We start from the raw sequence: 56,564 nt of genomic DNA, 5'->3' as shown, positions 1-56,564 counted from the left end.
CGGGCGATGAAATCGGTCCACCGCCGACCCGGGCGGCGGCTCACGGATCGAGTCTTCCGCGGATGGGATCGGGGAAGACGTCCTCCGCCTCCCGCATGAGGGCGACGATCAGGCGGCAGCCGGTGAATATGAAGTCCTCCAGCTGGGCGTCGGTCATACCGGCACCCAGCGGGTAGGTGACCTCCCCGTGCAGACGCACCACTCCGCCGTCGGCGATCGTCAGGTAAGCCTTCGGTCCGATACGGGTGGAGTTCCAGTCCTCCGCCAGGCGCCGTAGATCGACCAGATGCTCGGTGTCTGCTATACGATGCCAGACACCACGCAGCTGCAGGGCGCGTTCACCCTGGAAGATGGCATGTACGGTGACGTAGCGCCAAGGGATCCCGATATCGCCCTCATCGTCGAGGAAGAAACGCAGCCCCAGACGGCGCACGCAGTCCATGATGCGGTCGACGTCGACCGGCGCCGGGGCGGCGGGGGCGTCGGCGGCGCTGGCTGATCCGAACTGCGGCATGGCCCCAGCCTAACCGGCGATTCGGCCCTTGCCCATGGCGCTTCACGGACAGTGAGTCGGCCGCCGGCACTGACGGATCCCGCACGGTCAGGGCGCGGAGGTGGGAGAGGTAGAGGCGGCCTGCGCAGCGATGGCGTCGACGGCTTCGTTGAAGGCCGCCGAGGTCTTAGAGGCACCGGCCAGGGCGGTCACGTGGGCGTCCTCAATGCTGCGGCCGACCACCGCGTCACCGATCTCCTCCACGAATCCCGCGATGTAGTTCTTGGAGGTGCCGGTCAGGGCATGACCGGTAACCGACACGTCGGTGATGAAGCCGCCCTTGAGACTAACGGTGACGTCGATGGAGTCCTCCTCCACGACCCCGTCGACCACCCCGTAGGACTCGCTGGCGGTGTACTCCCCATCCGCGTACGGCCCGCCGGTGGGCGTGGCGGAGCCGACGGGAGCCTCCACGGAGGCGGTGGCCAGGGCCGTCGGATTGTGGGTCTGGGCGCGTCCGGCGTAGTCGTCCTGAGCGGGCACAGCCTCTCCGCCGCCGCAGCCCGCCAGTGGGGAGACAGCCAGCACCGCTCCGGCGGCCGCCAGTGCCCGGCGGGCCGCAGTGGTCGGCGGCGTGTGCGGGTGTGGAACGGACTGAAGTCGATTCATGCGGGTTCCTCCTGCCCGAAGTCGAGCATGTCACGGTCCCGGTGTGCCACACCCGGGGTGTTGAGCTTCTCCCCTACCAGTCGTCCGTGGTTGAGCAGGATCTGCCGTTGCCCGCAGGAGGCCACGTGGGCGTCGTGGGTGACCACGATCAGGGTGGTGCCGGCCTCGTGCAGGCGGGAGAATATATCCAGGACCAGTTGCTCGTTGGCCTCGTCCAGGTTGCCGGTAGGCTCGTCGGCGAGCACCAGTTGAGGATGGTTGATCAGTGCCCGAGCAATGCACACACGCTGCTGCTCACCACCGGACAGCTGCGAAGGCAGGTGGTGGGCGCGGTCGGCCAGGCCGACGTTGTCCAGGGCCGCCAGCGCCTCCTCCCGGTCGGTCATGGAGTGGTAGTACTGGGCGACCATCACGTTCTCAATGGCGCTCAGGTGCGCAATGAGGTGAAACTGTTGAAAGACCAGGCCGATCACATGCTTGCGGATGTCGGTCAGCTGGGCGGCGTTGAGCCGACCCAGTTCGCGCCCGCCCAGGAGCACCGAACCGCGGGTGGGGGTGTCCATGCAGCCAATGATGTTCATCAAGGTGGTCTTGCCAGAGCCGGAGGAGCCGACCACGGACAGCCACTGCCCACGCGGCACCGTCAGGCTGAGATCGTCGACGGCGTGGAGGTCGCCGTAGATCTTGGACACGTGCCGCAGTTCGAGTAGTACGTCGTCGACGTCGGCAGGGGAACCGGTCCGCGGCTCGGCGATCGTGTCGGTCATTTCATTCCTCCCTGAGTACCAGCGCGGGGTCGATGCGCGAGGCGCGGCGCACCGGCGAGTATGAGGCTATGACGGCCACCAGCGTCGTGAGTGCGACGGAGGCCGTAGCCAACCACCAGCTGAAGGCTATGGGCCGGTCGAATACGCCCAGGCCGACACCGACGGCCAGCCCGTAACCGATGGCGGTGCCGATCAGTCCGCCGATAAGCCCCAGCAGCGCGGCCTCCGCGAAGAACTCGGCGGCAATGGACCGGCTGGAGGCGCCCAGCGCCTTACGCAGACCGATCTCTTTACGCCGCTCGGCGACGACCACGGTCATGGTGGTGGACACGCCCACGAGGGTCAGACCGAGCACCACCACCGCCACTACCCAGAACAGCGTGTTGAGCATGGTAATGATGCGAGTGTCGCCGCTGGAGATCTTGGAGACGGGCCGCGCGACGACGCGCTCGGAGGCCTCGGACTCGGCGACGGCCGCGGCGACCTCGCCCGTACCGGCCACCGCAGTATCCACGGAGAACTCCACCACGTCGTAGCCGGCGTCTAAGGTCCCGGTCAGCGACTCAATCGCGGCTTTGGGAACATAGACGATGTCATCCTCCTCGCCGCCGGTGTCGACCAGGCCGGACACCCGCCACTGGGCCCGCCCCGCCGCCTCCTCATCCTCCTTGGCCGGGTCGGCGGTGACCGCCGTGCCAGCAGCCGCGGCGTCGTCCAAGTCACCGACCGGAGCGAGGTTGTCACTGGAGAGGTACTCGGCGTTAACGGTTGAGCCCACCCCCAGGCCGGCGGCCTCGGCCACGTTCATGCCCACAAGTACCTGCCCCTCACGGGGCCAGTCGCCCTCGATTTCCCAGTGCCCGTTCAGGGCGCGCACGGCGTCGACGTCGATTCCGGCCAGCAGATACGGGGAGCGGTTGATGCGAATGGTCTCATAGCGGTAGGCGGCGGTGGCCAGTCGATCGGCGGTGGTGCCGGTGGCGGCGGCCACGGCGGTGTCCACGACGCCCAGGTCGGCATCGGTGATGCGTGAGGTCCGCGTCCCGGCGGCATCGGACTCCGCAGGGGCCGAGCCGGTGAGGGCGTCCACCGACGCGGAGCCGCCGGCGACTGAACCCGCACCCGCATCGACGGGCATCACTATGAGATTGGCGCCGTACTGGCGCATCTCCGCGCTCATCTGGGCGGGTACCGCCAGGCAGATGGCCGCCAAGCAGAACAGGGTGGCCGCACCCACCACGGAGGATCCGATCGCGGCAAGAGCCCGCGAGCGGCGTCGGAGCAGGGCGCCGATGAGCATGGTGGCGAACATGCCCCGGTTGGTCATGGGATGCTTCGCGCGGGAGCGGTCAGTCATCGCCGATCACCGCCTGTGCAGGGCGGTCGCGGGCTGAATCCGCAAGATGGCGCGCATTGAGGAGGCGGTGGCGCTCAGTAGCACCAGCGCCACCAGCACCGCCACCAGCACATACACCATGGGACGCATGGTGATCGCCGAACCGAATACCACCTGCCCGATCAGCTGGGCGATACCGGAGCCGGCCAAGGCCCCGACCGCCGTACCCACCACCCCGATGACGCCGGTCTCGGCCAGTATCAGTCGGTTGAGCGACGCGGAGGAGGCGCCCACGGCCTTGAGCAGAGCGAACTCGCTCGTGCGCTCCACCAGTGAGGCCCTGGTCAGGGAGGCGACCGCCAAGACCGCGGCCACCAGACTGAGAGCGGTCATGAGGATCATCAGCGCCTGGGTCTTCTCCAGCACCTTGCCCTCGACGGCGGCGACCTGACGCACCTGCTTGGCGACCGCACCGGGCATGACCTCCTCGATCTGGTACGTGATGGAGGAAGCGTATGCGGTGCAGTACCAGGTCTCCCACTCGGCGGCGGACAACACATTCGGGTTACGGGCGGCCTTGCGCGACAGGTCATTCTCCGGGGTGGTCAGGGCCTTGACCTCGACCTGATCGACCTGGCCGACGTGGCCGGTGAGCTCCTGGACGACTGCCAGCGGGGCGTACAGGGAGCCGTCATCATCATCGCCGGAGGTGTACACACCGGTGACGGTAAGGCTCCGTTCACCGGTTCCGGTCGACAAGGTGAGGGTGTCGCCGGCGGTGACACCCAGACGCCCCGCCAGCGTGGCGCCGACGACCGCCTCGTCGGCCTCGTCGTCGGGCCAGCTCCCCTCCAACGTCCACCACGAGCGCAACGTGGTCACCCCGGCGGTAGTGGTCTGCCCCGTGGACAGATCCAGCTCCTTGTCGAACCAGGTGCCGGTGACCGCCAGGTCGGGGGCGCGGCCGCCATCGGAGGACACGTCGACGCGACCGGTGAGCCTGGCGGCGAAGTCCACGATGTTGTAGGCCCAGAAGATCGTCTTGATACCGGGCACCTCGTCCTCATCGATGAAGGCGGTCGCCTCGGCGTCCTCCTCGGTCTCGTACAGTCCGGACACCACGGCGTCGGCCTTGGGGCGGACCACGATATTGGAGCCGTAGGCGGTCAGCTCGGCATTCAGCTTATCGCCCACGTCGAGCACCACGCCGAGCATAGCCACAGATATCGACGCGCATAGCGCCACGGTCAGGGCGATCAGAGACCGCCGCCACAACTGGCGCGTGAAGGAGCGGTGCAGCAGGTGGACGAAGAACATCTCAGGCAAACACCTCCGCGCGCTCCTCCAAGGTGGACAGCGGCACGGTGACGGCGCCGTCGGCAACCGTGAAATCAATGGGGATCGGATTACAGCCACCCTTGAATCCGATGGTGGCCGGATTGATGGCGACGTCGCAGCGCTTGCAGATGATCTTGCCGTCGGCCTCGAAGTAGCCGGCCGGCCCGCAGGACTCGCAGGCGTCCAGACCCACCCCGTAGGCGCCGCCGTTCTTCAGGATCATGATGAAGCGGATTTCGGTGCCGGCGGCGGCCGTGTAGGCGAAACGGTGCAGGTGTCCGTCGGCCAGAGTGCTCGCGGATACCACGGCGGCATCGGCGGTCAACTCATAGGGCTCCGGATCGGAAAGGGTGGGGACCTCATTGACCTTCGCCACCGCCACGGTGCGAGTGGTCACCAACGCCGCGAAGCCGAGACCCGAGGCGAGCACCCACCGGCGGGAGCGACGACGCTCGGCACGCAGGGCTCGGGTGCGCGCCGGATTGGCCTGCCCCGGAGTGGGCCCGAGCACCCTCACCAGGGTGATTGCCATGGGCACCAGCCACACCGCGGCGGCCATCAGCAGGATGACACCGCCGGCGTTGTTGGTGGCCCAGGTCATGATCCGGAAGGCCGTCCCACCCAGGCGAATCAGGTGCGCCGACTGCAGTACTCGGGCCAGCTGTATCAGGTGCATCGCAGCGAAGGCGATGATGAAGGCCAGGAGGGTCAGGCGAGTGGGCCGCACCGGAGTACGCCGGGCGGTGCGGCAGTAGATGAAGGCGAGTAGGGCCACTGCCGCCCACCCACCGATGAAACCCAGTAGGCGCAGCAGCATCTCGGAGGACACGATCTCCTCGCCCGGCTCGATGAAGGCCGTGAGCTGCAGCACGATCTCCGGGACGGCGCGGAAGAATGCCAAGGCAATCGCCAGGCAGGCAACCACCTGCGCCACCGAGCCGAGTGAACCGTCCACCCCCCACGTGCGACGGCGCGAGTGCAGGAGGAGCACGATGATCAGCGCGGCGTCGACGGCCACGCACGCGATGAGCGTGGGGATATTCACCACGGTGCGCCGGTCGATGACTGCAAATGCCCGCAGGCCGGCGAAGACCAGCGCGGCCCCGGTGCCGAGAAGTGCGCAGGCCAATCGCCAGCGGCTTGAGCGTGACCACCCCTCGACGACGGGCGGCGCCAGTAGCACGGTCAGGGCGGCGTACAGCAGAAAGGGCAGGGTGGCCCCGCCGACCACGGATACGAAGCGTTCCAGCATTCCGTGTGCGCTCCTGTCGGTGACTCCCCGTGACCGGGGCGATGATTCCTGTTCCTACACTATCGGTGTCGCCGTATCCCCGGCCGAGCCGCCAAGTGGCGGAAGTCGGGGATACGGCGACAACCGGTGGCGACGCCGGCCTCTCCCCCTACCGGGGCGCGCGGCGGCACCGGCGGCTCACCACTCCATGGGGGTGTAGTCCCAGTCCCAGGTGAGTTCGATGGGCTCGTTCCAGAAGCGACCCTCAACACCGGTCTCGGGGTCGGTGTGCAGCACCCAGCCGTTCTCCTCCGGGCTGTGGATGGTGATGGTGACCTTGTACTGGCCGGCCTCATTCAGAGCGATGTTGGCCCCGTAGTGGGGGCCGTCGGAGGCGTTCATCTGCATGAAGGTGCCCTCCACCGGCTCGCCGGATCCGTCCGCGCGGGCAATGGAATAGTCCACGGTCAGCCCGGGCACGAAGTCACCGGCACCGTAACCGAGGGTGTTGTCGGCCAAGGCGCTGATGTCGGCCTCCATGTGGAAGCTGGCGTTCGAAGCCGCCAAGCCGGCGGCCCCTGCGGGCTCCATGTCGACCGGCTGGAAGTAGACCAAGTTGACGCTGATCTGCCCCTCGGCCTCCTGATCCTCCTGGGATTCGTTGACACTGAACTCCTCGAATCCGGCCTCGTTACCGGAGTCCGCAGCGGCCTGCGTGGCTGCGCCGGACGAGGCGTCGTCGGCGTTATTGGAAGAGCAGGCGACCAGGCCGAGGGTCCCGGCCAGGACGAGTGCGCCCGTGGCGCTGATGAGCTTGAGGGATCGCATGGGGTGTTTCCTTCGTTGGTTGTTGGTGCTGATTATTCGGTGCGCCCAGGACTATTGGGCCGTGGCCTCGGCGTCCGCATCCATGGCCGCCCGGACGGCGTCCGCACGGCGGTGGCGCACAACGGAGGCGATGGACAGGACGATGACGACCACGGCCATGAAGGCCTGGAACAGGAGAGTCTCCCGGTAGGGGTACAGGCCCAGGTAGTCGTACGTGGGCCATCCCTGGACGTAAGTCGCCGGGATGATGTCGCCCTCAATGAGGGCGTGGGCGCCGCCGCCGGCGAAAATCACGACGAGGACGGCCATGAGGAAACTCGTGATGGCGAAGAAGGGCCGCAGCGGAATCCTCACGCTGGTGAAGCGGATGAGCAGGAAGATGACCACGAGCACGACCGCACCGGCGGCGAAGCCCTGCCATATGCCGGCCGAGCCACCGGGGTCCATGGTGAACAGCGCCTCGTAGAACATGACCGTCTCGGCGCCCTCACGGAAGACCGCCAGGAATGACAGCGAGGCCAGCGCCCAGAAGCCGCCGTTGGAGATGGAGGCCTCGGTCTTGTCCTTGATGTAGCGGTTCCATGACGCCACCGAGGACTTCGACAGCATCCAGTTGGACGTGAACAGCAACATCACCATGGCTATCAGTGCCACGATGCCCTCAAGGACCTCCTGATGGGCGGAGGCCGAGTCGTACAGCCAGGTGAAGGCCAGCGCCACCAGCCCTGAGCCCGCCAATCCCAGGGCGACCCCAGCGTAGATGTACTTGACACGGTCCCGCATACCGGCCTTGAGCAGGTAGGCGATGACGGCGGCGACCACCAGGATCGCCTCCAGGCCCTCACGCAGCAGAATCAGGAAGGCCTGCCCGAAGGAGCCGGTCAGGAAGGCCTTGACGGGGCTGACGTTGTCGGCCGCGCCGCCGTCGAGGGCGGCGGCGTCCTCGGTCAGGTAGTTCTTGAGGGTCTCGGCCTCGGCGCTGACCGTGCTGCTGTCGTCGCCTCGAATCATGGCTTTGCGCACGATCTTGAACTGGTTCTCCACCTCGGAGACACGGTCGCCGGAGATGGCGGCCATGACAGTCTTCTCAAAGCCGAGCTTCTCGTAGTAGCCGTAGTAGGCACTGTTGACGTCGGCAGCACCGCCCTCGCGGTCTCCGGAGGCGGCCTTGTCCACGCCGGAGTCGATCAGCTCGTTCATCTCGGCGGCGACCTGAGTCCAGGTGCGCTCGCCGCGTCCCTCATTGACCCGGGTCTTGTTGGCCTGGATCTCGGCCCGCTCGGTGGCGATGGTGGCGGCCTGATTGGCGGCGTAGCTACGTGGGTCGGCCAGGTCGGCCAGATCATCGAGTTGGGCGGTGGTATCGGTAAGGGAGTCGGATAGCGCCGTGATGCCGGAGCTGATGGTCTGTGCGTTGCCTGTGGAGTAGGCGGCCCGACGCAGGTCGTTGAAGGCCTGCCGTTGCTGGGTGACGACGTCGGCGCCGAGATTGTCGGTGGTGACGACCTGAAGGTTGGAGGCGACGTACCCGGAGTTGTAGGCGCGCTGGAAGGCGGCGGCGGCTCCGGAGGTGTCGCCCGAGGCGTAGGAGTCGGACGCGGCGGTGAGCTGCGCGGCGATGGCCTGCGCCACGGCGCTCCAGGAGTCATAGTCCGTGTCGGACTCGGCCGCCCGGGCCGTCGACCAGGGCCCGGAGACCACTCCCATCAGCAGCAGTAATACCGCTCCGAGCGCGACGCCGGCGCGCACCGGCTGGGGCATGGAGCGGGACTGTACCGAGGCGTGGGACATGCGGACGGGTTCCTTCACGTGCTGTAGGCGTCGGCCGGCGCTCCCTCTGAATAGGTAAGGCAGACCTGTATCCAAAAGAGTAGGCTCACTTATTTGGTCACGTCAAAACCGGTCGCATCGAGACCTGACGGGCAGTCATGATCGGATGGTCTGCATTGATCCAGGTCAGGGAGGGGATATGTGCGCACTGGAGGCCCCCGGCGGGCTCACGCAGGCCTGGCACTTCGAGGCCACCGGCTGCCGGTGGGTGGTCTATACCCGCTCTCCCCTGCCCGACACGCTGCGCGAAAAGGTCACGGCGCGCGTGGACGCCTTCGAAGATGTCTGGTCGCGCTTCCGCACCGGGTCGTTGATGCGCCGTGCGGCTGCCGTGCGGGTCAGTCACGGGCCGGGCGGCGGGCGAATCGTCCGGGGACGGCACGGCGAGGTCGTACTTGAGCTGCCACCCGGATCTGCGGCGCTGCTCGACCTGTACGACCGGCTGCACGGCGCCACCGACGGACGCATCGACCCTCTTGCCGGCGCAGATCTGGTAGCGCTCGGCTATGACGCCGAATACAGCTTCGTGGTGCGCGACGGCGCCGTCCACAGGCTCGGGGCCGACCATGGGCGGCCCACCTGGGCGGACACCGCCCGCCACGATGGCGACAGGCTAGTGCTGCACGAGCCGGTGCTGATCGACGTCGGCGCCGCCGGGAAGGGTTTCCTGGCCGACCTGCTGGCCGCCTGGCTGCGGGAGGATGGCCGCGACGAGTACTTGATTGACGCCGACGGCGACCTGCTGGTGCACTGCTCCGAGCCGGTGCGCATCGGCCTGGAACGGCCCGGGGCGGCGAGCGGGGGTGAAGGCGAGGTGGTCGGCGTCGTCGAGCTTGCCAATGGGGCGGTGTGTGCCTCGGGCGTCTCCCGCCGCACCTGGGGACCGGGACTGCACCACATCCTGGATGCGCACACGGGCCTGCCGATACAGGGGATGAACGCCGTCATCGCGACCTGGGCGGTTGCGGGCAGCTGCGCCGAGGCGGACGGACTGGCCACGGCGCTGTTCGTGAGCGATCCCGCGGCCCTGGCGGCTGCGGGCTTCGACTATGACTTCGCCCTGCTGCGCGCCGACGGCTCCGCCGCCGTCTCCCGCACCTGGCACGACCTGCCCGCGGAACTCTTCACCTCCTCCTCCCCCCGCCGAGATCGGTAGACGTTACGTACCGAGATCGGTGGCAGTCCTCTGCCGAGATCAGTAGCCGGGCGTCCATCCGGCTTACGCGACGGCGCTAACAGCGATGCGCAACCACCAAGCGTTCATTCACAGCGATTAGACAAGGCTGCACTCGCCACATAAGGTATATCTATCATTGAGGAAACATTGAAAGGAGACCTTTGTGTCGCTCGCCTTCCCGCACAGCAAGCGTGTCATCCTGCCTCTGGCTGGCATAACCGCGATCCTGCTCATCGCCGCTCTAGCCATTTTCAAACCCTGGCTCCTATTCATTGACAAGACCGTCAACGACGCGCTACCGCCAGCAGCCGCTACAGCACCAGATACACCGCAATCGGACGCTCCCGACCCGGGTCTGCAAACGCAGTCCCAGCCCGCCGCCCCCACCGTCGTGGCTACCGGCTCCTTCGTATCCCACGAGCACGAGACGAGCGGCACGGCGACCATCTACAGGTTGCCGGACGGGAGCCACCAACTTGCGTTGGCCGACCTGATGACTTCTAACGGACCAGATGTCCACGTGTGGTTAAGCGCAGGACCCGTGGTCGAGGGTACGGGCGGATGGCACACGGCAGCCGATCACGATCACCTCGACGTCTCTACTCTAAAGGGGAACAAAGGCAACCAGCTGTACGACTTGCCCTCGGATATCGACCTGACGACCTGGAAGTCCGTGGTCCTCTGGTGCGAAGACTTCAGCGTGTCATTCGGAGCAGCCGCTCTGACTGCCAGTGCTTGAAAGTTACCGGACTATTGACATATAGGGCTGTGGTGGCGCCGTGTCTTCACTTGGTGGCGCCACGCGACGGCCACAACCGGCGGCTCGGCGGCCGTCCCCCACGCCTTCCGCACCCTGCCTGCCGAACTATTCACCGCCCCCCGCCGAGATCGGTTGAACTTACGTACCGAAATCGGTCGGCGGTCGAGGATCACGCCGCAGGCAGTCCTGCACGGCCGCCACGATCTGCTCGTCGGTGAGCGCGAGCCCCCGCATTCCGGCGACGCAGTACGCCGCGAGTTCGGCCGCACTGCGCCCGCCCACGGCCGCGGGCGGCGCGACGATCGTGCCGGTGCGCCGGTTGGTGCGGACCAGGCCGGCCTGTTCGAGTTCTCGGTAGGCCCGGGCAACCGTCCCCGGAGCGACCCCGAGGTCCGCTGCGAGCCGACGTACCGAGGGCAGCCTCGTCCCGACGTCGAGATCCCCGGCGACGATCTGCGCCCTCAACTGGTCCCGGATCTGCTCGAAGGGGGGTGTCCGCCCGGAGGCGTCGACCGTCAGCACGCCCGCCCCTCCTGCGCAGGCCCCGAGAGGTCATGGTCGCGCCACAGCCCCAGGGAGGGGTTGCGCACCCGCCGTCCGCGCTGCCACGGCACGAGAATCGCCGCCCAGCAGGCGAGCCCCACAAGAAGGGCGGCCAGCCCCAGGAGCGCGGTCAGCTCCATGCCCCGGGCACGCACCTCCGGGGCGATCAGCCACGTGGCAGAGGTCCCGAGAATGATCAGGGTCGCCAGGAGCCCGGTGCCAACAACCACGTCGAGCACTCCCCTGACGGCGCCCGAGCGCAGCGCATCATCCCAGGCGAGCTCGAGGTCGCCGTGTGCCCGCTGGGGACGATCGGCCAGGACCGCTGCGAGCCGCAGGCAGAGCATATCCGCGACTCCCACACACGCCCCCGCGCCGATGACTGCCGCGAGCACCAGCCACCCGCCGTCCGGGCGCAGCGGGGTCAGCACCCACACGCCCAGGGCGGCGATGCAGGCGAAAGCGGTGGACAGGACCGCAAGGAGCGCCGCACGACGGTCCCAGCGGTCGCAGTAATCCCTCCACGTCGTGGCCCGGGCGCGGGCCACCCGGGGTGCGGCTGGGAGAGGATCGACCACCTCCCGCATCAGGCCGATGATCGCGCCGGTCGCATGCCCAAGAGCAGTGGCCAGGAGCGTGATGAGCGGTACGAGGTGGACGGCGCCGAACGCCTGGACCGCCGCGGCCATCGCGACACCCGCTGCCCAGCCGCCCCAGCCCCAGGCGACGGCGGTATGCGACCGCAGATGCAGGCGCGAGAGCAGCTGCTGCCGCAGGTCGGGCGGCAGCACGAGCCCCTGTCCGGCGAGGTACTCCTCGGTGTGTTGATCCCGGCCGGAGCCGTCCCGGAGTGCGCTCGCGGCGGGCAGCTGGAATACGACGGCGGCCACGAGCACCCAAACGACGAATGTCGACATCACCGACCTCTCACTCAGTGTACCAACACACTCAGTGTGTCAGTACACCGCCTGACTGTCAACTCCCACGGGTCCACCCAGCGACTCCGAGTCGCTCACGATGCGCGCCCTCAAAGCATCACTATTCGTGATCGCGAAGCGGTGCAGACGACCTACCTCATGCCATGCGCCCCGGGACGGAGCGTCGGCATACCAATGGCCACGGGCGCCGCATCCGGCTCGGGCTCGGCGTGGGATTCACGGCGACGGCGCTCCCAGGCATCCCCGGCCCGGGTGCGCCGCACCTCGAACAGGGCGGGGCCGCCGTCCAGCCAGATGCGGTCCCCGGCACCTCGGCCCGCACCATCCACGGCCGCCCCATCGGCCGCGACGCCGCAGCGGGCGGAATCGGCAATGAGGTTGTGGGGGGCGCCGTGCGTGACGCGGACGATGAGCATGTCTCCGGGCCGCGGGGCGCCGGCGGCGTAGTCGTCTGCCGCCAGCCCGACCGGCAGGGCGGCGTGCACCAGGCGGTTGTCGGCGGCGCGCCCGGAGATGCGTGCCGTGGCCCGGTCGCGGCGGCCCTCGCCCTCGGCCACGAGGATCTCGACGATGCGCCCCTCCTGACGCTCGTTCTCCTCCCGGGTGATGCGCCGCACCAGTTCGTCCAGACGGGCGTAGCGCTCCTTGACCACCTCGATCGGCACCTGGTCGGGCATGCCCGCGGCCGGGGTGCCCGGGCGTGGGGAGAACTCGAAGGTGAAGGCGGAGGCGAAGCGGGCCTGCTCCACGACGTCGAGGGTCGCCTGGAAATCCGCCTCGGTCTCGCCGGGGAAGCCGACGATCAGGTCGGTGGTGATGGCGGCCTGCGGCATCCGGTCGCGCACGCGCTCGAGGATGTCGAGGAACCGGCGGGTTCGGTAGGAGCGGCGCATGGCCCGCAGGACCCGGTCCGATCCGGATTGCAGCGGCATGTGCAGGCTCGGCATGACCGCGGGCGTGTCGGCCATGGCGTCGATGACGTCGTCGGTGAAGGCCGCCGGGTGCGGGCTGGTGAAGCGCACCCGCTCAATGCCCTCCACGCTCCCGGCCGCGCGCAGCAGGCCGGCGAAGGCGCCACGCTCACCGAAGCCGACACCGTAGGAGTTGACGTTCTGCCCCAGCAGGGTGACCTCGATGGCCCCCTGGGCGGCGACGGCCTGGACCTCGGCCAGGATGTCACCGGGGCGCCGGTCGCGCTGCTTGCCGCGCAGGGAGGGGACGATGCAGAAGGTACAGGTGTTGTTGCAGCCCACCGCGATGGACACCCAGGCGGCGTAGGGCGACTCACGCCGGGTCGGCAGAGTGGAGGGGAAGACCTTCAGGGACTCCTCGATCTCGACGGCGGCCTCGGCGTTGTGGCGGGCGCGGTCCAGCAGTGCGGGTAGCACATCGATGTTGTGGGTGCCGAAGACGACGTCGACCCACGGGGCCTTCTCGACGATCCCCTCCCCCATCTGCTGGGCCAGGCAGCCGGCCACGGCGATCTGCATGCCGGGGCGCTCCCGCTTGACTGCGGCCAGCTGACCGAGGTTGCCGAACAGGCGGGTGGCGGCGTTCTCCCGCACGGAGCAGGTATTGATGATGACGACGTCCGCACCGCCGTCACCGGCCGCGGTAGCACGCGCCGCCACCTCGGGAACGTCCTCGGCGCGGCGGTATCCCGCCTGCTCCAGCAGGCCCGCCATATGCTCGGAGTCGTGAACATTCATCTGGCAGCCGAGCGTGCGCACGTGGTAGGTGCGGGGAGGGTCCGCGCCCCATGACCGTTTGTTGGAGGAGGCGGTGCTGCCAATCGTCTCGATCGTAGTCATCCCGCGAAGTGTAGGCCTGATCAGCGCTCTGAACGACGTCCGTGTTGGCAGCCACAGAGCCGTCGCGGCGCCACGGATCTCCTCTCCTGGGATAGTGGAGGACTCAGCCGCGCCGCTGGGCCAGGCGGGCGTCGTGCTCCGCGGCAGCGGCGAAGGCGGCACCGGGTGCGGCCACCGATCCGAAGCTGGCCAAGTCGCGGCGGAAGACGACGGCCGCGAACCAGTCCATCATGATCCGCACCTTCCGGTTGAGAGTGGGCATGGCATAGACGTGATAGCCGCGGTGAGCGGTCCAGGCCGGAATGCCACGCAGGTTGTGCCCCATGATGCGGGCCACCCCCTTGCCGATGCCGAGAGAGGCGACGGTGCCGAGGTTCTCGTGCCGGTAAACGGACAGCTGCGGCTGCCCGTCGGCATCGGCCGTCAGAGTCTTCACCAGGTTGTCGGCCAAGACCTTGGCCTGACGGACCGCGTGCTGAGCGGTGGGTGCACAGGTGGCCTCCGGATCGTCGCCGGCCAGGTCGGGCACGGCCGCACAGTCGCCTGCGGCCCAGGCACCATCCACGACCACGCCCTCACGGGCCACCTGCAATGTGGGCAGGGCGGTGACGCGGCCGCGCCCCTCAATGGGCAGGTCCGAGTCGGCCAGCACCGGGGCCGCCTTTACCCCTGCGGTCCACACAATGGTGTCGGCGTCGAACTCGGTGCCGTCGGACAGGACCACGTGTCCGTCGACGCAGGAGTTCAAGAAGGTGGATAGCCGCACGTCGATGTCGCGCTCCCGCAGTTGCTGCAGGCCGTAGCCGGACAGCTCCTCGGTGAGTTCGGGCAGGATGCGGCGGGTGCCTTCTACCAGCACGAAGTGCACATCGCTCTGTTCGATGCTTGGGATCTTGGCCACAGCGGCGCGGGCCATGTCCTCCAACTCGGCGATCGCCTCCACGCCGGCGAAACCGCCGCCCACGAATACGAACGTGAGCAGGCGCCGACGCCGGTCGTGATCCCAGGTGGAGGCGGCCTCTTCGATGCGGGAGAGCACTCGGTTGCGCAGAGCGAGCGCCTCCTCCACCTGCTTGAAGCCCAGGGCCTGCTCGGCCAGACCGGGAATGGGCAGGGTACGTGCCTCGGCACCCAGGGCGAGCACTAGGTGGTCATAGGTCAGTGGATAGGGCTCGGGGGTGATTCTGGTGGACTCGGGTATGGGGGGCGTGACGGTGACGCTGCGGTGTGCGTGGTCGATGTCTGTGACTGAACCGGTCAGGATGGTGATGCCGTCCAGGCCGCGACGGTGGGAGGCGACCACATGCCGCGGCTGGATGGAACCGGCGGCGACCTCAGGCAAGAAGGGTTGGTAGGTCATGTACGGGCGCGGATCGACGACGGCGATCTCCACCTCATCGGTATTCAGCCGTTTACGCAGCTCCCGAGCTGCGATGAAGCCGACGTAACCGCCGCCGGCAATGAGCACACGGGGCGGACGGTGACGCCTATCGCCCAGAGGAACCGGGGGCACATGCAGGCGCCTCGGTCGAGCGGTCAGGGCGATCGCGGCACCTGCGGCAAGTCCGGCGGAGGTGAGGATGATGGCGACGGGACGTCTCATAGCGCAAATGTAAGGGTTGCCTTATGTAAGGAGGAAGCGGCGTGGGAATCATTTCCGATGATTCGCCTCACACCCCCACCGCCTTAGAGGCAACACCTCCCCCACGACCTCAGAGGCCGAAGCCTCAGCCAGCCGCTCCACCTACGGCACGCAGACCCCGCTGGCGGGCCAAGACCTCGGCGCGTCAGGTTTAACCGCCACCACGCTCAGCCTTAAAGCCGAACCAGACACGCTCCGCCCCGATGAGCTCGGCGGAGGGAGAGTTCTCGCTCAGCGACATCTCCCAGTGGCACGGCACACCGCTGTCCGCCGTCACCAACAAGCAGGACGACAGCAACAACATCGTTCAACTCGGCTCTGCAGAGCTGCTCACCACCGATGTGAGAATCGCCGGCGAGTTCTTAAGCCGACAGCCTGCTACTCAGCTCCAAGTTGACGTATACGACTATCGCGACCTGCTGATCCCACAGGACTGAGGCCAGGCGCGCAGGCGCTTCAGCTCACCCGACCGCCGACTCTCCGGCCCGACTAGCCGCTTCAGCGACAACCGAGCGGGCTAAGCGCCCCAGTCATTTGCCGACGCAGCCTCCGCAGCCCCGCCGACAAGGGCGTTGCCGACGTCCTCCTCCGCCAGCGCCCGATCGACGGCGCGGGCGGCGACACCGGCGGAGTATCCCTTGCGGCCCAGCGCAGCCAAGGCCCGCCGACGGCGCACAGCCGTCTCCAGCCCCCGGCCGACCGCCAGACGTTTACGGGCCAGCGCCAAGGCGGCAGTCTCCTCGTCCTCTCCGTCGATCTGCGCCAGCGCGGCCCGGATGTGCTCTTCACCCAGACCCTTACGGCGCAGTTCATCCGCAATGGCTCGCCGGGCAGCTCCCTTCTCTGCGAAGCGGGTGCGCGCCAGGCGGGCGGCGTAAGCGGCGTCGTCTATCACTCCCGCCGCTTCCAGGCGATCCAGGACCTCCCGGGCGACAGCCGGATCGACCTCCTTGCGCTCCAGCAAGTGCGCCAGCGCAGCGCGCGGAGCAGCGGAGCGGTCGAGGCGGCGCAGCACGACGTCTCGGGCCGCCTCAACCTGCTCGGTGTGAGCGTCAGGGGTCAGCCAGGGCATCAGAAACCGCCGGCATCCTCACCGAACATCGCATCGGCCTCCTCAGCCGCTGGGGCCTTCTTCTTACGTCCACCGGTCTTGGACGCGGCAGAGCCCTTCACCGGTGTGGGGCGGGCGGCCTTCTCCGCCGCGGCCTTGTCCGCCGCGGCCTCACGGGCCTCGCGACCGGGTTCGCCGATGCCGAGGGCGGCCAGAATCTTGTGCTCGATCTCATCAGCCAGCTCGGGGTTGTCCTTGAGGAACGCCCGGGCGTTCTCCTTGCCCTGACCGAGCTGGTCGGTGCCGTAGGTGAACCAGGCGCCGGACTTGCGCACAATGCCGTTCTCCACGCCCAGATCGATAATGCCCCCCTCGCGGGAGATCCCGCGGCCGTACAGGATGTCGAACTCGGCCTGCTTGAAGGGAGGAGCCATCTTGTTCTTGACGACCTTGGCGCGGGTGCGGTTGCCGACCGGCTGATCGCCGTCCTTGAGGGTCTGGATCCGACGCACGTCAATGCGCACCGATGCATAGAACTTCAGAGCCTTGCCGCCGGTGGTGGTCTCGGGATTGCCGAAGAAGACGCCGATCTTCTCGCGCAGTTGGTTGATGAAGATGGCGGTGGTGCCGGTTGAGGACAGTGCGCCGGTGATCTTGCGCAACGCCTGACTCATCAGCCGGGCCTGCAGACCGACGTGCGAATCTCCCATCTCCCCTTCGATCTCCGCCTTAGGCACGAGGGCCGCAACGGAGTCAATAACGATGATGTCCAGCCCACCGGAGCGGATGAGCATGTCGGCGATCTCCAGGGCCTGCTCTCCGGTATCCGGCTGGGAGACCAGCAGATTGTCGGTGTCCACCCCCAGGGCCTTGGCGTAGACAGGGTCGAGGGCATGTTCGGCATCGATGAAGGCGGCATTGCCACCGGCCTTCTGAGCACTGGCGACCGCATGCAGGGCAACCGTGGTCTTGCCGGAGGACTCGGGCCCGTAGATCTCCACGATGCGGCCGCGGGGCAGGCCGCCCACCCCGAGGGCGACGTCGAGCGCAACGGAGCCGGTGGGAATGACCGAGACAGGCGGTCTGACATCCTCGCCGAGCCGCATGACCGAACCCTTGCCGAAGGACTTGTCGATCTGGGCGAGAGCGGTGGCCAGGGCCTTGGAACGGTCCTGCGTCTGGGTTGCGGTGGGCATTGTTGTTCCTCTGTTCTCATGCGGCTCGCCGCCGCGGTGGATACGGCTGGTCCTGTAGTGAGCGTCCCTCTCCGGGGCTCACGAGCGACGTTATGCCGGACCACTGACATGTTTCACGATCCCTTGACCATCCCTGTGGATGAGGGGTGCACGAGCGTCGCCTGTGGACCACAGTAGGCGAACAACTGTTCGAATGCGAGCGGTGTTCAACGCGTGTCGCGACGGCGCCCGCGCAGGTCATCGCGGAACACCCAGCGGTCCGCTTCACTGCGGTCGGTGTCATCACACAGGGCATGCCAAACCTCACGCGGCGGCACGCCCGCGTCCAATGCCTCGACACTGGTGCGACCAATGCCGGTAAGGACCAGATCCTGCGCCAACGAGCGGCCGTAGGTGGAGCCGAACACCGTGTCGACGGCGCGCCAAAACTCCGAGTGCTTCATGAGAATCCTCACGGTAGTAACAGACGGCAGAGGACGCTTGAGCCGCCGGCGTGACGCGGACGCTCCGACGTGACCTCGGGCGCACGTCCTGGAACCGGTCCGGCCGGTGCGTGCGGTCGGGAAGTATGGCTCCGCTCCCCTCCGCGGCACAACCGTGCCCGGATGTCGGCCACCGGGGCGGTCGACATCCGGGCACGATTAGGAAGCGTTCGATTCAAAGGCAGGAGCAGTGCCAGCGCCGTGTCTCAGCGGAGAGTCAAGCCCTGCTGCTGGCGGACGAGCTCGTCCGGGATCGTATCGGGCACGGCCACACCCTCAGCAACGGCAATGCGATCAGAGACTTCGCGCAGTACCGCCGACAAGGGGGCGTCGAGTGCCTGACAGATGGAGGCCAGCAGTTCGGAGGAGGCCTCCTTCTGACCACGTTCAACCTCCGAGAGGTAGCCGAGGGAGACCCTGGCCTGACCGGAGACCTCACGCAGGGTGCGCCCCTGGTGCTGACGCACCGAACGAAGCACCTCGCCGATCTCGCGACGCAGGAGGATGTTCTCATGCTTGTTCGCCCTGGCCTCCACGACGGCGCCCTGCCCCGCCGCGGAGGCTTGCCGCATCGGTGCACGTCCAACCGGGCGCGCAGGGCGGGTAGTGCGGGGGTGAGTCACGTTGTTCATCGTGTGGCACAACCATTCATCCGGCGGTTTCATTCCCGCCGCCGGCAGAACCTCCACCGGCGGCACTGTTCAGATCTTTGCGGAGAAGTCTGGAAGTAACCTGGAGGTCGCGTCGGGATCTCCCAAGTCGACAATTCAGGTCGCCGCCGACGTCATTCTGAGCCCGCCTCAGGGTCCGCCCCAGGCCCCGGTACGGCCTCAAGCAGGGCACCGGCGAGAGCCAGCACCGCCGTAGTGGCGCCGTCACGCACGGCATCCCGGTCCCCGGACAGGTGCAGTTCACGGGCCAGTGTCCCCCAGGGGGAGGCAACGGCCACGTGCACGGTGCCGGCCTGATGCCCGTCGGCCGCACCCGGACCGGCCACTCCGGTAGTCGCCAGCCCCAGGTCCGCATCCATGAGCCGGACCACACCTGCCGCCATCTGCTTGGCGACTTCGCCGTCGACCGGGCCGGTTGCGTCCAGACACTCCGAGTCGACGCCGAGCACCTGCTTCTTGACACGGGTGGCGTAGGCCACCACTGCGCCAACGACGACGGCGGATGCCCCGGGCACGCTTACCAGCGTGGAGGCGACCTCACCGCCGGTGAGAGACTCGGCCACCGCCAGAGTGAGGTTCCTCTCCTCCGCCTTGGCCAGCAGGAAACGGGCTGCCTCCACCAGTGTGTTGCGGCCGACGTCCGACGCGGACGGCCTGGCCCCGACCTGCTCCGCCGATGCCGTCATGCAGTCTCCTTAGTGCGTGCGATCCGCCGTGCTTGGAGCACGTAGTCCACCCCGGTGACGACGGTGACCACCAGGGCGGCTCCAATGGCTGCGTAGGCGATCATCATGAGCACGGCGACCGCCGGCTCCGGCAGGAACAGCGCCCAGGGCACGAGCAGACCGATAATCCCCGTCATCTGCAGCACCGTCTTGAGCTTGCCACCCCGGGAGGCGGCCATGACGGCGCGGCGCAGCATGAAGAAACGCAGCACCGTGATGCCCAGTTCCCGCACGATAATGGTGATCGTCACCCACCACCACAAGTGGCCGTCCAAGGACAGCAGTACGAAGGCGGACAGTGTCAGCGCCTTGTCGGCGATGGGGTCTGCGATCTTACCGAAACTGGTGATCAAGCCCAGGGAGCGGGCCAGCTGTCCATCCAACTTGTCCGTTATGGCCGCCACGATGAAAACGACTGTGGCGCCCAGACGCACCGGCTCACCGCTCTGGAGCATCAGCCAGATGAAGACGGGCACCAGTATGAGCCTCAGCACCGTCAACGCGTTGGCAACGTTGAGCAGCGGAGCACTTCGCTCCTGCGCAATGGGAGTCTTCGCAGTCATCACGGCAAGCCTACTTCGCCTGAGCCCGCTCATGCAGCACGTGCTACACCAAGACCCTGCGCCGGGTACGACGCGCACGGCATCTCACCAAGAGGCGCCGCGGCCGGTCAGGCTCCAGGCATCCTCGGAGTCCTCCTCGGCGGCCAGATCATCCCAGGACTCCGACTCTCCCGAGCCCCGCTCCGCCTCCAACGGGTCGTTGCCGTAGCGGTCGGTGAGCGTGGTCGTGGCGACGGCGTCGGCCGTGGACGCAGCGGTGTCGTCCACGCCGCCCTCGTCAGGCTCGGCGTCGGCATCCTCAGCACCGGGGGCTGATCCCTCGCCCTTGATCCAGGCGAGGGTCTCCTCCAGCTGCTCCGGCTGAACCAGCACCTCACGGGCCTTGGACCCCTCAGAGGGGCCGACGACCTCCCGGGTCTCGAGCAGGTCCATGAGCCGGCCCGCCTTGGCAAAGCCGACCCGCAGCTTGCGCTGGAGCATGGAGGTGGAGCCGAACTGGCTGGTGATGATCAGTTCGGCGGCCTGCAGCAGCAGGTCCATGTCGTCGCCGATCTCCTCATCAATCTGCTTCTTGACCTCCGGGACGATCACGTCCTCGCGGTAGTCGGGCTGCAGCTGGCCCTTGACGTGGTCGACGACGGCACGGATTTCAGACTCCGTGACCCAGGAGCCCTGCACGCGCACGGGGGCGGAGGCACCGGGGCCCAGGTAGAGGGCGTCTCCCTGGCCGGTGAGAGTCTCAGCGCCGTTCTGGTCGAGGATGACGCGCGAGTCCAGCTGCGAGGCGGTGGCGAAGGCCAGCCGGGAGGGCACGTTGGACTTGATCAGCCCAGTCACCACCTGCGCGACCGGCCGCTGCGTGGCGAGCACCAGATGGATGCCGGCTGCGCGGGCCAGCTGGGTGATGCGCTGAATGGAGGCCTCGACGTCCTTGGGCGCGGTCATCATCAGGTCCGCCAGCTCATCGACCACCACCAACAGGTAGGGGTATGGGGCGATCACGCGTTGGGATCCGGGCAGGGGCTGCACCTCGCCGGCACGCACCGCCCTGTTGAAGTCGTCGATGTGTTTGAAACCGAAGGAGGCCAGGTCGTCGTAGCGGGCGTCCATCTCCCGCACCACCCATTCCAGGGCCTCGGCGGCCTTCTTCGGGGAGGTGATGATGGGGGTGATCAGGTGTGGAATGCCCTCGTAGATGGTCAGTTCCACCCGTTTGGGGTCCACCAGCACCATGCGGACCTCCTCGGGCGTGGCCCGCATCATGATGGAGGTGATCATGGAGTTGACGAAGGAGGACTTTCCGGAGCCGGTCTGGCCGGCGACCAGCAGGTGGGGCGTCTTGGCCAGGTTAGTGACCACGTAGTCGCCCTCGACGTCCTTGCCCAGACCCACCACCAGCGGGTGGGCCTGCTTCTTGGCGGCCTGGGAACGCAGCACGTCACCGAGCTTGACCATCTCCCGGTCGGAGTTGGGGATCTCCACGCCGATGGCGCTCTTGCCGGGGATCGGGGTGAGCAGGCGGATCTCATCCGAGCCCACCGCGTAGGCGATGTTCTTGGCCTGGCCGGTCACCCGGGACACGTTCACCCCGCGACCCAGGTGCACCTCGTAGCGGGTGACCTGGGGACCGCGCGTGTAGCCGGTGACGGTGGCATCCACACCGAACTCGGTGAACACGTCCTGAAGCCGGTTAACGATGGCGTCGTTTGCGTCAGTGCGGGTGGCATGACCGTGGCCGGGCTCCAGCAGCGATTCCTCGGGCAGCCGGTAAGTGGACCCGTCGGGCAGTTCCATCTGCGCCAAGGCGATGGCGTCGGCGAAGTCCTGCTCGTCCGCGACGACGGGAGTCTCCTCGGTGGCGGCGTCGGGCTCCGCGCGAGTGGCGGGCGCCGCCGCGTCACCCGGCGTCGGCGACGACTTGCCCCTGCCCGCGGCCTTCGCGGCCTTGGTGGCATTGGACGTCTTGGAGGTCTTGGGACGTCGTGCGGGGGCGGCCTGCGCGTCGGCGTCGAGGGGGACGTCGACCTGCGGGTCCGGGAGCACGCTCGTAACCGCGTCACTGGGAGTGGGTTCGGCGTGGTTCCGGGTCCGCTTGCGACGGCCGCTGCCCCGGGGGCGCTTATCGGTCTCGAGGGCGGTGCGGAAGGGCTCGTCGCCGTCGTAGGCCTCCAGACGGACAGTGGGGGCGTCATCCGTTCCGGCCACGGCACGGCGCACGCGCCCCAGGGTGCGGGTGGCGAGGTTCGGGGCGGCGTCATCGTCCCCGGCCCCGCGGCGCTCGGCCAGGAGCTCGCGAATCTCGGCCACCGTCTTGCCGGAGACGACCAGTGCGGAGAAGGCGATCAGCAGGATGAACAGAATGACGGCGCCCACCGCGCTGAACAGGGTCGCCAGGGGGTAGCCGACCACCCATCCCAGCAGTCCACCGGCCTCCTCCAGAGGAGCGATCCCGTAGTCGAGGGAGGGGTTGCCGGAGCTGACGTGGATGATGCCGGCCACCCCGGTGAGCACTCCCAGGCAGCCGACTCCCACACGTACCGGAGTGCCGGAGAAGGTGTGGGCACGCAACATCGCCACGCCCAGGGCCGCTAACAGCAGGGGCACGGCTATGCCGAGCACCCCGAGGGGGCCGGCGGCGATGTGATGCAGCACGCCGCCGGCGGCGCCGGAGATGCCGAACCACTCGCGCAGGCCGATCACTACTGCGAGTGCCAGCACGACGAAGGCCCAGCCGGTGCGGCGGTAGCGTCCACCGGAGGGTCGGGAGGGGGACGGCGAGGTCTTGGTGCGAGGGTTGGCCATGATGCTTGCAACGCTACCCGTGTGCCCACGGGACGGCGGGCCTGCCACGCCGAATCACTCACTCAGGAACGCGTCTATCTCGTCTCGCCGAGGAGCGCGCGCCGGTCCGATTCGACTGACGGCCTCCGCGGCGGCGGCGTTGGCGCGGCGCGCCGCGGCAACGACATCAAGCCCGTCCATGAGTCCGACCACCAGCACACCGGTGTGGGTATCGCCGGCGCCGGTGGTGTCCACCACATCGCGGGCGAAGCCGGGCACTTCAATGCGATCGCCGCCGACGGGCCACATGACACAGCCGTGCACGCCGGTGCGGCGCACCAGCAGGCCGTCGGGGCAGTCGCGGCGCAGTGCCTCGGGGCTGCCCAGCCGGGCGGTCAGCTGGGTGATCTCGAAGTGGTTGCCCGTAAGCAGTGTGGTGCGGCGCAGGATGGGCAGCAGCACATGGTCGGGGATCTCCGGCTGCACCGGCCCCAGGTCGACGACCAGCCCCACGCCGTCGGGCAGCCGCAACAACCAGGAGGCCAACACATCGCGGCTGGAGCGGTGCACCAGGTCGTAACCAGTGGCGTAGACCCAGTCTCCCGCCTGAAGTTCCAGCCGTTGGAGATCCTCCAACTGGGGCTCGGCCTCCACACCCTCGGTGGTGATGAAGGTGCGTCGCCCACTGGGCTCAATCAGGGTCGTGCAAGTGCCGATGTCACCGACCAGTTCTTCCACGAGCAACTCGACACCGTCGTGCATCATGGTCTCGCGCACCTGGGCCGAGTTGGGCCCGGTGCCCAGGGTGGCGGCAAGGGCCGCGGGCAGCCCCTGGCGGGCGACGGCGGATACGACGGTGTAGCCGCCACCCACGGTCGGTCCTGCCGAGGTGGCGGTGACGGCGCCCCCGGGTGCCGGGACTCGCTCGACGTGCAGAGGCAGGTCAATCAGAACAGATCCGGTGGAGATGAAGCAGGCGGGGCGACGCATGGCCCTGTGCCCGTTCCCCTTACTGATGAGCGTGCTGCGCAGGGCGTTCATGCTTCGATTACCACGGGAACAATCATGGGACGACGGCGCAGGCGGCGGCCGATCCATCGACCCAGGGTGCGGCGCATGGCCTGCTGCAGGGAGTGGGCGTCGGCATTGCCCTTGTCCAGAGCGTCGGCAAGCGCCTTCGTGACGTCCGGCAGGACCTCGTCGAACACGGAGTCGTCCTCGGCCACGCCCCGGGCCTGAATATCCGGACCGGCCAGGATGGTGCCGGTGGAGGTCTCCACGACGGCATACACGGAGACGAAGCCCTCCTCTGCGAGGATGCGCCGATCCTTGAGCTCGGTCTCGTCGATCTCGCCGACCGAGGAGCCGTCCACGTACACGTAGCCGCAGGGGACGGAACCGGCGATACGGGCCCGGCCGTCGGTCAGGTCCACCACCACGCCGTCCTCGCACAGCATCACCCGGCTTGGAGCCACCCCGGTCTTGACCGCTAGCGCCCCATTGGCCACCAGGTGGCGAATCTCACCGTGTATCGGCATGACGTTGCGAGGGCCGACGATGTTGTACACATGCAGCAGCTCCTCGGAGGAGGCGTGTCCGGACACGTGCACCTTGGCATTGCCCTGGTGGACCACGCGCGCCCCCAGACGCATGAGCTGGTTGATAACCCGGTTCACGGAGTTCTCGTTTCCGGGAATCAGGGATGAGGCGAAGATGACCGTGTCTCCGGGTTCCACTGTGACGGAGCGGTGCTCGCCGTGCGCCATGCGCGACAGGGCCGCCATGGGCTCGCCCTGGGAGCCGGTGACCATCAGGACTCGTTCCTCGGGCGGCAGGGAGGTCAAATCCCGAGCGTTGATCAGTACCCCTGCGGGGACCTTCAGGAAACCTCGTTCCGCCGCGATACCCATGTTGCGCACCATGGAGCGGCCGATCAAGGCCACCCGCCGACCGTGAAGGGCGGCGGCATCGAGCACCTGCTGCACCCGGTGCACATGGCTGGCGAAGGACGCCACGATGATCTGCTGGTCGGACTCGGCGAAGACGCCGTCCAGGACCGGGCCGATCTGGTTCTCATGCCCGATCATGCCCGGAACCTCGGCGTTGGTGGAGTCGACGCAGAACAGGTCCACGCCCTCATCGCCGAAGCGAGCGAAGGAGCGCAGGTCGGTGATGCGCCCGTCGATGGGCAGGGAATCGATCTTGAAGTCGCCGGTGATGAGCGCCGATCCCGCCGAGGTGCGGATCATGACCGCCATGGCGTCCGGAATCGAGTGGTTGACCGCTACGAACTCCAGGTCGAAGGGGCCGTATGAGACCTCCTCATGCTCGGAGACGACACGCATAACCGGGTGAAGGCGATGCTCGGAGAGCTTGGCGGACACGAAGGCGAGGGTGAGGTCGGAACCGATCAGCGGGATGTCTTCGCGCAGTCGTAGCAGGTAGGGCACGCCGCCGATGTGGTCCTCATGACCGTGGGTGAGCACCATCGCGACCACGTCGTCGAGACGGTCCTCGATGTAGGTGAAGTCGGGCAGGATGAGGTCGACGCCAGGCTGGTCCTCCTCGGGGAAGAGCACACCGCAGTCCACGATGAGCAGTTTGCCCTCGACTTCGAACACGGTCATGTTGCGCCCGACCTCGCCGAGGCCTCCCAGGGGGACGACGCGCATCGCTCCGTCGGGGAGCGGGCCGGGGGCGGAGAGCTTGGGGAAGTTGGTCACGGCGGCGAGTGTAGCCACTTACGCGGCCGAGGGGAGGCATCGGGGAGTCACTCGCGACTGCCGAAACGATCCCGGATCGGGGGTCGAACACCCGGGCGGAGGCCGCCGGGGAAGTTCCCGGGACCGGACGAACAGGAGGAGCGACGCCTTGCACCATGCGCAGGAATCATTCCCACGTCACATGAATACGGCGCAAACCACGGCAAGTGATAAGAAAGTACCCCGTACCGGATTTGAACCGGTGCTGCCGCCGTGAGAGGGCGGTGTCCTGGGCCGCTAGACGAACGGGGCCTGCCAACAGGCTCCATTCGGAACCGTGGCTCGTACCCCGTACCGGATTTGAACCGGTGCTGCCGCCGTGAGAGGGCGGTGTCCTGGGCCGCTAGACGAACGGGGCCTCATGCAGTTGTGCCGGCGGGCGACGGGGCCGCGGTGACCGCATCCGCAGGATGGCGGTCGAACTCCGTCACTCTCCGCTGGGGTACCAGGACTCGAACCTAGAATGGATGAACCAGAATCACCTGTGTTGCCAATTACACCATACCCCAAGAGATTGGTGCGCCTGAGCGGCTGGCGCCCGGGCAGCGATCGGTAATCTACACGCCAGTCCGCTCGGCGCCAAGTCGGACTGCCGTGAGTGCAGCCACACCCACTCCGGTCAGGGCCGCGGTGATCGCCCACCCCGCCCTGGAACATGGGTAGCACTCCCCGGCCGGAGGCGCTGCGCCCGGACACGGACCGCCTTAAACTGGCGTCTTAGAAGGCTTTACAAGGCTGTGCAAGACTTCCCCACCCGGAGGAATGATGACTTCTCTTCGCTTCCCGCGCCACCGGACCGTACAGGTCCTGGCCGCTTCCCTCTGCCTGGCATCCGGCCTCACCCTGGGGGCATGCGGCTCCAGCTCCGGCGAAGCAGCCACCACTGCACCAAGCAGATCAAGTCAGTACGTGGCCAATTCAAGCCCCGTCCCCATCCCTACGATTGCGGCCACGCCGAGTCCGACCCCTGATAACGGCATGAGAAGCCGCGGACCCGAATCACCAACTGCCGCTGCGCCCGACCACAAGCAGACCAAGGAGGCCTGGAGCGCGCCGTCGTTGAAGTTCTACAACGAGGACACCTCCGTCTGGTACCAGGATGACTCCGTGGTCAATACCGACTCGGTCTCCGACAAGGGCAACATTGAGGGCTTCAGGACCTGGGACCACGCCTGCATCGGCTATGAGACCCGGGACATCTCCGAGCGCATCCACTACCTGGGCCTGGATGACGACACCATGAGTTCGCTGCTGGTTGCCGTGAGCGACTCCGTGATCTCCGACTATAACGAGACCGGCCGGGAGACCCTGGACCTGGTGCGCGATGATGGCGGCACCATGGAGGGCTACTCGGTGACCTGGACCGGCACATTCAACTACGACGACGGCACGTCGGAGTCCGTGGAGGGTTACAAGTTCGCCCGCGCCGTCGGCGAGGCCGGGCTCGACTTCAGCGTTGAGATCATCTGCTCCAGCGGAAACAACGTCTCCGCGAGTCAGTGGCACACGATCCTGTCGGGTATCCGCATTGAGGGGCTGAAGGCAGGCAAGATGGACGACTGACGCCGTGCTCGCGCGGCGCGCGGGATACGCGCAGGCACCACCCCGACGGGCGACCCGTTGACACCCTGCGCGTGCGGTGAACGGGAGCGGAAGGAGCAACGGCCTCAGCCGACTCGCGGGGGCCTCACGGCGCGGACCGCGGACGCTGCGGATACACGGGCGGGCGATGCGTCCTCTAACATGCACACGCATTCGCCCCGGTAACACGCCTTTGCCTCCAGACGCACGAGTTTTGGAGTTCTGCACGGTTTAAACACTCGCAAACCTCCAAAAAATCGTGCGCCCGACGTGAACTCGTGTATTCGGGGCGAACTCGTGCGCGCGGGGCCTCCCTGGAGGAGGCCTACCTCTACCTGGTCCCCATGGCGCCAAGTCGTGCGCACGGGGCCTCAGTCCCACAGCGCCCGCCGCCGTCGGGCCTTGGCGACGACGGTCGCCGGAAACATCGCCAGGACATCCTGACCGAGCCGAGCCGGGTCGCGCAGGTGCTCGGAGGTGAACCGTTTGAAGGTCCAACCGGATGACTCCTGGATGAGATCCTGGCGGACCTTCTCATCCCAGGTAGTGCCCGTAACCAGATACTTGCCGCGACCGTCGTACTCCGCCGCGATTCGCAGCGCCGGCCAGGCCATATCCAGGAAGAAGCTGCGTGACTGACTGGGAATGTCGATGCGCTGCTGCAGCACCGCGGAGGGCAGCCCGAAGGCCTCAACCTGCCAGCGCACAACGCTCTCCCCCGGCGATTCGGAGAAGGGGCTGGCGATCTGCGCCACGGCTCGCGCCCGGACCGCTCCTTTACGCGGGCCCTGATCCATGACGGCCTGCAGGAGCCTGGCGCGAACCTCCCTCCACCGACGTCGCGACTCGGCGGGCTCACGACGGTCCGGGCGAACCAGAGCGCGCATGGCCGAGTCGACGACAGTGATGGATCGGCACGCTGGCAGATCGAAGGCACAATCGACCGCGGTTCTCAGGAGATCGGTCACAACGATGCCCTGAATCGTGACAAGCTGCTCGTCAGGAATGACCAGTCTCCGTCGCCGCAGCCGTATGAACCGTCTACCTGTTCCCTCCTCCTGCGGGCGGGGCGGATACCCGCGCCGGAACTGCAGACCGGGCAGGGCCAGGATGGTCGACGACGGGCGTCGCGGCAGCGCGGTCCACACATCCGGCTCGGGATCACGGACCCACAGGCCATGCAGCAGGGCGGCGGATTCGTGGGTCAAGGCGATTGTGCTGCGACGCGTCTCCCAGGCACCTCGGCAGCGCGCAAGGCTGGCCTCAAGTTTCTGTTGCCAGACTTCCGTTGCCTCGGAGGGGCGGTAGTACACGCCGCGCATCAGGCGGATGAGTTCAGGCCGGCGCGGCAGGTGGTGCAGGTTGCTGGCCGCCGACAAGATGACCGGCGGCAGTGACGGCGGAGTCGGGTAGGCATCCATGCGCCGATCCTGAACTTCGACGTCACCCAGCGCCAGTGAAGACGGCGAGCCCTGTGGATTGAGGGTGCACGAACCGCACCTGTGGACGCCGGCGAGGCGTAACTCGGCATTCGGTGGTGTACGTCGGGCGCTAACCGTGCCGGTCGACCGGGCTGTGTGGGTCTGAGGCCCCCGCCCACGCGAATAGGCGCCTGGCACACGGATTCACGTGATGTACACGAGTTCGCACTCGTGCACACAAGTTCACGCCAGGCGTCAGCCCAGGCGCGTGCGCAGCGCACGCAGACGCGCCAGGGAGGACTCGGCCCCCAGGATCTCCATGGACTCGAACAACGGCGGGGACACCTGCCTCCCGGTCACGGCCACGCGCAACGGCCCGAAGGCCAGGCGCGGCTTGATCCCCATGCCGTCAACAATGGCCGCGCGCAGGGCCTCCTCCAGCACCTCGGTGCGCCACGGCACGGGCAGATCCTCCAACGTGGCAATGGCGGTGTCGAGCACCTGCGGGGCGGAGTCCTTCAGCCGGGACACGGCCCGCTCGTCGATCTCGAGCGCGGCATCGTCCACCAGCAGGAAGCCGAGCATGTCGCGCGACTCGCGCAGCAGTTGGATGCGGGTCTGGATCAGCGGAGCCCCCGCGGAGAGGACCTCCTGCTCACGTTCCGTGAGATCGGCGAATGCGGTGGCGCTCACCAGGGGGCGCGCCGCCCAGTCGGGGTCGGCCGGGTCGGGGTAGACGTCGGCGAGATATGGCACCAGCCGGTCACGGAAGTCATCGCCGTCCAACTGACGCAGGTGCTCGGCGTTGATGGCCTCGCACTTCTTGGGGTCGAAGCGCGCCGGATTGGGGTTGACATCAGCGATGTCGAAGGCGGCCACCAACTGGTCTGGAGTGAACACGTCCTCGTCCTTGGACAGGGACCAGCCCAGCAGGGCCAGGTAGTTCAGCAGCCCCTCCGGCGCCATCCCGCGGAAGCGGTGGATCAGCAGATTCGATTCCGGATCGCGCTTGGACAGTTTCCTGTTCCCCTCCCCCATCACGTAGGGCAAGTGGGCGAACTCGGGCACCCTGTGCGCCCGGCCGATCTCCATCAGGGCCCGGTACAGCGCCACCTGCCGAGGCGTGGAGGACAGCAGGTCCTCCCCGCGCAGCACGTGAGTGATGCCCATGGCGGCGTCGTCGACGGGGTTGACGAGCGTGTAGAGCGGGTCACCACCGGCGCGCACGACCACGTAGTCGGGCACGGAGCCGGCCTTGAAGGTGACCGGACCACGCACCAGGTCGTGGAAGGTGATGTCCTCGTCCGGCATGCGCATGCGCAGCACGGGCCGGCGGCCCTCGGCGCGGAAGGCGGCCTTCTGCTCCTCGGTGAGGGCGCGGTCATAGCCGTCATAGCCCAGCTTGGGATCCTCACCCCTGGCGCGATGGCGCGCCTCGATCTCGGCGGGGGTGGAGAAGGACTCGTACAGGTAGCCGGCTTGGATCAGCTCAGCGGCGACCTGCCGATACAGCTCGGTGCGCTGGGACTGGCGGTAGGGGGCGTGAGGGCCGCCCTTGGCCACCCCCTCGTCCCAGTCCAGGCCGAGCCAGCGCAGCGAGTCGAGAATCGCCTCGAAGGAGTCCTCGGAGTCGCGGGCGGCGTCGGTGTCTTCAATGCGCAGCACGAAGGTGCCGCCGGTGTGACGCGCATACGCCCAGTTGAACAGGCAGGTGCGCACCATGCCGACGTGGGGAGTGCCGGTGGGTGAGGGGCAGAAACGAACGCGGATCGGCGCGGAGCCGGACGCGGGCAGGTTGAAGGCCGGGGGGATGGTGGTGTCGTCACTCATGATGGGCCAACCCTAGCCGCCCACGCCCCCAGTCCCGCACCGGCCCCGGTGGCGCACTTCCATACGGGCCGGTGACGCCACCCACCGCCCCGGAGGCCGGGGAGCGCTCCCCATCGCGCTCGCCACCGGCTCCCACTAACGTAAGTGACATCCCCGTAACCTACACCCAGGAGCACTCCATGATTACAACAACCCTTCGGAAAGCACACCTCACCCGCCGCGGTGCGGTGGCGCTGCTGGCTCTTGGCCTAGCACTCCCCGGCATAGGCGCCTGCGACGACGAGGCTCCAGTGACCGTGGCTCCTGAGACCGAGCAGTCCAAGCCCACCGGTGACTCGCCCGATCCTGACCCGTCCGCAACGGCCGCTGCCCCGGACGCCGGACCCAGCCCGCAGAGCCGGTCCACCGACGCCCCGGCCACAGATGCCGGCGACGACGCGCCCTACTGGTCCTTCCCCGTCATGGTCAACGGGTGGCGCTTGGAGAGATTCGATGAGGACGGGCGTAACCAAATGGACCGCACCGACGGCAAGTGCCTGTATGAGAGCGGTCAGGACCTGTATGTAGGCTCGAACTCCGGTGATGTCAAGGAGACCCAGTTCCAGGCCGACTCCTGGGTGGAGTACCTTGAGCGCGAGTACAGCGATGTCGACTCCACGCAGAAGACCGACACCACCGTCACCGACTGGTCGGGCAACCCGGTGGAGATGATCAAGGTCGAGGCCGAGTACCGCGCAGGCGGGAAGGAGTACAAGGCGATCACCTGGGTACGCGTGTTCACCACAGTGGCGACACCCGTCAGGATGTCGCTGAACTACACCTGCGCGGCCGACGCCATCGACGAGACCGAGCTTGAGGGAATGATGTCCGACACGCGCATCGTCAACCCGGGCCCGGACAAAATGAAGGACGGTGTGCCGGACAGTCGTCTGACGCCCCCTCCGTGAAACCCTCCAGCGGCAAGGACGACATGATCTGAAACCGGCCGTATACGGTTAGGCGCCCCGCACTCCGGTGCGGGGCGCCATGGCATGCGCGGCGCTTCATAGACTGGGCGCATGATCGACTCGACCTGTGCGCCCGAGCCTGAGAAGGCTGCCGCGTCCGCCATTCCGGAGCCCGCCCGGGAGGCCGCCATTACCGCGACCTTCGATGCCCTCACCCCAGACATGATGCGGCAGCGCGGCTCATTGAAGTGGACCGCCTACCCCGGCGATGTGATCGGCGCCTGGGTGGCGGAAATGGACTTGGGAACGGCGCCGTCGGTCACGGCTGCACTCCAGCGTGCGGTGACCGACGGCTCCTACGGCTACCTGCCCCCACAGGTCGGCCAGGCGGTGCGGGAGGAGACGGCCCGCTTCCAGCGCGAGGCCTTCGGCTGGTCGGTTCAGACGCAGGATGTGAGCCTGCTGCCGGATGTGCTCTCTGCCCTGGGAGCCGTAATCGCCCATCACACCCGCCCGGACAGCCCCGTCATCGTGCCCACGCCCGCGTACATGCCGTTCCTCTCATTTCCCGGCATGTACGGGCGCGAGTGCATACAGGTGCCCGCGCTGTCCGGGGCCGACACGTCAGGTGCGGTGACCTGGGCGCTGGATCTGGATCGCATCGAGACTGCCATGGCCGCCGGTGCCGGCCTGCTGGTGCTGTGCAACCCGTGGAATCCGGTGGGGCGGGTGCTGCCCGCCGCCGAACTGGATGCTGTTGCCGCCCTGTCCCGGCGTTACCGGGTGCCCGTCTTCGCCGACGAGATCCACGCCAGTCTGGTGCTGGACCCGAACGCGGTACACACACCCTACGCCTCCCGCGCCGGCACCGACCCCGACCTGACCTTCACCGCCACCGCCGCCTCCAAGGGCTGGAACATGCCCGGGCTCAAATGTGCTCAACTGATCGCCTCCGCGGGGGCGCGGAAGGCCTGGGACGCCAACCCGCTGTCCCACTACCTGATGTATGAGGCGTCGCTTCTCGGCGCGCAAGCCACCGTCGCCGCACTGCAGGACGGGCGAGAGTGGAATGCCTGCGTGAACCGGTACGTGCACGCCAATGCGCAGTTCATGGCACAGCTGCTGACCGAGGTGGAAGGCGTGGAGATGACGGCGCCATCCGCCACCTACCTGGCCTGGCTGAACTGTTCGGAACTGCCCCTGCACAAGGGTGTCGGCCCGGCGGACTTCTTCCGCCGCGAGCCCGGAGTGGCCATGAACGACGGCGCGGCCTTCGGCGTCGGTTACGAGTCCTACTGCCGCCTGAATCTGGCCACGGGTCGGGGCATTGCGGAACAGATCGGGCAGCGCCTGCTTGACGCCGTCGCCCGCCTGCACGGCTGAAGCAGTCGAGCGGCCGACACCGAGGCGGCGCGGTTCAGTGCCGTGCTCGGCCGGCCGAACCTCTTGCGAGCCGAGATCGGCGGGGCCTGGTCCACGACCGCGGCTCAGCTGCCCACAACCGGGTTTCCGAAGGAGCCGATGCCCTCTACCTCGACCTCGACGCGCTGGCCGGCGCGGATTTCACCGACGCCGGCGGGCGTGCCGGTCAGTACAACGTCGCCGGGGAGCAAGGTGAATATACGTGAGACATAGGCGATCAGTTCGGGCACGGGGCGGATCATGTCTGCGGTGGTCCCCTCCTGCACCACCCGCCCGTCGACGCGGGCGCGTACCACGGCGTCGGCGGGATCGAAGTCCGAGTGATCCGCGGACGTCTCAGGGATCTCAATCCAGGGGCCGAGTGGGCAGGAGGTGTCGAAGGCCTTGGCCCGCGTCCAGGTCTCGTCGGCGCGTTGGCAATCACGCGCAGACACGTCATTGGCAACCGTATAGCCGAGGACGGCGGCAGCCGCCTGCTGCGGAGAGGCGTCCTTGACCACGGACTTGATGACGACGGCGAGTTCGGCCTCGTAATGCACTTCTCCGGACCAGTCGGGCAGCACGATCGGAGTGTCGGGGCCAATGACCGCCGTGTTGGGCTTGAGGAAGACGATGGGTTCGGCGGGAGCGACTGCGCCCATTTCCGCGGCGTGAGCGGCGTAGTTCTTACCTATACCCACCACCTTGGACCGGGGAATCACCGGGGAGAGGAGACGCACCTCGTCCAGCGGTATCACCTCCCCCGTTGCCTCGGGGGAGGTGTACAGCGGGTCGCCTCTGAGCACCAGCAGGCGTCCGGGGGATTCTCCGGAGGGCGTGGGCTCAGCAACGGGAAGGCCGTCGACAATGCCGTATCGGAGTTCGTCTCCGGTGGAGAAGCGTGCGATCTTCATGACCCGACCCTAGATGATCGCCCGCTGCCGGGCGCAGGCTCGGGCGGCGTCGAATATCAGTCGGCCCTGAGTTCGGTCGGCTGGGACTCACGGCGCGCCTCGGCCTCCTCGGTCCAGATCTCGCCCGGCAATTCCGCCGGTAGATAGGGGTTACCGGTTGACACGAAGTAGATCTTGTCCCGCAGCCCCGCGTTGATCTCACGCTGCTGTTGCTCCCAGTCGCGCAGGGCGCCGAAGGCCCACCGCCCCAGGAGCACCACCGAGACGATGTTGATGATCGCCATGACTCCCATGGCGACGTCGGACAGGTTCCACACGAAGGACAGGGACGCCACCGCGCCTAGTGCGGCAGCAACCACGATCATGGCGCGCACGCCGTAGTGGCTGCGGCCCATGCCGCGCAGGAAGTCCATATTCACCTCCGCATAGGCGTAATTGCCCAGCAAGGAGGAGTAGGCGAACACGAACACCACAACCGCCATCAGGTACTTTGCCCAGGGTCCGAGCACGGCGCTGACGGAGGTAACGGTCAGGGTGCCGGCGGCGTCGATGTCGGCGGTGGCGGGGTCGTAGACACCGGACAGCAGGATGATCAGGGCGGTCGCGGTGCACACCACAATCGTGTCCACGAATACGCCCATGGACTGAATGAAGCCCTGCTGCACCGGGTGGTGCACGGTGGCGGTGGCGGCGGCGTTGGGGACGGAGCCCTCGCCCGCCTCATTGGAGAACAGGCCCCGCTTGATGCCGTTGAGAGCCGCGGCCAGGAAGCCCCCGCCCAACCCCCACAGGGCCTGGTCCACGCCGAAGGCCCCCTTGACCACGGAGGCCAGGGCGGCGGGAATGGCACCGATATTGAGCACGAGTATGACCAGGGCGATCACCACATAGATCAGAGCCATCAGCGGAGCCAGCCACTCGGTGATCGCGGCTACCCGCCTTATGCCCTTGAAGACCACCGGCGTGGTGATGAGTACCAGCACGACGGCGGTGATCCAGGGCTCAATACCAAAGGTGCCCTTGAACACGTTGGAGATGGCGTTGGCCTGCGTGGCCTCGTAGGCGAAGCCGAATACGAAGGTGATCACGACCGCGAATATGTTGGCCACCGTCTTAGATCCCAGACCCTGATGGATGTAGTAGGCGGGGCCGCCGCGGAAGGTGCCGTCGGGATGAGCCACCTTGAACAACTGAGCGAGCGTGGACTCCACGAAGCCGGTGGCCATCCCCACCAGGGCCACGATCCACATCCAGAACACGGCTCCCGGACCGCCCATCGTGATGGCGATGGCGACGCCGACGATGTTGCCAGTACCCACACGGGAGGCCAGCCCCACAGTGAAGGCCTGGAAGGAGGACATGCCCTCCCCGACATCTCCGCGGGAGGAGGTGATGGCCCGCAACATCTGGGTGAACAGACGCAGCTGCAGAGCGCGCGTGCACCAGGTGAAGTACAGGCCGGCCGCGATCAGCAGCCAGGCCAACAGCTCGCCGTAGAGGTGGTCGGAGATGGTCTCGAGCGCGGCGGCGGGACCGTCGAAGAAGCCGGCAGTCGGCTGGAGTGTGGGATTCATAACTCTCCGGACGTAGTCGGGACGCGCCACGCGGGCGCACGGGGCCTGTCAAGAAACGGGGCCCCGATCGGTCGGTAACGGGCCGACTTGGTGTAGTCGGCGCCGAAGCCGACAGCCAGTACAGGGTATGAGCATTTTATTTCAATTCGATGTCCCAGCCATATACAGTGTCTGCTATCTCACTGCTCCGGCGCCGACCATCCGCGTCACACCGATTCGGGATCCTCGTCCCAGACGTCGCCCGGGAGTCGGGCCGGCAGGTGGGGGTTGCCTGCGGCGACGAAGCGGATGTCCGCGGCACTACAGACCCCGGCGGTGACCCGGGCGCGCTGATCCTCCCAGTCGCGCAGCACACCGACCGCCCACGGGGTCAGTACCGCCAGGGCGATCAGGTTCAGGACGGCACCGATGCCGAGCAGCACGTCGGCCAGCGTCCATACCGTGGCCAGGGCCGCACCACCGCCGATGAAGGCGCAGACGACAGCGGCCGCGCGCAGCGCCTTCGTCACCCAGGGCGTGCGGGTGAGGTAGTCCAGGCACACCTCCGCATAGGAGAAGGCGCCCAGGATGGTCGAGTAGGCCAGCACGAACACCAGAAGCGTCATCGGCCAGCTGGTCCAGTCCCCCAGCATAGCCCCAATCGCGGTCTGGGTCAGGGTGCCGGAGACGTCCGGGTCTCCGTCGCCGGTGATGCCGGGAGTGTAGACGGCGCCGTCGGAGCGGCCCGCGATCAGGATGGCCAGGGCGGTGGCGGTGCACACGAACAGGGTGTCGACCAGCACGCCGAAGACCTGCACGAAACCCTGCTGAGCCGGGTGGCGCACGGTGGCCGATCCGGCGGCGCAGGCCGCCCCGCCCAGGCCCGCCTCGTTGGAGAACAGGCCGCGGCGCACGCCGTTGAGCAGTGCCGCCGTGATGCCGCCTGCGGTGCCGGCCAGGCCGGCGCGCAGGTTGAAGGCGGCGGCGAAGATGTCACCTATCGCCTCGGCTGCCTGCAGCGGATGGGTAACGATGATGACCAGCACCAGCAGCAGGTACAGGGTAGCCATGATCGGGGCCAGCCACTCGGTAACCCGTACCACCGAACGCAGCCCGCCCAGCAGCACGGGGGCGACCAGCACGGTGACGATGGCCGCACCCCACCAGGGATTGAGGCTGGTGGAGGCGCCCAGCGCGGCGGTCATGGCGTTGGCCTGCACCATGGGCATGGCCAGGCCGTTGGCCACCATGAAGACGACGGCGAACACGCCGCCGAGCACCGGCAGGCGCATGCCGCGAGCCATGTAGTAGGCGGGGCCGCCCCGGTAGGTGCCGTCTCCGCGGCGCACTTTGAACAGCTGCCCCAGAGAGGCCTCCACGAAGGCGGTGGCGGTGCCGAGCAGGGCCACCACCCACATCCAGAACACGGCCCCGGGTCCGCCCAGCACCAGGGCGAGCGCCACGCCGACGATGTTGCCGGTGCCCACGCGGCAGGCCAGTCCCACGGCGAAGGCCTGGAAGGAGGAGATGCCGCCGCGAGCGCCGGACCGGGAGCCGGCGACCGAGCGCATCATGGAGCCGAGGTGACGCAGTTGCAGGCCGCGGGTGCGGATGGTGAACCAGGCGCCCGCTCCCAATAGCAGCCAGATCAGGATGGTGCCGAACAGCAGGTTGGAGGCGTCTGAGAGCAATTCGTTCAGGATGTCCATGGCTCAGGAGTCCAGGTTCTCCGGCACGGAGTCTGCCGGGTCGAGGGTGTAGGGGGCGGCGGGGTCGACGGGCGGCTCCCACACGCCGGGCAGGACGTCACCGGGCAGCTCGGGGTTGCCGTGGCCGATGAAGACCGGCTGGGCGCCGACCGCGCGCTGGGCCTCCCAGTCGCGCAGGGTGCCGCGCACCCAGGGGAACAGCCGCACGATCACCACCAGGTTGAGCACGCCGAGCAGTCCCAGGGCGATGTCCGTCAGCGCCCACACTACCGGCAGGGTGAGCACGGTGCCGGCGAAGGCGGCGGCGGTCAGCACAACGCCGAATACCTGCTCGGCACGCCTCTCCCCGCCCAGGTAGTTGACGTTCACCTGGGAGTAGGAGTAGCAGCCCAGCACCGTGGAGAACACGAGCACGAAGATCAGCACGACGATCGGCCAGGTGGTCCACTCCCCCAGGTGTTCGGCGACCGCCTGCTGGGTGAGGACGGCACCCACCAAGCCCTCATTTCCAGGTTGATAGGTATCGGTGGCCAACAGGATGAGCAGGCCGGTGGCGGTGCATACCAGACCGGTGTCGACGAATACGCCGAAGGCCTGAATCAGGCCCTGACGGACCGGGTGGGTGGTGGTGGCGGTCCCCGCCGCGTTGGGAACGGTGCCCAGCCCCGCCTCATTGGAAAACAGGCCACGCCGCACACCGTTGAGGACGGCCGCCAGGATGCCGCCCGCGGTGCCGAACAGGGCCTGGTCCACACCGAAGGCGCCCCGGATGATCTGCCCGAAGACGGTGGGAATCTCGCCGAGGTTCATGATGATGACCACAATGGTGACCAGCACGTATACCAGGGCCATGAAGGGGGCGACCACCTCGGTGACGCGGGCGACGGACTTGAGCCCGCCCAGTACCACGGGGCCGGTAAGCAGGACGAGGGCGACCCCGACCATCCACGGGGCCACCTCGGGGAGTGTGGCATTGATTACACCGGCCAGGGAGTTGGTCTGGACCATGACCACGGTGACCCCGACGCTGACTATGCACATGCCTGCGAAGATGGCGCCCCACAGCCTCGAGCCGAGGCCGTTCTTGATGTAGTAGGCGGGGCCGCCACGGAAGGTGAAGTCACGGCCGCGTTCCTTGAATATCTGCGCCAGGGTCGACTCGGTGAAGCTGGTGGCCATGCCGATCAGAGCCACCACCCACATCCAGAACAGGGCGCCGGGGCCGCCGGCGACCACGGCCAGCGCCACCCCGGCGATGTTGCCGATACCCACACGGGCGGCCAGCCCCACGGCGAAGGCCTGGAAGGAGGAGATGCCGCCGGCGGCACCGGAGCGGGAGGTGGCTACCGCGCGCAGCATGGAACCGAAATGCCGCACTTGCACCCCCCGGGTGCGTATGGTCACGTAGATGCCGACGGCGATCAGCAGCACCGCCAGGAAATAGGTGTAGAAGAGGTCGTCAACCTGGTTGAGGACGTCCTCCACGTCGGTGAGGTTCAAGGCGGGTTGGGGCATCGGGGCTCCTTACTGGTGGGGCTTGGAGGGACTTGCCGGAGTCAATTCCAGACATCGCCGGGGACGTCGGCGGGCAGGTGGGGGTTGTCGTGTCCAACGAAGACGGGCTCTTCGACCCCGGCGCGGCGCTGGGTCTCCCAGTCACGCAGGGCGCCCACGCCCCACTTGGACAGCAGGATGAGGGCGGCCAGGTTGGTGACGGTCATCACTGCCATGGCGATGTCGACCGCGTTCCATACGACGTCGAGCGACAGCACGGCGCCGGCGGTGGCGGACACGACGGAGACCACGCGCACCGCCCAGGTGGCCCAGGTCTTGCCACCGGTCAGGAAGGACACGTTGGTGTCGGAGTAGACGTAGGCGGCGATGATCGAGGAGTAGGCGAGCACGAAGATGAGTATTGCGATGGGCAGGATGGTCCAACTGCCGAGTTCGTGGGAGACGGCCATGATCGTCAGGTTGGAGGGGTTGGCGCCGTCGGCTCCCCAGACCTCGGGACCGGCGATGAGGATGACGAAGGCGGTGGCGGTGCACACCACGATCGTGTCGATGAACACGCCCAGGGACTGGATCAGGCCCTGCTGTACCGGGTGGGCGACGGTGGCGGTGGCGGCCGCGTTGGGGGCGGTGCCCTGGCCGGCCTCGTTGGAGAACAGGCCGCGCTTGGTGCCGTTGACGACGGCGGCGAGGATGCCGCCGCCCAGGCCGCCCACCAGCGGCTGGGGGGCGAAGGCGGAGGAGATGATCAGCCAGAGGACCTCGGCGAAGCGGCCCAGGTGCATCACGCAGATGATGAACACCAGCACGATGTAGATGCCCGCCATGATCGGGGCCATCCACTCGGTCACCCGGGCGACGGCGCGGATGCCGCCGAAGATGACCATGGCGGTGAATACGAATACCAGGGCGGCGATGACCAGCTGGGCGGCGGACAGGCCGCCGAAGCCCTCAATGGCGGAGCCGCTATCGCCGATGGCGCCCAGGAGGGTGCCGGCCACGGCGTTGGACTGCACGGAGGTGATGATGAAGCCGCAGGTGACCAGGGTGATGACGGCGTATACACCGGCCAGCACCGGGCTTTTCACACCGGCGCGCATGTAGTAGGCGGGGCCGCCGCGGAAGGAGCCGTCGGCGGCACGGACCTTGAAGATCTGGGCGAGGGTCGCCTCGAAGAAGGCGGTGGCCATGCCCACCAGGGCCACCACCCACATCCAGAACACGGCGCCGGGTCCGCCCATGAGCAGGGCGGCGGCCACCCCGAAGATATTGCCCACACCCACGCGCGCGGCGAGCGAAATGGCGAAGGCCTGGAAGGAGGAGATCCCGCCGCCAGCGCCGGAGCGTGAGGAGGTCACCGCCCGGAGCATGTTGGGAAGATGCCGCACCTGCACGCCGCGGGTGCGGATCGTCAGGAACAGCCCGGTGCCGACCAGCACCCACATGGTGATGTGCGCAGTGATCCAGTCGGCGACCGAAAGCAGGTTGGCGGCGAGAGCATCCATGATTATGCGGGCCTTCCACGTGGGCATACGGGAACGCGCGGCATCATGTCACAATCCGAGCCGCGACCCGGCATCCGTCCGCATATTCATACGCAGTCGGTATTGCCAGGGCGGTTGGGCCGTCTGCCCAGGGCTCAGGGGCGCAGGTGCCCGAGGGGCGGTGCCACCGCCTCCTGGACGACTCCGTAGTCGATCATGAGCTGCACGGGGCAATCGCCGCCGTCGAAGCCCCAATAGACGGCATAGATGCCGTCACCCCATCCGGAGCTGGTCATTACCCCGATGGGCCCGGTGCCGCAGTCGAACATGACCATATTCTCCCAGCGGCGCTCCGGGAAGGTATTCCAGGCGGTCCACCACTCCCGTTGCGTCATACTCACGTATGCGGCGGCGTCGACAATCGCGGCGGTGCCCGAGTCCACGCCCACAGCGGTCCCGCGCCCTGGGAAGAGCGAGGCGGCGTGCCAGCGCACGGGCTCGCCGGCGGCGAGAACCGCCCGCACCGCGGCAACCCGCTCATAGGGGCCCTGCTTGGTCTCGATGGTCGCCAGCAGGGCCTGGGCGGTGGCATCCCCCGGCGGCACGCGCAGCGCGCAGGAGTACATCATGGTCGTCTCCGAGCCAGCGTCGCCCACAGCGAGTAGGCCGCCGTGTGGGAAGGAGCCAATCGTCTGCACCCTGACTCGTCGGACCGGTGAGCGCCGCTGGGCCTCGGCGAGCGCCCGCTGCCACTGGGGTCCTTCGGTCTCATCGACCTGCCGCGCCAGCTCGAATTCGTCCACGGGATCGCGTGCCCAGCCGTCGTGAAACAGCGCACCGGGGTTTGGGCTGTCCACTTCGGGGTTGAGGAGAATGTCCTCATAGGGCGCCATCCCATCCGGTGCCTGGAGCCACTTGCCGCGCCTGCCCTCGGGCACCAGGGGCAGTCCCGGCTCGTCGTGATACTCGTCTAGCCGATCGATTAACCAGTCCCCGGAGTCGTTGCGCAGGACGAATTCGATAATGGGCCTGCCCTGGCCGCCGGTGCGCGCCACCCGCACCCGGGCCCAGTTCCCGTATTCCTCGACCCGCTCCACCTTGCAGCTCTGCGGGCCGTAATAGCATTCCGAGGAGAATCCGTACCGGCGCTCCGCCCAGGACCTCTCGGTCCTGTGGGCCACATCAACTGCATGCATCGCCTGACTCCAGGCATCGAAAGGATCGGGGCCTGAATCATCCTTGTTCTTCCTCCGCTTGCGGGGTCCGCTAAAGACGGCAGAGTGCCCACCCGCGGACGCGCCCTCGTCATCCGGCGGAAAGAACAGCGGCTTGACCTGCGCGTGGGCTGCGGCATAGTCCGCCAGAAAGGCTTCTACTCGGCTGCGGGGGTCCATCTCCGGTCCTGTCTTGAGACAACAGCGGCTCTTTAGCCTGCCACATACGTACGCTGCCGGGTCTCCTCAGGCGAGCACCAGTATCGATCGGACCGGCCGTCCCGGAACCGGCGGGGCACCGTGAGACGATGGCCGCATGCCCGCCTCTACCGCGCCCGCGCTCAACGTCATGCTCGACGCCCTCATCCCCGCCGACGACCCGGAGCGCGTACCGGAGCCGGAGGAGGTTTATGTGGCCTTCGCCGAGTGGGCGGAGTCCACCGGGCGGCCGCTGTACCCGCATCAGGATGAGGCCCTGAGTCAGATCCTGTCCGGTCGGCACGTCATCGCTGCCACTCCCACCGGCTCGGGCAAGTCGATGATCGCCCTGGCCGCGCACACCGCCTCCCTGGCGCGCGGCGGCCGCTCCTACTACACGGCCCCACTCAAGGCGCTGGTCAGTGAGAAGTTCTTCGAGCTGGTGGGCCTGTTCGGGGCGGACAACGTCGGCATGGTCACCGGCGACACCGCCATCAACGCCGCCGCCCCCATCATCTGCTGCACGGCGGAGATCCTGGCCAACCAGTCCCTGCGCGAGGGAGAGGCGCTGGACGTGGACACGGTGGTGATGGACGAGTTCCACTATTACGCCGACCCGCAGCGCGGTTGGGCCTGGCAGGTGCCGCTGCTGGAGTTGCCGCAGGCGCAGATGGTGCTGCTGTCGGCCACGCTCGGGGACGTGTCCTTCTTCGTGCGGGACCTGCGCGAGCGCACGGGCCGGGAGGTCGCCGTCGTCGACGACGCCGTGCGGCCGGTGCCCTTGGAATGGGAGTATGCGATTGAGCCGATCGGCGACCTGCTGCAGCGGCTGGTGGAGCAGGACAAGGCGCCCGTGTACGTGGTGCACTTCTCGCAGAAGGAGGCGGTGGAGCGGGCCTCCGCGCTGCTGAGCGTGGACCTGGGGGCGAAGAAGCGCAAGGAGGAGCTGGCGGCAGCCATCGGCGACTTCCGCTTCGGGCCCGGTTTCGGGCGCACCCTGTCGCGGCTGCTGCGCTCCGGCATCGGCGTGCACCACGCCGGCATGCTGCCCCGCTACCGGCGGCTGGTGGAGCGCCTGGCCCGCACCGGGCTGCTGGCGGTCATCTGCGGCACGGACACCCTGGGCGTGGGCATAAACGTGCCCATTCGCTCGGTGGTGCTGACCAGCCTGGTGAAGTTCGACGGCGCCAAGGAACGTCACCTGACCGCTCGGGAATTCCACCAGATCGCCGGGCGGGCCGGGAGGGCGGGCTTCGATACTCGTGGCTACGTGATCGTGCAGGCACCCGAGCACGTGATCGAGAACGCCCGCGCCCTGGCCAAGGCCGGTGATGATCCCCGCAAGCGCCGTCGGATCGTGCGCAAGCAGGCGCCCGAGGGACGCGTCAACTGGACGGACAAGACCTTCGAGCGGCTGCGCGACGCCGCCCCGGAGACGCTTACCAGCCAGTTCCAGGTCACCACCACCATGGTGCTGAACCTGATGGAGCGCAACGGCGATCCGGTGCGGGCCATGGCGCAGCTGCTGGAGCGCGTGCACGAGCCGGAGGCGGCCCACCGCCGGCACGTGCGCCGGGCCGTGGACATCTACCTCTCACTGCGCACCGCCGGGGTGCTGGAGCACGTCTCCTCCGCCCAGGCCGCCGCCGATGGCAGGCCCCGGCTGCGCCTGGCCGTGGACCTGCCCGACGACTTCGCCTTGAATCAGCCGCTGGCCCCGTTCGCGCTGGCGGCTATGGATCTGCTGAACCTGGACTCGCCCGAGCACACGCTCGACGTGGTCTCGGTGGTGGAGTCGACCCTGGACGATCCGCGTCCGCTGTTGTACGCCCAGCAGCGGCAGGCCCGCGGTGAGGCGGTGGCCGCCATGAAGGCCGAGGGCATGGACTATGAGGAGCGCATGGCGGCCCTGGAGGACATCACCTGGCCGCAGCCGTTGGCGGAGCTGTTGGCTCCGGCGCTGGAGATGTATAAGCAGTCCAACCCGTGGGCGGCCGAGTACGAGCTACGGGCGAAGTCGGTGGTGCGGGACATGGTGGAGAGCGCCATGACCTTCTCCGACCTGATCTCCCGCTACGACCTGGGCCGCAGCGAGGGGGTGGTGCTGCGCTATCTGACGGACGCCTACCGGGCGCTGCGGCAGGTGGTGCCCGAGGAGCAGCGCACCGAGGAGGTGGAGCAGCTGACCGACTGGCTGGGCGACCTGGTGCGCGCCGTGGACTCCTCCCTGTTGGACGAGTGGGAGGCGCTGGGTGCGGCCCAGGCCGGTCACGCCCAGGAGGGGGCGGCACTGCGGGAGCGGGAGGCCGCCGACGGCGCGGCCGGGGCCGAGCGCGCCTTCGGGGCCGACGCCGACGGCAAGCTGCCCTTCACCCGCAACCGGCACGCCTTCCGGGTGGCGGTGCGCCGGGAGATGTTCCGGCGCGTGGAACTCATGGCGCGCGACGACGTCGAGGGGCTGGGACGGCTGGATGCCGCCTCCGGCTGGGGCGAGGACCGGTGGGATGAGGCGCTGGGCCGCTACTGGGACGAGTACGACTGGATCAGCACGGATACTCCTGCCCGGGCGGTGGCGCTGGCACCCCTGGATGAGGCGCCGGACGACGTCGCCCTGGCGGACGCCGGGGTGTCGGAGCGGCTGCGTGAGGCCCTGGCCGGCTCGGGCCGGCGCGTATGGTTGGCCACCCAGATCCTGGAGGACTCCGCGGGCGACCACGACTGGCGGCTGACCGCCCTGGTGGACCTGGCCGAATGCGACCAGGCCGACGCCGCCGTCGTGCACCTGCTGAAGGTCGGGCCGCAGAGCTGAGCCGCCGGCTGCCAGGCGGCACCGGACTCTTAGGAGGCCCTCCGCCGGCCGGCTCGGGTGAGCGACTTGGTGAAGTGGACGAGCCGGTAGGAACCTGCGGTCGTTCTCCCAGTCTCGCGGTAGCCGAGTCGCTCGTAGAGTCGGAGTTTGGCGGCGCTGTGCTCGCCGGTGAACGCCCGCATCTCACGCGTATCCGGGAAGACAGCCTCGGCATGGCGCGGCAGGAGGGTGCCCAGGCCCTGTCCCTGGCGGTCTGGAGCGACGATGAGTCGCCCGAGTTCAACCGCGTCGCCTTTGTGGTGCAGGCGCATGGCCGCGATGAGACGGCTGCGCTCTCGGATACCGCGCGCCGTGACGGCAGGGTCGGAGAGTTCCTCCTGCAGCTCGGCCAGGGTCTGTGTCAGGGGCGGGAGACCGAAGTCGCTGTGTGCCGTGGCCTCGGTGATGTAGGCGTCCCGTTGCAATGTCAGGATTTCGCCCGCGTCCTGCAAGCCGAGCCCTATGATGGTCGGCGCATGCTCGTACTCGGGGCCGACGGCGCGGGCACTGTTCATGCCTCCAGACTTCCGCGTATGGTCTACTCCTCACAGCCCTGCGGCAGGGGCACTACCGGTCTCGGCCAGAGTCCTTGTGCCGAGTTCGGTAGAAGTTACGTGCCGAGTTCGGTTGACGAGCCCTCACGGCCAATACCTGAGGTGGATGGCCTCCCGTCGTTTCGTTGGCGGCCGATTACATGTCCCGCACCACAAACACGAGTTGTCTCCACGAACACGGGTTTGCACCAGGATCACGCGTTTTGGAGTTCTACACGGGCTCTGTACGTGTAAAACTCCAAAACGCGTGTCTTTGACAACGACTCGTGTCTGAGAGGCGAACTCGTGTGCCCGGGCGACGCGACCGGAGGATCTCTGCCAGAGGCGAGGCCCGCGAGTAGCCTGACGAGTGCTCACTTGCGACGACGATTCGCCAGATAACGCTGACGATTCGCCCGGAACGGCGACAGTTCGTGCACCTACCCCACGAACCGTCACAGGAAATACCGAAGCGTGGACGCCAGATGACGAACTGCCGAGGGCACCCTCCCGGGCAGGTCCTCAACGGCCAGGCCACGTCGTCGACGGCTGACCCACGTTCTAGAGCATCCCCACCAACCCGCCCATACCCAACGAATCAGACTGGACTGGGCGGCTTTCCACTATCGCAGTCCTGCGTCTCCGACGCGCTGGGCACCGAGGGACGGACGGCCCGCACACACTCTGAGCGCCCACCCATGGAATCAATCAAGCCCTGCGAGAGATAGTCTTCTTCAATGGCAGAGGCAGGTGGGATTCTGTACGCGGTGCCCCGTTTGGACGTATGGGTCGTGTGCCCTCGCTGCGCCGGACCAGCGCACGTGGTGAAGCGCGGGGTCTTCTGCACCTCCTGTACCTGGCAGGCCTCGGGGGCCGCATCCGGTTGGATGTGCGGCTGCTGCGGACGGTGGGAGGGCGATAGGCCGTTGCCTGTAGAGCCGACCCCCGCGGACCTGTATTGGCGGTGCCCCTCCTGCGGTCGGCGCGAGACGACAAGGATTCGGCTGTCCGCCCGCTCACGTCCGTCACGCACTTGCGCGTGTGGCGCCCGTCAGGAGCTGACCGGCGTCTCCGTCTCCACTCGGGTCTCCGACGGGTACGACGCCCTTTACGGTCTGCCCTTCTTCCTCACGGATTCGTGCGCCAGCCATACCCTGTGGGTCGCCAATCGGACCCACGCCGAGTACCTCATGGACTATCTGGGGGCGGACTTGCGCCGTAAACGTGACACAGACGTGGGCAGGGGCATGGAGCAGCGGCTCCCCGGGTGGATGGTCAGCCGCAAGCATCGCGCAGCCGTGTTGCGCGGATTGCGCAGGCTCCGTGAGCACGCGCAAACCCTGGAAGAGATACGGGGCAGTATCGCCCGGCGTGAAGTACGCCACCAGCCAGCGTGAGCCCCGCCTGAGATCTCTGCCCCGAACGCCGAGGACCGGGCGTTTACAGCCGCGATAGCCGGGGCCGGCAGCGTCTGACCGAGCGACTCAGATGATGCCGCGGCCCGGTACGATCTGCTTGCCGAAGGGGAAACATGTCACCGGAATCATCTTCAGGTTGGCGACGGCCAACGGGATGCCGATGATGGTGATCGCCTGAGCCGCCGCCGTGGTGATGTGACCGATGGCGAGCCAGATGCCGGCCACGAGGAACCAAATGAGATTCGCCAGGCCGCTCATGACCCCGGCGCGCGGCATCTCCACGACCTCCCGCCCGAATGGCCACAGCGCATAGGAGGCGATGCGGAAAGAGGCGATGCCGGCGGGAATCGTGACGATCAACAAGCAGGCGATGATGCCGAAGAAGATGTACTCCAGCCACAGCCAGAAGCCGCCGAAGACCACCCAGATGAGGTTGAGCAGTGTACGCATGGATGCATGTCTACCCGATGCGGACCGTCACGACCTCATCCGCGCGCACGACGCACCCCTGACTCGTCCCTGAGCGCGCCCCCGACGCCCCGGCGCTCACCGCAGCAACGTCTGTCCGACGATCCCGCATGCACCCGCCCAGGTCAGGGACGTGAGCGTACCGATAATGAATCGTTCCGTAGACCCCGGGTTGTCTCGTAGATCCGCCCAGCGTCCGAGCCCCTTGACCGCAACGACGACGGCGATGAGCGTGACCTCTCCATACAGGAGAGCACCCGTCGCAGCCAGGCGTTCGAGCACTCCGATCCAGGTTCCACCGCGAAGCACCAGGGACACTGAGTGATCACGGGACGACAGGACGGGGGCGGTGGAACCGGCCGGCGTGGATTCCCGTATCGGCGGTAGCTCGGGAACCCTGGCCCAGCGCAGGACCAGGGCAACAATCCCCCAGCCTCCGAATACCGAGAGCGCCAGGGTCGAGACAACCACGAGTAGTGAGATCGTATTCATGAGGCACCCGCCGGGCGAGCCGGGGTCTCCGGCTCCATAGACAAGCTGTGGGCGCGTTCCAGAAGACGCTCGATCGCCGGCAGGGCAGCCAGTTCTTCGTCGTAGTGCGCTAAGAGCCGATGCTTGGACACGGCCTGACTGCTCACCCCGAGCCGCTCGGCCGCTTGTCTTCCAGTGAGTCCATCATCGAGAAGTGCAAGGACCGTACGCTGAGCCTCGGTGCGTGCACGTATGAGTACGCCCAACAGTCGCAGCATCGCCTCCGCGTCTCCCGCCGCAATCCACGCCTCCTTGCCGGTGCCCCCGGTACGAACCGCCAGTGACAGGCGTGCCGACTTGGAGATCTCCACCGCTCGTCGTGCGGCAATGAATGCCGGCCCTCCCCCGGCTCTCGTCCCCTGTTCGCCGAGGCGACCAGTTCCGAGTCCAAGACCGATATGCCATCCGCCGACCGTCAAGAGGCGTCGCACGCAGGTGACAGCGGCCACGGCGTCCAAGACGACCCCCTGCACCTCGTCTCCAACTGTTCGCTCGAAAGGAGCCGACGCCGGAACGTCGTCAAGTAGGCGGATGAGTGCGGGCACCTCATCTTCTCCGGCCCGGCTGGCGACCTGGTCCACCGTGAGCACGTACATGCCCACATGCTCACACCAGCAACAACACCAGTCAACCACCGAAGGTTGATGCCACCTGAATCAACCCAGAGGAGTTGATTGGCGCCGCGATCTGGTCTGGGCCACCCCCACTCACCAGAACACGCGCTGAGCGATGGCATCGGCGAAATTGTCCAGGGCCGAGGGAGCGGAGCCGAGGTAGAGACCGGCATCAATGAGGGATACCTCCATCAGATAGAAACCACCCCGCCCATCGCCGACGACGTCTACACGGTTGAACAACAACTGGATGTCGCGTCCCGAGCGCTCCTTGATGATGGTGTGGATGGCCTTGCGGACCTTCTCACCCCAGAGCCACTCCTGCTCACTGGGCTCGCGAGCGGTTACGATCTCCTCGTGCACCTCGTCCACCGAGCGGAAGGAGGGGTGCAGCATGGGCGCCTTCTCCACCGCGTGGGACAGCACGCCGTTGAAGTACACCAGCGATAGCTCACCCTTGCGATCGACCTCCTCCAGGTAACGCTGCACCATGACGCTGCGACCGCGGCCGAGGTGATGCATCGTGTCGTTGATGGCATCAGCGCGAGATTTGGCATCGGTGGCGGTGTAGCGGCCGGTGCCGCGCCCACCGGAGGAGATGGCGGGCTTGACCACGAAGTCGCCGTGCGCGGGGAAACGCGTGTGCACCTGATGCTTGGAGTAGCCGGCGTCAGGCTCCAACCAGGTGGTGGGGATAATGGGGACGCCGAGCTCCTCCATGCGCTTGAGGTAGTGCTTGTCGGAATCCCAGTCGACGACGTCGGCATGGTTGAGCACTCGCTCCAGCGAATGCGCCCAGGCCAGAAAGTTGGCGTAATTCCGATGCTTGGCATAGTCACGCACGGAACGCAGGACCACCACGCCGGCATCCGCCCAATTCACGCCCGGATCGTTCCACACAGCCACCCGCGGTTCGATACCGCGTTCACGCAGAGCATCAGGCAGACCGCGGTCATCCTCGTCGAGGTCCACATAATCAGTCGAGGTGGCAAGGGTCACGATAGGGGCGTTCACACGCCCTACGCTACCGCTCACAGGCAGCGCACGCGGCCCGGTCATGACACCGATCCGGCACAATGAGTTCATGCACAACCCCGCCGCGGCGTCGACCACCCCCGCCACTAGCCGGCCGCACGCCCTCTACCCGCCCATCGAGCCCTATGAATCAAACCTGCTCGACGTCGGCGACGGGCAGGAGATCTACTGGGAGACCTGCGGCAATCCGGAAGGCATCCCGGCGATATTCGTGCATGGCGGCCCCGGCGGCGGCTGCACCCCGGAGCACCGGCGCTGCTTCGACCCGACCCGCTACCGAATCATCCTGTTCGACCAGCGCGGCTGCGGCCGCTCCCTGCCGCACGCCTGGGAGCCGGAGGCGGACCTCGACACGAACACCACCTGGCATCTGGTGGCAGACATGGAGCGGCTGCGCGAGCACCTGGGAGTGGACTCCTGGCTGGTATTCGGAGGCTCCTGGGGGTCCACGCTGGCCCTGGCCTACGCCGAGCAACACCCGAAGCGCGTCTCCGCGCTCGTACTGCGCGGCATCTTCACCTTGCGCAAGCGCGAGTTGGATTGGTTCTACGAGGGCGCCGGCGCGGACATGATCTGGCCCGATGAGTGGGAGGCCTATGTTGCCGGCGCCGGTGCCGACGTCATCCCAGGCGGATTCATTGAGCGCTACCACGAGCTGTTGACAAACCCAGACCCGGCCGTGCACGGTCCGGCCGCCCGCGCCTGGACCACCTGGGAGGCGGCCACTTCCACACTGGAACGCGATCAGACCTATATCGACTGGGTTCAGGACCCGGCCTTCGCCATCACCTTCGCACGCATCGAGAACCACTTCTTCCGCCACGCCGGCTGGATGGAGGACGGCCACCTCATAAGCAACGCACATGTGCTCGCCGAGCACGACATCCCGGGCGTGATCGTCCAGGGACGCTACGACGTCGTCTGCCCCATGGGCACCGCCTGGGATCTGCACCGGGCCTGGCCACAGGCGCAGTTGCATGTCTCACCGACTGCCGGGCACTCATTCGCCGAGCCGGAGACGCTATCCGCCTTGATCGCTGCCACCGACCACTTCGCCCGAACACTCGCCCGGACTCCACGTGACGGCGCAGCACCGGAATCAGCCAGCATCCCTGAGACTTCCCACACATAACGTCGTTTTCAGCCCTTTCGATTTGAATCCGGGGCTCGGGTCGCGTACAGTTCCATCTGTCGCCGGACGGAAACGTCCGAACGATCAGGCCTCCTTAGCTCAGTTGGTCAGAGCACCTGACTCTTAATCAGGGTGTCCAGGGTTCGAGTCCCTGAGGGGGTACCACGCAGAGCAGCATACAGCTGCGGAAACGCACCGGATTCGGTGAGCATTGTTATTGCTACCGCGGTGATCGGTGCGGTTCCCGAAACGCCTCATTCTGGCTGTGGGAATACCGAAGGCTTCGACTGGTGTTGCGCATGCGTCGATCGGCAGGTCAGTCACTCGCAGCATGGTTGAATACCGCGCCGACTGCGAGCCGCAGCCCAGACCGTGGCCGCACGGAGAGTTCTCGTGTGGACGCCAGGCCTCCGTAGGTCGCAGACCTATAACACAACGCCGGGACGCAGGATCCACCTGCGCTCAACCCGGCACCGAGGGGCCCGCATGGGCCATGAAGGGAAGGAAGAGATGCATCTGATCACATCCAACGGATCACGCGCCGCCGCCGAGCGGGAGCTGGCGGCCGCCCGCACCGAGTTGGCGTCTTTGGACGCCACCGCTTCGCCGTCGCGCCTGGAGCGCGCACTCGAGCGCCTGCGGGCCGCACAGGACGCTCTGGCGCCCGCCGCCTGACCCGCCGAGGTCGGTAGATCTTACGTACCGAGGTCGGTAGATCTTACGTACCGAGGTCGGTCGAAATGACCGGCGGCGTTCGACTCGGCACATCGCCTCGACCGCCGTCGGATATGCCTTGAGTACGCCTGGGCCGCCACCGCAACACCGCGGTGGCGGCCCTCGCCGTACCCACCGTGTCGGCGACGGGCTACATTTGCAGGGTCAGCACCAGCTCAGCAGGCAACAGGAGAACACCGTGCCCCAGCTTTCCGTCGGCGACGCCGCCCCCGACTTCACACTGCCCGATCAATCCGGCACCCCTGTGTCGCTAGCGGAACTGCGCGCCGGCGCCGAGCGCGGAGTGGTCGTCTACTTCTACCCGCGTGCAGAGACTCCGGGCTGCACTAAGGAGGCCTGCGACTTCCGGGACTCGTTGGCAGGGTGGCGACGCGCAGGCTACGCCGTCGTCGGCATCTCCCCGGACAGCCCGCAGAAGCAGGCGCGCTTCGCCACCAAGCAGGACTTGCCCTTCCCACTCCTGTCAGACCCGGAACACGCGGTGATGGAGGCGTGGGGCGCATGGGGCGAGAAGAAGAACTATGGACGTACCGTCACCGGCGTGATCCGCTCGACCGTGGTCGTAGACGGCGCCGGCGAGGTAGTCCTGGCGCGTTATAACGTACGGGCCACCGGCCACGTGGACCGTCTGCGCCGCGAACTCGGCATCGACTCCTGAGGGACGCGGTCCCCACCGACCTCGGTCGATCTTAGGTCCCGACGCCGGTCGGCTACTCCCCGGGATAGACGACGCCGAGCTGTCTGCGCGCTTCGTCCATGGTCTCCAGCACCGCCAGCGTCTCGCTCCACGGCATCGTCTCCGACTGGGTCCTGCCGGCGGCGATGCAACGGGCTACCTCGGCGGCCTCGAACTGGAAACCACCGGGCACGGTGGCGTCCCACTCGTAGCGCTGCGCGCCGCGCCCTTCGCCCAGGATGACTTCCAGCGGCGTAGGCCGGTAGAACTGGGTCGGCAGCACCAGCCGGCCGCGGGTGCCGACGACCTCGGCGGCCGTCTCCGACGCGGCGCACATGCTCGATGCAGCCGCGGCGCAGGCACCCGTATAGGTCATGGCAATCACCTCATCCAGGTCCACACCGGTCTCGGAGACACGCCCGGCGACACTAAGCGAAGTCGGTGCGCCCAACAGCGAATGCACGAAACTGACCGAGTACACCCCCAAGTCGAGCAACGCGCCGCCGGCCAACTCCAGCCGGCCGAGGCGTTCCACATGCTCAAGTGACTGGAAGTGCTCGGCGCGCACGTAACTCAGCGCCCCCAATACGCCGGTTTCAACCAGCGCCCGCAGCAGCACCTGTCCGGGCAGGAAGCGCGTCCACATCGCCTCCATGGCGAACAGGTTCGCCGCCCGGGCGGCGTCGAAAACCCGGCGCGCCTCAACGGCGTTGCGGGTGAAGGACTTCTCCACTAGGACGGGCTTGCCCGCCCCCAGAGCCAACAGGGCCTGTTCACAGTGGAAGTTGTGCGGCGTGGCGATGTATACGGCATCCACGTCAGGATCGTTCACGAGCGCCTCATAGGAGCCGTGCGCGTGCACGGTCTGCCCCTTGCCGGCATCGGGGTGGGCGTCGATGAAGGCCTGCGCGCGGGCCCGATCGCGACTGCCGACGGCGGCGATCCGGCCCGAGGATAAGGCGGGCACGTCGGTGGCGAAGATGTTCGCTATGCCGCCCGCGCCGAGGATGCCCCAGCGCAGGGCGGGCGCATCCTGAGGCTCAGGGACGGCATCAGTCAGACGGAAGGGGGCTCCGGCGTCGGCCAGGGCAGCAAGGACGGAAGCGGGGATGGCGGGGAGTGTGTCGGTAGTGCGGGAGAAATTGTTTCGCGCCATACGAAAATATTAGGTCGGGCCGCGCGCCAACGCCATACCTCAACCGCTACCCGGACTTGCGTCTACGCAGCCCCCTGGGATGAGAAGCGTCATAAAGCACCCGCCGACCGCTGCTAGGCTGTGCCCTGGCCTGCGGTGAGCGCATCAAGCCGGTGCTTGGCGGCACCCACGAGCGCTCAACTTGAACGGCCGCAAGCGCGAGTGGCGGAATTGGTAGACGCCCCAGATTTAGGTTCTGGTGCCTTCGGGCGTGAGGGTTCGAGTCCCTTCTCGCGCACTCCCCCAGGTACTCTGTGCCACGTGACTGACACCAGTGCCCGCCAGGACGGCCGCTCCCCCAGCGAACTGCGCTCCATATCCATCACCCGCAACTGGCAGATCAACGGCGAGGGCTCGGTCCTCGTGGAGTTCGGCCGCACCCGCGTGCTTTGCGTCGCCTCCTTCGTGGAGGGCGTGCCGCGCTGGCGCAAGGGCGGCGGCGAGGGCTGGGTGACGGCCGAGTACGCGATGCTGCCACGCGCCGGCTCCGAGCGCTCCGGCCGCGAATCCGTACGCGGCAAGATCGGCGGCCGCACGCACGAGATCTCGCGGCTGATCGGCCGCTCGTTGCGCGGCGTGGTGGACGTGGCCGCACTGGGCGAGAACACGATCACCCTGGACTGCGATGTACTGCAGGCCGACGGCGGCACCCGTACCGCCGCTGTCACCGGCGCCTACGTGGCGCTGGCCGACGCCGTCGCCTGGGGAACGCGCCACGGCCACGTCAAGCCCCGCGCCGGCAAGCGGGTTATCTCGGACTCCGTCTCAGCGGTCTCGGTGGGAATCATCGACGGCGTTCCCTGCCTGGATCTGCCCTATGAGGAGGATGTCCGCGCCCAGACCGACATGAACGTGGTGCAGACCGGTACGGGCGCCTTCATTGAGGTGCAGGGCACCGCCGAGCACGCCCCCTTCGACCGCGCCGAACTGGATGCGCTGCTCGATCTGGCGACCAAGGGCAACGCCGAACTGGCGGCGCTGCAGGCCCGCGTGCTGGCCGGCCCGGACGATGCTCCCTTCACCGTGTCCACAGCCGACCAGGCTGCGCAGTCCCCCGCCGGGACCGCCCCGGCGGCCGGCGTCGAGGAGGGCTGACCGTGGCCCCTCAGCCGAACCCGGCGCCGTCGATCCACGGTTCGGTGGCCGTGCCCGCAGGTGCCCGGCTGGTGTTGGCGAGCCACAACCCGGGCAAGCTGGCCGAACTGCGCGCGATCCTGACCCCACTAGTGGAGGGTCTGGACGCCGGGCAGATCATCTCCTCGGCCGGTCTTGGCATCCCCGAGCCGGTGGAGGACGGGCTGACCTTCACCGCCAATGCCACACTCAAGGCGCGAGCCCTGGCCCAGGCGACCGGGCTGCCGGCGGTCGCCGACGACTCCGGACTGTGCGTGGATGTGCTGGGTGGCGCGCCGGGCATCTTCTCGGCCCGCTGGGCGGGCCGCCACGGCGACGACGAGGCCAACCTGCAACTGCTTCTGGGGCAGCTCGCCGACATCGCCGACCCGCATCGTACGGCGCGCTTCACCTGTGCCGCGGTGCTGGTAGCGCCTAGCCGGGGCGACCAACCGGAATCGGTGACCGTGGTGGAGCGCTCCATGGCCGGTCGGCTGCTGCACGCGCCGGTCGGCGCCGGCGGTTTCGGATACGACCCTATCTTCGTGCCGGTTCAGGAGGACGCCGCTGCCGGTTCCGGGCGGACGACGGCGCAGCTGAGCGCGGCGGAGAAGAATGCGATCTCCCACCGCGGCCAGGCCCTGCGCGCCCTGGCCCCCGCCCTGCACGATCTGCTCTCTTAGCCCACCTCAGGCAGCACCCGTATCCCACCGAGGTCGGTAGATCTTACGTGCCGAGTTCGGTTGAAGTTACGGGCCGAGTTCGGTGAAGAGGGCTGCAAGACACGAGCCTCAACCAACCGCACCCCTTGCTTTCCGATGCGGAAAACATAATACTTTCCACATCAGAAAGTGAGGTGTAGTCGTGTCCCCCCAGCCACCTTCAGCCATCTCTCCCAGCGAGGCGCGCAGCCACCTGAATGACGTCGCCGCTACCGAGCGCGCGGCCGCGCAATGGCATCCCGCCACCTGGGCGGTCGCCTTGTTCGCCATTACCTTCGGCGCCACGGTCGGCGCCTTGGTCGCCGAGCACTACTGGGTGCTGCTCGGCGGTCTCGCCGCACTCGTGCTCATACATGTACTGCTGCGGAACTGGCTCCTACGCCCCGGGATCCGCACCCGAGACGACGTGATCGGTACCGACCGGCAGTGGTGGAAGCGGAACAGCCTGACCGCGTGGGTTCTGGTTGTAGGCGCCGTCATACGGGGGGCTTCCATACCTCCGGTGCTGATCGGCGTGCTCGTGCTGCTCGCTACCGCCCACGCATGGTACTGCGCCGCCGTGGTCTGGCCGGAGGGTAGCCGTGCTTGATCCAGTCATCCACCCGATCAACCGTCTGCGAATCTGTGCCGCACTCAAGTCCGTCGGAGCCATCAACGACGGCGCACCGGTGTGGACCGGGACAGAGATGAAGTTCTCCACGCTGCGCGATGCCGTCGGTCTGTCCGATGCCAGCCTCTCCAAACAGCTCAAGGCGCTGGAAGAAGCGGACTACATAAGGCGCCACCGCGACTACGGCGTGGTCCGTTCCATGGACGTCGTCTGGGTGTCGCTCACCCCGCGCGGTCTGAAGGCATTTGAGGATCACGTCGCCGCGCTGCGAGAGATCGCCGGAGATTGACACCGGTTACTTCAACCGACCTCGGCACGTAACATCTACCGACCTCGGCGGGCTTGGGCGTCCAGACGCCGCTGCACACCCTTGGGGACCAACGAGTCGTGCGCCTTGACGTAGCCGTACAGGCAGCGCCAGCCCCCGCAGAAAACCACCAGGAAGGCTGCCAGCATCACCGCAAACGAGACCACCCCACCGGTTCCGGGAATTGCACTGGCAGCAGTACCCCAGGTATACAGGCCCGTCCACACCGCCCAAGTCAGCGCAATGACCCAGCCGCCGTCAGGCCAGCCCACCTCCAGGTGGTCTCCGGGGCGGCGCACCAGCCACGCGACCGCCCAGGCGACGACGACGGCGACCCCGCCGCGAACGAGCAGGCCGGGCACCTGGGCCAAGTCGTCGGCAGGTGCGGCGGCGAAGCAGGCGATTAGTGCAACCGAAATCGTGTCGGCCAGCGCCACCAACCACCAGCGAGTTCGACGCCCGCGCGTCCAGGGACGGTCCGGCCCATCGGGTACCGACGGCGTGAAACTGATGCGAGCGGGCTCGTCCCGCTGCGGTTCCCGCACGGCTCAGATCTCCCAGCTGGCGCCGGGCGTCGCCGCCGCCAAAGGACCGTCGTAGACGGCGGCGGCCTCGGTCAGCGGGGCGGTGACGTCCGTCCAGGGCTGGATGTGGGTCAGGACGAGCCGCCCGACACGACGTCGCCCACCCCGTCCACTCGTGCCGGCTGCCAATTGCCCGGCGCGGCGGCCGGTCAGGTGAATGCCACGCGCGGCGTCTCGCCCCTCCAGGAACGCCGCCTCAGACAGCAGCAGGTCGACGCCGTCGGCCATCGCCTCAATGCCCTCACATAGGTCTGTGTCACCGGTGAAGGCCATACTGACACGCCCGCCGTCGCACCCAGGCCCCTCGATCCGATAGCCGAAGGCGTCCACCGGGTGCAGCGCCGGGTAGGGGGTGATGGTCAGCGGACCTACCCGCACCATCTCCCCCGCGGCCGCGGTACGGAAGGAGAACTCGGTGGCGTAGGTCTCCTGCACGGGCGTGCCGTCCACGCCGTTGAGGCGGGCAAGCAGCTCGCGTGGCCCGAGCGTGAGCACGGGGTCCAGGCTGCCGGCCGGGTTCCAACGGCGGAAGACGTGCATGCCCACCAGGTCGACCATATGGTCGGCGTGGCAGTGGGAGATGGCGATGGCATCCAGTTCGGCCGGGTCCAGATAGCGCAGCAGTTGGCCCATGGCGCCGGGGCCGAAGTCAAGCACGACCGACCAGGTGCGCCCGGCAGCGTCG

Annotated in this window: 53 protein-coding genes and 5 tRNA genes (2 of these 58 cut by a window edge); 17 read left to right on the top strand and 41 right to left on the bottom strand. The window is 67.6% G+C overall.

What is annotated here, in order from left to right:
* The 9 genes from Q4A20_RS00540 to Q4A20_RS00500 form a co-directional block, all read right to left on the bottom strand.
* Positions 1-44 carry the 5' end (the start) of a YbjN domain-containing protein gene (locus Q4A20_RS00540; protein ID WP_303118896.1) on the bottom strand. It extends 652 nt beyond the left edge of the window, so 44 of the gene's 696 nt are visible here — the first part of the coding sequence; it begins with the start codon at positions 42-44; its stop codon lies beyond the left edge, outside the window.
* The gene (locus tag Q4A20_RS00535; RefSeq protein WP_303118894.1) at positions 41-514 is read right to left on the bottom strand and encodes a YbjN domain-containing protein; all 474 of its coding nucleotides are present in this window, start codon (positions 512-514) and stop codon (positions 41-43) included. The genes Q4A20_RS00540 and Q4A20_RS00535 overlap by 4 nt, the downstream gene beginning before the upstream one ends.
* An 87-nt stretch (positions 515-601) precedes the next feature.
* Positions 602-1,162, bottom strand: coding sequence for an FMN-binding protein (locus Q4A20_RS00530; RefSeq protein WP_303118891.1), 561 nt, complete (start codon positions 1,160-1,162; stop codon positions 602-604).
* Positions 1,159-1,929: an ABC transporter ATP-binding protein gene (locus tag Q4A20_RS00525; RefSeq protein WP_303118888.1), complete on the bottom strand. Its 771-nt coding sequence runs from the start codon at positions 1,927-1,929 to the stop codon at positions 1,159-1,161. The genes Q4A20_RS00530 and Q4A20_RS00525 overlap by 4 nt, the downstream gene beginning before the upstream one ends.
* 1 nt (position 1,930) lies before the next feature.
* Positions 1,931-3,286, bottom strand: a complete 1,356-nt coding sequence (locus tag Q4A20_RS00520) for an ABC transporter permease (RefSeq protein WP_303118885.1) — start codon at positions 3,284-3,286, stop codon at positions 1,931-1,933.
* 6 nt (positions 3,287-3,292) lie between these two features.
* The gene (locus Q4A20_RS00515; RefSeq protein ID WP_303119019.1) at positions 3,293-4,582 is read right to left on the bottom strand and encodes an ABC transporter permease; all 1,290 of its coding nucleotides are present in this window, start codon (positions 4,580-4,582) and stop codon (positions 3,293-3,295) included.
* Position 4,583: 1 nt separating this feature from the next.
* Complete coding sequence (locus Q4A20_RS00510) at positions 4,584-5,855, bottom strand: DUF2318 domain-containing protein (protein WP_303118882.1); 1,272 nt, start codon at positions 5,853-5,855, stop codon at positions 4,584-4,586.
* A gap of 177 nt (positions 5,856-6,032) precedes the next feature.
* A complete protein-coding gene (locus Q4A20_RS00505) occupies positions 6,033-6,662 on the bottom strand; it encodes an iron transporter (protein WP_303118880.1) in 630 nt (209 codons plus the stop codon).
* A gap of 51 nt (positions 6,663-6,713) precedes the next feature.
* On the bottom strand, positions 6,714-8,453 hold the full coding sequence (locus Q4A20_RS00500; RefSeq protein WP_303118877.1) for an FTR1 family protein: 1,740 nt from the start codon (positions 8,451-8,453) through the stop codon (positions 6,714-6,716).
* Positions 8,454-8,631: 178 nt separating this feature from the next.
* On the opposite strand from Q4A20_RS00500, the gene Q4A20_RS00495 reads away from it, so the two are divergent.
* Complete coding sequence (locus Q4A20_RS00495) at positions 8,632-9,648, top strand: FAD:protein FMN transferase (protein WP_303118874.1); 1,017 nt, start codon at positions 8,632-8,634, stop codon at positions 9,646-9,648.
* Positions 9,649-9,832: 184 nt separating this feature from the next.
* On the top strand, positions 9,833-10,408 hold the full coding sequence (locus Q4A20_RS00490; protein ID WP_303118871.1) for a DM13 domain-containing protein: 576 nt from the start codon (positions 9,833-9,835) through the stop codon (positions 10,406-10,408).
* A 159-nt stretch (positions 10,409-10,567) separates the two neighbouring features.
* Here the strand turns inward: Q4A20_RS00490 and Q4A20_RS00485 are convergent, their stop codons facing one another.
* The 4 genes from Q4A20_RS00485 to Q4A20_RS00470 all read right to left on the bottom strand — a co-directional run bounded on the left by Q4A20_RS00485 (position 10,568) and on the right by Q4A20_RS00470 (position 15,324).
* On the bottom strand, positions 10,568-10,951 hold the full coding sequence (locus Q4A20_RS00485; RefSeq protein WP_303118868.1) for a GntR family transcriptional regulator: 384 nt from the start codon (positions 10,949-10,951) through the stop codon (positions 10,568-10,570).
* A complete protein-coding gene (locus tag Q4A20_RS00480; RefSeq protein WP_303118865.1) occupies positions 10,945-11,889 on the bottom strand; it encodes a hypothetical protein in 945 nt (314 codons plus the stop codon). The genes Q4A20_RS00485 and Q4A20_RS00480 overlap by 7 nt, the downstream gene beginning before the upstream one ends.
* A gap of 152 nt (positions 11,890-12,041) precedes the next feature.
* Entirely contained in the window at positions 12,042-13,721 is a 1,680-nt protein-coding gene (gene miaB, locus Q4A20_RS00475) for a tRNA (N6-isopentenyl adenosine(37)-C2)-methylthiotransferase MiaB (protein WP_303118863.1), read from the bottom strand.
* Between the two features lie 103 nt (positions 13,722-13,824).
* Entirely contained in the window at positions 13,825-15,324 is a 1,500-nt protein-coding gene (locus tag Q4A20_RS00470) for an NAD(P)/FAD-dependent oxidoreductase (RefSeq protein ID WP_303118860.1), read from the bottom strand.
* A gap of 242 nt (positions 15,325-15,566) precedes the next feature.
* Between Q4A20_RS00470 and Q4A20_RS00465 the strand changes: the two genes are divergently transcribed.
* Positions 15,567-15,800: a hypothetical protein gene (locus Q4A20_RS00465; RefSeq protein ID WP_303118858.1), complete on the top strand. Its 234-nt coding sequence runs from the start codon at positions 15,567-15,569 to the stop codon at positions 15,798-15,800.
* Positions 15,801-15,880: 80 nt separating this feature from the next.
* Here the strand turns inward: Q4A20_RS00465 and Q4A20_RS00460 are convergent, their stop codons facing one another.
* From Q4A20_RS00460 to Q4A20_RS00405, 12 genes are all read right to left on the bottom strand, one after another.
* The gene (locus Q4A20_RS00460) at positions 15,881-16,435 is read right to left on the bottom strand and encodes a regulatory protein RecX (protein WP_303118856.1); all 555 of its coding nucleotides are present in this window, start codon (positions 16,433-16,435) and stop codon (positions 15,881-15,883) included.
* Complete coding sequence (gene recA / locus Q4A20_RS00455; RefSeq protein WP_303118855.1) at positions 16,435-17,610, bottom strand: recombinase RecA; 1,176 nt, start codon at positions 17,608-17,610, stop codon at positions 16,435-16,437. The genes Q4A20_RS00460 and recA overlap by 1 nt, the downstream gene beginning before the upstream one ends.
* A 206-nt stretch (positions 17,611-17,816) precedes the next feature.
* Positions 17,817-18,053 carry a DUF3046 domain-containing protein gene (locus Q4A20_RS00450; RefSeq protein ID WP_303118852.1) on the bottom strand — a complete coding sequence of 79 codons (237 nt, stop codon included), beginning with the start codon at positions 18,051-18,053 and terminating at the stop codon, positions 17,817-17,819.
* A gap of 245 nt (positions 18,054-18,298) precedes the next feature.
* Entirely contained in the window at positions 18,299-18,664 is a 366-nt protein-coding gene (locus Q4A20_RS00445) for a helix-turn-helix domain-containing protein (RefSeq protein ID WP_303118849.1), read from the bottom strand.
* 212 nt (positions 18,665-18,876) lie between these two features.
* Positions 18,877-19,449, bottom strand: a complete 573-nt coding sequence (locus Q4A20_RS00440; RefSeq protein ID WP_303118847.1) for a CinA family protein — start codon at positions 19,447-19,449, stop codon at positions 18,877-18,879.
* The gene (gene pgsA / locus Q4A20_RS00435; RefSeq protein ID WP_303118845.1) at positions 19,446-20,051 is read right to left on the bottom strand and encodes a CDP-diacylglycerol--glycerol-3-phosphate 3-phosphatidyltransferase; all 606 of its coding nucleotides are present in this window, start codon (positions 20,049-20,051) and stop codon (positions 19,446-19,448) included. Before pgsA ends, Q4A20_RS00440 begins: the two co-directional genes overlap by 4 nt.
* An 84-nt stretch (positions 20,052-20,135) precedes the next feature.
* Positions 20,136-22,853, bottom strand: a complete 2,718-nt coding sequence (locus Q4A20_RS00430; protein ID WP_303118843.1) for a DNA translocase FtsK — start codon at positions 22,851-22,853, stop codon at positions 20,136-20,138.
* A 54-nt stretch (positions 22,854-22,907) separates the two neighbouring features.
* Positions 22,908-23,822: a PfkB family carbohydrate kinase gene (locus Q4A20_RS00425; protein ID WP_303119016.1), complete on the bottom strand. Its 915-nt coding sequence runs from the start codon at positions 23,820-23,822 to the stop codon at positions 22,908-22,910.
* A gap of 47 nt (positions 23,823-23,869) precedes the next feature.
* A complete protein-coding gene (locus tag Q4A20_RS00420) occupies positions 23,870-25,504 on the bottom strand; it encodes a ribonuclease J (protein WP_303119014.1) in 1,635 nt (544 codons plus the stop codon).
* Between the two features lie 269 nt (positions 25,505-25,773).
* Positions 25,774-25,846: transfer RNA gene (locus tag Q4A20_RS00415), tRNA-Glu, on the bottom strand.
* Between the two features lie 33 nt (positions 25,847-25,879).
* Positions 25,880-25,952 (bottom strand) — tRNA-Glu (locus Q4A20_RS00410).
* Positions 25,953-26,031: 79 nt separating this feature from the next.
* Positions 26,032-26,103: transfer RNA gene (locus Q4A20_RS00405), tRNA-Gln, on the bottom strand.
* Positions 26,104-26,572: 469 nt separating this feature from the next.
* Between Q4A20_RS00405 and Q4A20_RS00400 the strand changes: the two genes are divergently transcribed.
* A complete protein-coding gene (locus Q4A20_RS00400; RefSeq protein WP_303118840.1) occupies positions 26,573-27,157 on the top strand; it encodes a hypothetical protein in 585 nt (194 codons plus the stop codon).
* A 389-nt stretch (positions 27,158-27,546) separates the two neighbouring features.
* Here the strand turns inward: Q4A20_RS00400 and Q4A20_RS00395 are convergent, their stop codons facing one another.
* The gene (locus tag Q4A20_RS00395) at positions 27,547-28,596 is read right to left on the bottom strand and encodes a hypothetical protein (RefSeq protein WP_303118838.1); all 1,050 of its coding nucleotides are present in this window, start codon (positions 28,594-28,596) and stop codon (positions 27,547-27,549) included.
* A 255-nt stretch (positions 28,597-28,851) separates the two neighbouring features.
* Complete coding sequence (gene gltX / locus Q4A20_RS00390) at positions 28,852-30,426, bottom strand: glutamate--tRNA ligase (RefSeq protein ID WP_303118835.1); 1,575 nt, start codon at positions 30,424-30,426, stop codon at positions 28,852-28,854.
* A gap of 179 nt (positions 30,427-30,605) precedes the next feature.
* Here gltX and Q4A20_RS00385 point away from each other — a divergent pair, with 179 nt between their 5' ends.
* Together Q4A20_RS00385 and Q4A20_RS00380 are read left to right on the top strand one after the other, a co-directional pair.
* Positions 30,606-31,373, top strand: coding sequence for a hypothetical protein (locus Q4A20_RS00385; protein WP_303118832.1), 768 nt, complete (start codon positions 30,606-30,608; stop codon positions 31,371-31,373).
* Between the two features lie 111 nt (positions 31,374-31,484).
* On the top strand, positions 31,485-32,756 hold the full coding sequence (locus tag Q4A20_RS00380; RefSeq protein ID WP_303118829.1) for a MalY/PatB family protein: 1,272 nt from the start codon (positions 31,485-31,487) through the stop codon (positions 32,754-32,756).
* Positions 32,757-32,860: 104 nt separating this feature from the next.
* Here the strand turns inward: Q4A20_RS00380 and Q4A20_RS00375 are convergent, their stop codons facing one another.
* The 6 genes from Q4A20_RS00375 to Q4A20_RS00350 all read right to left on the bottom strand — a co-directional run bounded on the left by Q4A20_RS00375 (position 32,861) and on the right by Q4A20_RS00350 (position 41,340).
* A complete protein-coding gene (locus Q4A20_RS00375; protein WP_303118827.1) occupies positions 32,861-33,688 on the bottom strand; it encodes a fumarylacetoacetate hydrolase family protein in 828 nt (275 codons plus the stop codon).
* A 56-nt stretch (positions 33,689-33,744) separates the two neighbouring features.
* The gene (locus Q4A20_RS00370; protein ID WP_303118825.1) at positions 33,745-35,262 is read right to left on the bottom strand and encodes a sodium:alanine symporter family protein; all 1,518 of its coding nucleotides are present in this window, start codon (positions 35,260-35,262) and stop codon (positions 33,745-33,747) included.
* Between the two features lie 206 nt (positions 35,263-35,468).
* Positions 35,469-36,950 (bottom strand): sodium:alanine symporter family protein, encoded by a 1,482-nt coding sequence (locus tag Q4A20_RS00365; protein WP_303118822.1) that lies wholly within the window; start codon positions 36,948-36,950, stop codon positions 35,469-35,471.
* A gap of 3 nt (positions 36,951-36,953) precedes the next feature.
* Positions 36,954-38,465 (bottom strand): sodium:alanine symporter family protein, encoded by a 1,512-nt coding sequence (locus Q4A20_RS00360; protein ID WP_303118820.1) that lies wholly within the window; start codon positions 38,463-38,465, stop codon positions 36,954-36,956.
* Between the two features lie 41 nt (positions 38,466-38,506).
* Entirely contained in the window at positions 38,507-39,967 is a 1,461-nt protein-coding gene (locus Q4A20_RS00355) for a sodium:alanine symporter family protein (RefSeq protein ID WP_303119012.1), read from the bottom strand.
* Positions 39,968-40,101: 134 nt separating this feature from the next.
* The gene (locus Q4A20_RS00350) at positions 40,102-41,340 is read right to left on the bottom strand and encodes a DUF4241 domain-containing protein (protein WP_303118817.1); all 1,239 of its coding nucleotides are present in this window, start codon (positions 41,338-41,340) and stop codon (positions 40,102-40,104) included.
* Positions 41,341-41,476: 136 nt separating this feature from the next.
* Here Q4A20_RS00350 and Q4A20_RS00345 point away from each other — a divergent pair, with 136 nt between their 5' ends.
* Positions 41,477-44,167: an RNA helicase gene (locus tag Q4A20_RS00345; RefSeq protein ID WP_303118814.1), complete on the top strand. Its 2,691-nt coding sequence runs from the start codon at positions 41,477-41,479 to the stop codon at positions 44,165-44,167.
* 29 nt (positions 44,168-44,196) lie between these two features.
* Here Q4A20_RS00345 and Q4A20_RS00340 read toward each other — a convergent pair whose 3' ends face one another.
* Positions 44,197-44,721 carry an N-acetyltransferase gene (locus tag Q4A20_RS00340; RefSeq protein WP_303118812.1) on the bottom strand — a complete coding sequence of 175 codons (525 nt, stop codon included), beginning with the start codon at positions 44,719-44,721 and terminating at the stop codon, positions 44,197-44,199.
* 944 nt (positions 44,722-45,665) lie between these two features.
* Between Q4A20_RS00340 and Q4A20_RS00335 the strand changes: the two genes are divergently transcribed.
* Positions 45,666-46,136: a hypothetical protein gene (locus Q4A20_RS00335; protein WP_303118810.1), complete on the top strand. Its 471-nt coding sequence runs from the start codon at positions 45,666-45,668 to the stop codon at positions 46,134-46,136.
* Between the two features lie 87 nt (positions 46,137-46,223).
* Here Q4A20_RS00335 and Q4A20_RS00330 read toward each other — a convergent pair whose 3' ends face one another.
* From Q4A20_RS00330 to Q4A20_RS00315, 4 genes are all read right to left on the bottom strand, one after another.
* On the bottom strand, positions 46,224-46,607 hold the full coding sequence (locus tag Q4A20_RS00330; protein WP_303118807.1) for a YccF domain-containing protein: 384 nt from the start codon (positions 46,605-46,607) through the stop codon (positions 46,224-46,226).
* A 96-nt stretch (positions 46,608-46,703) separates the two neighbouring features.
* Positions 46,704-47,117, bottom strand: a complete 414-nt coding sequence (locus Q4A20_RS00325) for a hypothetical protein (RefSeq protein WP_303118805.1) — start codon at positions 47,115-47,117, stop codon at positions 46,704-46,706.
* On the bottom strand, positions 47,114-47,752 hold the full coding sequence (locus Q4A20_RS00320) for a hypothetical protein (RefSeq protein ID WP_303118803.1): 639 nt from the start codon (positions 47,750-47,752) through the stop codon (positions 47,114-47,116). The genes Q4A20_RS00325 and Q4A20_RS00320 overlap by 4 nt, the downstream gene beginning before the upstream one ends.
* A gap of 111 nt (positions 47,753-47,863) precedes the next feature.
* On the bottom strand, positions 47,864-48,784 hold the full coding sequence (locus Q4A20_RS00315) for a RimK family alpha-L-glutamate ligase (RefSeq protein WP_303118800.1): 921 nt from the start codon (positions 48,782-48,784) through the stop codon (positions 47,864-47,866).
* Between the two features lie 70 nt (positions 48,785-48,854).
* Here Q4A20_RS00315 and pip point away from each other — a divergent pair, with 70 nt between their 5' ends.
* The 4 genes from pip to Q4A20_RS00295 all read left to right on the top strand — a co-directional run bounded on the left by pip (position 48,855) and on the right by Q4A20_RS00295 (position 51,330).
* Positions 48,855-49,937 (top strand): prolyl aminopeptidase, encoded by a 1,083-nt coding sequence (pip, locus tag Q4A20_RS00310; protein WP_303118797.1) that lies wholly within the window; start codon positions 48,855-48,857, stop codon positions 49,935-49,937.
* Between the two features lie 88 nt (positions 49,938-50,025).
* Positions 50,026-50,102, top strand: a tRNA-Lys gene (locus Q4A20_RS00305).
* Positions 50,103-50,447: 345 nt separating this feature from the next.
* The gene (locus Q4A20_RS00300) at positions 50,448-50,612 is read left to right on the top strand and encodes a hypothetical protein (protein ID WP_303118794.1); all 165 of its coding nucleotides are present in this window, start codon (positions 50,448-50,450) and stop codon (positions 50,610-50,612) included.
* Positions 50,613-50,850: 238 nt separating this feature from the next.
* Positions 50,851-51,330: a peroxiredoxin gene (locus Q4A20_RS00295; RefSeq protein ID WP_303118792.1), complete on the top strand. Its 480-nt coding sequence runs from the start codon at positions 50,851-50,853 to the stop codon at positions 51,328-51,330.
* 52 nt (positions 51,331-51,382) lie between these two features.
* On the opposite strand, the gene Q4A20_RS00290 is transcribed toward Q4A20_RS00295, so the two are convergent.
* Positions 51,383-52,504: a Gfo/Idh/MocA family protein gene (locus Q4A20_RS00290; RefSeq protein WP_303118789.1), complete on the bottom strand. Its 1,122-nt coding sequence runs from the start codon at positions 52,502-52,504 to the stop codon at positions 51,383-51,385.
* A gap of 195 nt (positions 52,505-52,699) precedes the next feature.
* Between Q4A20_RS00290 and Q4A20_RS00285 the strand changes: the two genes are divergently transcribed.
* The 5 genes from Q4A20_RS00285 (at position 52,700) to Q4A20_RS00265 (ending at position 55,277) form a co-directional block, all read left to right on the top strand.
* Positions 52,700-52,781 (top strand) — tRNA-Leu (locus Q4A20_RS00285).
* Between the two features lie 23 nt (positions 52,782-52,804).
* Positions 52,805-53,638 carry a ribonuclease PH gene (gene rph, locus Q4A20_RS00280; protein WP_303118787.1) on the top strand — a complete coding sequence of 278 codons (834 nt, stop codon included), beginning with the start codon at positions 52,805-52,807 and terminating at the stop codon, positions 53,636-53,638.
* A 2-nt stretch (positions 53,639-53,640) separates the two neighbouring features.
* Complete coding sequence (gene rdgB / locus Q4A20_RS00275) at positions 53,641-54,339, top strand: RdgB/HAM1 family non-canonical purine NTP pyrophosphatase (RefSeq protein WP_303118784.1); 699 nt, start codon at positions 53,641-53,643, stop codon at positions 54,337-54,339.
* A 181-nt stretch (positions 54,340-54,520) separates the two neighbouring features.
* Positions 54,521-54,967 carry a hypothetical protein gene (locus tag Q4A20_RS00270; RefSeq protein ID WP_303118781.1) on the top strand — a complete coding sequence of 149 codons (447 nt, stop codon included), beginning with the start codon at positions 54,521-54,523 and terminating at the stop codon, positions 54,965-54,967.
* Positions 54,960-55,277, top strand: coding sequence for a transcriptional regulator (locus Q4A20_RS00265; protein ID WP_303118778.1), 318 nt, complete (start codon positions 54,960-54,962; stop codon positions 55,275-55,277). The genes Q4A20_RS00270 and Q4A20_RS00265 overlap by 8 nt, the downstream gene beginning before the upstream one ends.
* Before the next feature lie 35 nt (positions 55,278-55,312).
* On the opposite strand, the gene Q4A20_RS00260 is transcribed toward Q4A20_RS00265, so the two are convergent.
* Together Q4A20_RS00260 and Q4A20_RS00255 are read right to left on the bottom strand one after the other, a co-directional pair.
* A complete protein-coding gene (locus tag Q4A20_RS00260; RefSeq protein WP_303118776.1) occupies positions 55,313-55,840 on the bottom strand; it encodes a DUF3054 domain-containing protein in 528 nt (175 codons plus the stop codon).
* Between the two features lie 3 nt (positions 55,841-55,843).
* Positions 55,844-56,564, bottom strand: partial view of an MBL fold metallo-hydrolase gene (locus tag Q4A20_RS00255; protein WP_303118773.1) — the 3' portion only. It continues 80 nt past the right edge of the window; only the last 721 of its 801 coding nucleotides appear in the window; its start codon lies off the right edge, out of view — the gene reads right to left on this strand; the stop codon is at positions 55,844-55,846.

It is taken from the genome of Actinomyces sp. (genome assembly GCF_030530635.1).
In the GTDB taxonomy this organism is placed as follows: Bacteria; Actinomycetota; Actinomycetes; order Actinomycetales; family Actinomycetaceae; genus Actinomyces.
The sequence above is the reverse complement of the archived record's forward strand: the minus strand, read 5'-3'. Positions and strand labels throughout refer to the sequence as shown.

Excerpts from the sequence above, each read along its gene's own strand:
- Q4A20_RS00400 (WP_303118840.1), top strand. The coding sequence starts at position 26,573 with ATGAGAAGCCGCGGACCCGAATCACCAACTGCCGCTGCGCCCGACCAC.
- Q4A20_RS00530 (WP_303118891.1), bottom strand. The coding sequence starts at position 1,162 with ATGAATCGACTTCAGTCCGTTCCACACCCGCACACGCCGCCGACCACT.
- Q4A20_RS00375 (WP_303118827.1), bottom strand. The coding sequence starts at position 33,688 with ATGAAGATCGCACGCTTCTCCACCGGAGACGAACTCCGATACGGCATT.
- Q4A20_RS00365 (WP_303118822.1), bottom strand. The coding sequence starts at position 36,950 with ATGGACATCCTGAACGAATTGCTCTCAGACGCCTCCAACCTGCTGTTC.
- Q4A20_RS00290 (WP_303118789.1), bottom strand. The coding sequence starts at position 52,504 with ATGGCGCGAAACAATTTCTCCCGCACTACCGACACACTCCCCGCCATC.
- Q4A20_RS00380 (WP_303118829.1), top strand. The coding sequence starts at position 31,485 with ATGATCGACTCGACCTGTGCGCCCGAGCCTGAGAAGGCTGCCGCGTCC.
- Q4A20_RS00445 (WP_303118849.1), bottom strand. The coding sequence starts at position 18,664 with ATGCGGCAAGCCTCCGCGGCGGGGCAGGGCGCCGTCGTGGAGGCCAGG.
- miaB (WP_303118863.1), bottom strand. The coding sequence starts at position 13,721 with ATGACTACGATCGAGACGATTGGCAGCACCGCCTCCTCCAACAAACGG.
- Q4A20_RS00355 (WP_303119012.1), bottom strand. The coding sequence starts at position 39,967 with ATGGATGCTCTCGCCGCCAACCTGCTTTCGGTCGCCGACTGGATCACT.
- Q4A20_RS00420 (WP_303119014.1), bottom strand. The coding sequence starts at position 25,504 with ATGCGCGTCGTCCCCCTGGGAGGCCTCGGCGAGGTCGGGCGCAACATG.
- Q4A20_RS00460 (WP_303118856.1), bottom strand. The coding sequence starts at position 16,435 with ATGCCCTGGCTGACCCCTGACGCTCACACCGAGCAGGTTGAGGCGGCC.
- Q4A20_RS00330 (WP_303118807.1), bottom strand. The coding sequence starts at position 46,607 with ATGCGTACACTGCTCAACCTCATCTGGGTGGTCTTCGGCGGCTTCTGG.
- pgsA (WP_303118845.1), bottom strand. The coding sequence starts at position 20,051 with ATGACTGCGAAGACTCCCATTGCGCAGGAGCGAAGTGCTCCGCTGCTC.
- Q4A20_RS00360 (WP_303118820.1), bottom strand. The coding sequence starts at position 38,465 with ATGCCCCAACCCGCCTTGAACCTCACCGACGTGGAGGACGTCCTCAAC.
- Q4A20_RS00300 (WP_303118794.1), top strand. The coding sequence starts at position 50,448 with ATGCATCTGATCACATCCAACGGATCACGCGCCGCCGCCGAGCGGGAG.
- Q4A20_RS00500 (WP_303118877.1), bottom strand. The coding sequence starts at position 8,453 with ATGTCCCACGCCTCGGTACAGTCCCGCTCCATGCCCCAGCCGGTGCGC.
- Q4A20_RS00440 (WP_303118847.1), bottom strand. The coding sequence starts at position 19,449 with ATGACGGCATCGGCGGAGCAGGTCGGGGCCAGGCCGTCCGCGTCGGAC.
- Q4A20_RS00525 (WP_303118888.1), bottom strand. The coding sequence starts at position 1,929 with ATGACCGACACGATCGCCGAGCCGCGGACCGGTTCCCCTGCCGACGTC.
- Q4A20_RS00370 (WP_303118825.1), bottom strand. The coding sequence starts at position 35,262 with ATGAATCCCACACTCCAGCCGACTGCCGGCTTCTTCGACGGTCCCGCC.
- Q4A20_RS00395 (WP_303118838.1), bottom strand. The coding sequence starts at position 28,596 with ATGGATGCCTACCCGACTCCGCCGTCACTGCCGCCGGTCATCTTGTCG.
- Q4A20_RS00350 (WP_303118817.1), bottom strand. The coding sequence starts at position 41,340 with ATGGACCCCCGCAGCCGAGTAGAAGCCTTTCTGGCGGACTATGCCGCA.
- Q4A20_RS00495 (WP_303118874.1), top strand. The coding sequence starts at position 8,632 with ATGTGCGCACTGGAGGCCCCCGGCGGGCTCACGCAGGCCTGGCACTTC.
- pip (WP_303118797.1), top strand. The coding sequence starts at position 48,855 with ATGCACAACCCCGCCGCGGCGTCGACCACCCCCGCCACTAGCCGGCCG.
- Q4A20_RS00425 (WP_303119016.1), bottom strand. The coding sequence starts at position 23,822 with ATGCGTCGCCCCGCCTGCTTCATCTCCACCGGATCTGTTCTGATTGAC.
- Q4A20_RS00385 (WP_303118832.1), top strand. The coding sequence starts at position 30,606 with ATGATTACAACAACCCTTCGGAAAGCACACCTCACCCGCCGCGGTGCG.
- Q4A20_RS00320 (WP_303118803.1), bottom strand. The coding sequence starts at position 47,752 with ATGTACGTGCTCACGGTGGACCAGGTCGCCAGCCGGGCCGGAGAAGAT.
- Q4A20_RS00450 (WP_303118852.1), bottom strand. The coding sequence starts at position 18,053 with ATGAAGCACTCGGAGTTTTGGCGCGCCGTCGACACGGTGTTCGGCTCC.
- Q4A20_RS00515 (WP_303119019.1), bottom strand. The coding sequence starts at position 4,582 with ATGTTCTTCGTCCACCTGCTGCACCGCTCCTTCACGCGCCAGTTGTGG.
- Q4A20_RS00535 (WP_303118894.1), bottom strand. The coding sequence starts at position 514 with ATGCCGCAGTTCGGATCAGCCAGCGCCGCCGACGCCCCCGCCGCCCCG.
- Q4A20_RS00520 (WP_303118885.1), bottom strand. The coding sequence starts at position 3,286 with ATGACTGACCGCTCCCGCGCGAAGCATCCCATGACCAACCGGGGCATG.
- Q4A20_RS00430 (WP_303118843.1), bottom strand. The coding sequence starts at position 22,853 with ATGGCCAACCCTCGCACCAAGACCTCGCCGTCCCCCTCCCGACCCTCC.
- Q4A20_RS00505 (WP_303118880.1), bottom strand. The coding sequence starts at position 6,662 with ATGCGATCCCTCAAGCTCATCAGCGCCACGGGCGCACTCGTCCTGGCC.
- Q4A20_RS00510 (WP_303118882.1), bottom strand. The coding sequence starts at position 5,855 with ATGCTGGAACGCTTCGTATCCGTGGTCGGCGGGGCCACCCTGCCCTTT.
- Q4A20_RS00480 (WP_303118865.1), bottom strand. The coding sequence starts at position 11,889 with ATGTCGACATTCGTCGTTTGGGTGCTCGTGGCCGCCGTCGTATTCCAG.
- Q4A20_RS00345 (WP_303118814.1), top strand. The coding sequence starts at position 41,477 with ATGCCCGCCTCTACCGCGCCCGCGCTCAACGTCATGCTCGACGCCCTC.
- gltX (WP_303118835.1), bottom strand. The coding sequence starts at position 30,426 with ATGAGTGACGACACCACCATCCCCCCGGCCTTCAACCTGCCCGCGTCC.
- Q4A20_RS00470 (WP_303118860.1), bottom strand. The coding sequence starts at position 15,324 with ATGAGACGTCCCGTCGCCATCATCCTCACCTCCGCCGGACTTGCCGCA.
- Q4A20_RS00340 (WP_303118812.1), bottom strand. The coding sequence starts at position 44,721 with ATGAACAGTGCCCGCGCCGTCGGCCCCGAGTACGAGCATGCGCCGACC.
- Q4A20_RS00465 (WP_303118858.1), top strand. The coding sequence starts at position 15,567 with ATGAGCTCGGCGGAGGGAGAGTTCTCGCTCAGCGACATCTCCCAGTGG.
- recA (WP_303118855.1), bottom strand. The coding sequence starts at position 17,610 with ATGCCCACCGCAACCCAGACGCAGGACCGTTCCAAGGCCCTGGCCACC.
- Q4A20_RS00325 (WP_303118805.1), bottom strand. The coding sequence starts at position 47,117 with ATGAATACGATCTCACTACTCGTGGTTGTCTCGACCCTGGCGCTCTCG.